The organism is Streptomyces sp. NPDC001270, assembly GCF_042896695.1.
Classification (GTDB): Bacteria; Actinomycetota; Actinomycetes; order Streptomycetales; family Streptomycetaceae; genus Streptomyces.
Map to the genome: position 1 here is coordinate 1 of NZ_JBIAXM010000006.1, position 55,684 is coordinate 55,684.

Here is a 55,684-nt window from a genome sequence, read left to right on the forward strand (position 1 = left end):
GGTCCGATGCGGGGAATGCCCTGGAGCGCAGTGACCAGATCGGCGGCGTCCAGGCGTTCCCATTCAGTGTGGTGCTGCTGGTAGTCGGCGGCGGCTGCTTGCAGGGCAGTGCGGTGGAATTTCGCTCCCATGCTGGCGAACTGCTGGTCATCCAGGGCCAGGACGCCCGCGGGTGTGGGCGCGACGGCCAGCTCACCGAACGGGCCCGGAACGGTCGTTCCGACCGTTCGGCACCAGAGGCGGTAGAGCCTGCGAGCCTGGTCGGCGCGTACGACCTGCCGCAGGATCGCTGTGCTGATCGCGTCCCACAGCCACGGGTTCGCCAGCCGCTGGGTGACCCCCAGTTCGGACAGTCCGGCGCGCAGCTCGGCGGGGGCCGCGGCGGGCAGACAAGCGGGGTCTGTGGGGACGAATGCGGGCTTGACGTCCTCGGTGCCGGACACACATTCCACGTGCAGGCCATCGCGGTCGTGGACGAGGATCCAGAGGCCGGAGGACGTAGTTACCGCACGTGCGCGAGAGCCCTCCTCGTGGGCGTGCCAGGCAGGGTGATCGGTCGTCAGAACGCCGGTCATGGGTTGCTCCTCACGTTGTGCTCTTGGGCTCGCCGTAGCCTCTCGCGTCACGAGGGCCCGGTGTGTAGCAGCCACGGAGATCGAGGGCATCAGTTGATGAGGCGGCGTCGAATGAGGTAGTCGCGCATCATCATGTACTCGTCGACCGTGGCCGGCCGGGACTCGACGGCCTGGTCACCTGGCTCGGCGGGGGCAGGCCAGGTCTCCATGGGCGGCATCAGTTCTTCTGCCGCATGGGAGAGCTTCTTGCGGCGCGGGCCGCGCACGAACAGGGTGACGGTGTCCGGTTCCATCACTGCCTGGTGCACCATCGTGTGATCCAGCGTGTACGCGCTGCCGGGCCGCTCGATCGTCACGATGCCGGGTGTGAGGTCGGAACCGGTGAACGGGCCGTCCCGTCCGTTGGTGCGGCGGCGTACGACGTGGACGTAGCCGCCGGTGAGAATGCGGGTGGCGAACGCGTAGCAGTGATCGTGAGGGACACGCTGATTGTCCGGCCGGGGGTTCATGTTCAGGCGGATCTCGAAGCCACGGTCAGGCGCTTGGTACAGCGAGAGCCGGTTGAGCAGGAGCGTGACGCGGCTCTCGGCCAGCCGCTCGGGGTCGTGCCGGACTTCGCCGACGAGCCGGGTGAGCAGACCTTGGTCGGTCGCGAGCCGGTTGAGCAAGGCGCGGCTGATGCGCTGTACTTCGCGCAGGTCCGGGATGTCCAGGGACGGCACGCCCGCCAGCCATGCGGACGCGGCCTTCATGAGCGGTCACCTGCCGCAGTGCCATGCCTGAGCCCTTCAAGCGTCCGATAGACCCGATACACGGCGGCCGCGTACTCGTCTTCGGTCAGCGGTTCCCCAGACCGCGGAGTGGGCAGCACGGTGGCGAGGACCTGCACACCGTCGGGACTGCTCTGTGTCGCGCAAAGCGTGTCCGGGTGCACTGCGAAGACCTGCTCGGGGCCGAAGCTGCGCGCGTACTGGGGGCGGCCGGCCAACGAATCATCGACCTCCTGATACATCTCCACCGCCACAGTGCCCGCGATGGTCAGGACAACGGAGGTGGTCAGTACCGGCCACGGTTCCATGGCGGAATGGGAGGCCACGCGAAGGTAGACGCCGCGGCCGTCGGGCGCGGGAAGAGGCAGGTAGACGTAGCCGTGGGCAAGGAATGCCTGTACACGCTGGTCCGTGATCGTCTCCACAACGCTCAGCACCCGCGTGGCGAGGGGCCCCAGCCAGCCAGCGGTGGCGGAGACGGGGATCTCGCACGGATCAGGCCCTTGACCGAGTAGCCGGTCCACGAAGGCGGGAAGTAAGGCGTCCACGAGTTCGCTCCTTGGGTGACGTAATGGCTCCTGACGGTCCAGACCTTGCAGGTCCCGGCGCGGGGCGATATCTCTTCGTGGGGGAACGCGAATCGGATGCTCGTCCCCGCGCCGGGGGTTGTGCCTGCCCAAGGGCCTGGGACGGATGTCACCGGGCCACCGGGCAGGGGTCTATGCGGTGCCGGTCGGAATCGACTGGGTCAGCTGTTGCACTGGATGCAGGGCCACGTTTTCCCCTGGGGGTCCGTCACCTGGCATGAGCTGCTGCCGCACCACGAGCAATTGGTGCACGACAACTGAGCCAATTTCATGATCAGATTCTTCATTTTATTTCCTCTTCCTTTTCTTGTTGCTGTGGTGCTGGACCCGGTCGGCTGTCTACCGTCACGTAAACAGCCAATCGGGGGCGTGCCCACCCCTGCCAGGATTCCGAATCGCCATGGGGGATGGATTCTCGGTGACGTCCGGCAGGGACGGAGTCTCAGCGGCTCTTCGACGTTAGGCTGTCCCCAGTAGAGACTCCGAAGTCAATACCTGATTCAGTCGTTCCTGGTAGAATCGGAGGATCAACAGGGAGTGATCGCCTACTTTACGGGTTTCGGTGGTATCGATTACCTCGATATCTTTAACCGCGCTGGCTATACCACCCGCCCCGTATGGCCGGTCAATACGCTGCGGCCCACCCTGCTCAGGCTTCTCATGTCCGGCGGTGGCGGCTAGTGCTAACTGCGCATCGATTCCCGGGATGTGGTCGGCGGCATGGCGAGCGAGATCGACATACCCGGCGTCGATAAGGGTGCCGTCGGGGCGGGTGTCGGAGTGCCGCTGTCCGTACTCCAGGAAGGTGCGATGCACCATGTGTGCCCGGTCGCTGAGCTTCGGCCAGTCCGGCAGGCTGATCCACTCGGATTGCCTCGGGTAGCTGTTGGTATCGCCGGCGGCGATGGTGACCATGCCCGGTGCTGCCAGCCTTGTGAGCCACTGTGCTTCTCTGAGTCGCTGGTCCGCGTCGTCGAAGCAAAGATGGAAGGAGACGAGATTGAGAGGCACCGGACAGCCCCTCAAAAAGACCTTCACGTGGCATGGGTGCAGATACCAAGGGTTTCTGACAGGCCGTTCCTCTGCTATCTCGAACAGGTCGCGGCGTACATACACGGCAGTGGCAATGTCGGCATCAAGATCCGGATTCGGCTCGGACAGAAAGCCGTGCAGCTTCAGGCGTCTCGCAGTGGAGTTCTTAAGGCGCTGGCCGCGTTCGCGGCTGTGCTTGGCTTCCTGCTGCAAGAAAATGTCCGGCTCATAGGGAGCGAGGATATCAAGAGCCCGCTCCCTGTTTTCTTGATGTCGGCCACCATCTGCCTCGATGTTCCATACGGCGACGGTGACGGTGTCGGCGTTTAACATGCAACCTCTGCCCTAGACGAAGCTGGGTAATTATTTCTGGGTCCCCTTGCCCGGAATTGAACCGGGTGCCTGTGCCGACGCGGCCGTTCGGATGATCGCGAGAAAGCACTGCTCTACCAGTGAGCTACAAGGGGTTCGGTCTTAAGTTGTGAAGCTGCTCGGGCTGTGCCTGATTGAGCTATAGGGGGTAGTTGGCGCCGATACAAAGTCTGTTTCCCTCCCCGTGTGACGGGAGTAGCGCAGGGCCAGTGCGCTCTACACAGGGGAGGGAATTTGCCCTACTCCACCAGGAGGTTTCCTTGGGCGAGGAACCAGAATGGTCATCCGGTGGAGTAGGTGTCTTATGTTTGACTCATCCACGTAGCGCCAAGGCAGAAGCAGAAAAATCCACCAATCGCCACCACCAGCAAAATACCGACGATGTCTTGGATAACCCTGAACACTGCGAAACTCCTTCGCGTCTTCCTGTGTCGGTGGTCCGGCCGAGGTCTTCAGGGCCACCGGCACAGGTATCTATGTGATACCGACCGGGGTGCGATTCTTGTGCGGTTTTCACCGCTCTGTTGCCGATGTGCTGAAAGGTCCAGGAACCGGGCGGGGTCTGGGCTACTCCTCGTCGAACTGCCAGGAGTGCAGGCAGTCGTGGCCGAGGAACAGGGTGCAGGGCTCGCTCTCCTTGCCGTCCGGCCGCGTCGGTTCGCAGTCCTGACAGTTCTTCAGCTCGACGAACTCGCACGGTCCGTCGTCGCGCCAGCGAATCCACAGGCTGGTCGCGTCGTCGATCTCGTCGATGTAGTCGGCGTGGTCCCCGGAGATGTGCGCTTCCAGCTCGCAGCCGGCGGGCGAGAGCAAGTACATCGACCACTCCCCATCAGCACCGGGGATCCGTTCCAACTGGCGTTCGAGCTCGTCGCGCGGGACACGCGTGGCTGCGCGGCACCTCATGGGCCACATCACGCCGCCTCTTTCAGACAGCCGACGACGACAAGGAGCTCCAGCAGCCCGTTGACGCACCGCGCCATCCGACGCACGTGCCCCACCGCGGTCCAGCGGTCGTCGGCCATTCCCTCGGCGCACAGGACACGGGCCCGCCCAATCAGGCAGTCAGCCGTCTGGTCCTTGTGACCGGCCTCGGTGGCGACGGCGATGTCCACGAGCCGCAACAGGTGGCCGCGAAGCCGCCGGGTGAGTTCTTCGATGTCTTCCTTACCCGGTACGACATCGACCAGGACCGCGCCGACGTCATCGAGGACCGCTCCGCCATCGAACGGCGCCCACTGCCGCACTTTCTCCAAGACGCCGGCCAGGGACTCCGCGTCCAGGGGCGGCGTCCACGCCGGGACGGGCCGCGTCCACCGGGGGACGATGGCCGCGGCAGTCACGACTGATCCCGGGCGGACCGGTCGTCCAGCACCTGGCGCAGGCGGTGCGGATCGACGTACCTGAAGGCGACGACGTCCGGAGCTGCCAGCCAGTACGGACCCGGCGGCTCAGTACGGTCGAGCACGGGGACCCCGACGTAGTGGCCCAGCCGACCGTTCCTGCCGAGGCATTCCACCCCGGCATCAACGAGGCGGGAGGGCCATCCCCGGTCGGTTCCTGGCGGCACCATCACGTACAGGCAGTCTCGGTAAGGATCGCAGAACACCGGACCAGCCAGCCGTAACCGCTTGAGCGTCACGCGCATCGCGTCGGGAGGCGTGCCGACATCAGCATCAGGGTCCAGCACGGTGTACGGCAACCGCACGGCATCCCAGGCAATCCCGGCAGTCAGCAGTACCACATCGTGAGCCCAGTCATCGTCAATCACCGTAGTCGCCGACCGGTGCAGCCAAGCTTCCGCAGCGGCGCGGCGTTCCTGAGGAGTGCCGAACGGCGTCTGCACGCTGAGCGACGTGCCGGTGGCGGTCACCGAACGCGTCCTTCGTCAGGGCCTGTCTCCTCAGCGAGGAACGCGCGGTGCTCGCTCAACCAGTCGTCCAGGCTCAAACCGCTGGGCGTACTGATGCAGTCGAGGCGCGACGTGGTCACGAGCCCCTGGGCCTGTCCGCTGGTGATGAGCTGTTGGGCCTGAGGCCAGTTGGGGCGGTCGCTGAGCGGGACGTCGGCTGCCGTGCGGTCGATGACTACACCCGCGACCGCCCAGTCCCTTACGTGAGCGTAGCGACGGAGCCGGGCGATGACGCTCTCCGGGTCCTCGCTGGGCCCGAGGCGCGCGTAGAGCGCGACCGTCGCTCTCCGTGTGAAGCCCGCGGCTAAGTCGGCGATGGTGCGACGCCTGAAGGAATCTTCGGGGGTCCTGGTCATAGCCGTAACAGTGCCGCTACACAGCGTGCCGGTACAGAAAGGGGGCGGACGACTTTGAAAGCCCGTCAGACTCCAAGTCGTCCGCGCAAGAGGAGCGTTGGGGTCAATCTGGAGGTAAGTCGTCTGCCACGGACGACTTCACTCAACGCACTGCTCCAGGTCGTCTGTCACATACCAATTTGAACGGTCATAGTGCTGTCCGCCTCGTGGCTGGCAAGAACTCCTGTGCCCCGGTTGGTGATACGCCGATCAACTCCGACACACGCCGAAGGCGGGCCGTCGACGCTTTGCCGATCTTCTGGACGATCACGCCGGGCAAGGTCTGATGACGGGCCCAGTCCGGGTTCTCGCGCAGCGTCGTCTCAAGCGTGTCCAGTGAGGCATCCCACATCTTCGCGTCGGCCTGCGCCATCGCCTTGTCCATGGCGTAGCGGTTACGGGCTGCCTCGGTCAGCGTAGACACGTCTTGAATGGATCCGATGAGGGCGAGCGCCTTGCCAGTCTGTCCCAACGCTACGTTGACGCCCACGGCCTGAGTCGTCGCGCTGACCGGTCCGAACAGGGTGCCATGCGCACGTACTTCACGGCCCATGCGTGCGCCGGTGGCATGCGACTGCGACAGGAAGTCTCCGGCCCGTTCCTTGTCCCCCATTCGGCTCGCCACGACCGCAGCGAAATTCACGTGCGACCCGTATGCGGTCAGCTCCTCCGATGTCGCCTGGGAGAAACGTGGCTCGATGTCCACCGCCGACTTCTCCGCCAGCGCCAGGGCCTCCGGCAATCGCGCGTCCCTCAGATACACCCACGCCCGGCCCGATCCGACCAGGGCCACCCGCATGTCGTCCGCAGCCCGCTCAGCCGCCTGCTGGGCGTGCCCGATTGCCGCGTACGCCAAGTCGCGGGCACCCATCAAATTCGCCACGTACGCGGCAACGCGGTAGGCGTCAGACAGCACCCCCCACCCCTGGGCCTGTTCGTCGGCGGTTTGTTCGTGCAGGCGAACGGCTGCCGCGGTGAGGAACGGCGCGGCGAGGGCGCCAGCCTGTACGTACTGCCCCTTCCAGTACAGCTCCCAGCACCGGTCAGTTGTCTCTTGCAGTTCTTCGAACGTGGCTGCTTCGCCCGCGTCGGGGAGTATGCCGGCGGCAGTGTCGTGAACCACCCGCGACAGCTCACGGATCACCGAACGGTCCCCTTGAGCAAGCGCCCGGCGCGGTGCTTGCTGGCCGAGGATGACCGAGGTATCCACGCTGAGGGCGTCGGCGATAGCGAGGAGAGTGGGCAGAGACAGCGCCTTGTCCTGTTCTGCTTTCTGGATGGTCACCACCGACAGCCCTGTCATCTCGGCAAGATCGGACTGCCGGATGTCGCGGCCTCGGAGGATCTTGATTCGTTCGCCCGTGCTGTAGTCGCTCCACTGGGGCATACTCGACTCCGTTTCTAGCGTCCACTAGGAACGGTACCCCTGCCCATCCGGTGGGAGACCTGGAAAAGCTCTTACGTCACTGTGACGTGAGGGGCTTTCAGCACAGCTCCCTCGGTGACATCCAGACGCAGCCCGAAGGCTTGACGACAACGCAGGGCAGGAACGCGGCTGGGCTGCGGGCCGCTCAGGAGCCGGTACAGTCCGATCGGCAGTGAACGAGGAACAACGTCCCGTCCTCCCGGCTGCTGCTCCGTCGTCGTAGCTTGCACCGGACGTCACACGCCAGGGTTAGTACGGCAACCGCATTTGAGGGTTGTGGCCTCGGCGTTTGTAGTGGGATCGGCGGGCTCGGGCCTGGCTGCGGCGTCGGAAGTGTGACCAGCGCAGATGGTGCTCGTTGTTGTGGTGGCAGGGCTTGACCAGGTGGCCTATCAGGCGGCGGATCTCCGGGACGCTCAGGGGTATCAGCTCTTGCTCGTCGTCTACGCTGCCCCTTTTACGGCTTCTTCGGCACGGACGGCTGTCAGATAGGCGAGAGCTGCCGTGGCCAGGGTGATGTGCCGGTACCACGCGCGGTAGAGCCTGACCTGGTAGTGGTCCAGGCCGCACTCGTTTCGTTACGCGCGAACGGCTCGAACACCTCCGCCGCGAACGCCTCCAACTCACCACGCACCACAGCTATCTCGTCAGGAGTCACAACTCCTCAACGCCACACAGAACCCGAAAGACACGCAACACCACAGCCCACCTGACCAAGCACTACTAGTTGTCCGACCGCACCCCCCTGGCCAGGGAACCCTTCCCCGCAGACCGTGCCGGTCGTTCAGCATTCGTTTATCCCGACCCGGCACCCTCGTACCTGTCAGACCGTCGCGTCGGGGGGCAGACGGTCCGGTCCGGAGCCAGAGCGGTTATCGTGCGGCTTCGAACGCCCGTCCGGCAGCCCTCGGGGGAGCTTCCGGGCGGGCGTTGTTCACTCCTGACCACAGCAGAGGACTCAAGCGCATGAGCGACACGAAGAAGAACGCGGACGCCGCTCCAGCGGACAACCACATGCCGAGCGAGCCGAAGTCCGACGCGACCGTCACCACGCTCGACAACCACATGCCGAGCGAGCCCAAGTCGGACGCGACCGTCACCACGCTCGACAACCACATGCCGGCCGAACCGGCCAAGGACGTCATCACGTCCATGGACAACCACATGCCCGCCCCGCCCGCCCTGGGCCTGGACGGCAAGTAGACCTTCTCCACACGGGGATCGGCCGCGGCGGCGCGGAGGGGAGCCGCCGCGGCCGAAGTGTGTCCGGGAGCGGCGGGCGGTCTCCGGGTGGTCGGCGGCGACGACGGCGACCGGCTCGCCGTGGCGCCGTCGCGCCGGTCCACGCCGGGCCGCGTCACCGCCCCCGGCGCAACTCCCCCTTCACCACCTTCCCGCTCGCGTTCCGCGGCAGTTCCGTCACGAACTCCACCGACCTCGGCACCTTGTAGTTGGCCATCTCGCGGCGGGACCAGGCGATCAGGTCGTCGGCGGTGAGCCGGGCGCCCGCGCGGCGTACCACGAACGCCCTGCCGACCTCGCCGAGCCGCGCGTCGGGGACGCCGATGACCGCCGCGTCGGCCACGTCCGGGTGCAGGCCGAGGAGTTGTTCGATCTCCGCCGGGTACGCGTTGAAGCCGCCGACTATGAACATGTCCTTGATCCGGTCGGTGATCCGGAGGTTGCCGGCGGCGTCGAGGACGCCCACGTCCCCGGTGCGCAGCCAGCCGTCCGGCGTCAGCGCCTCGGCCGTGGCCGCCGGGTCCTGGTAGTAGCCGCGCATCACGGTGAAGCCGTCGACCAGCACCTCGCCGGGGGTGCCCGCGGGTACCGGCGTGCCCGCCGGGCCGGCGACCCGGACCCGGGTACCGGGGATCGCCCGGCCCGACGTCGAGGCGATCACCGCCGGTTCGTCGCCGCGGCGGCACATCGTCACCATGCCGCTCGCCTCCGACAGCCCGTACGCCGTCAGGACCGTCGCCACGCCGAGTTCGCCCCGCAGCCGTTCCACCAGCCGCAGCGGCACGACCGCCGCGCCGGTCACCACCAGGCGCAGCGCCGACAGGTCGTGGGTGTCGCGGGCCGGGTGGTCGAGCAGGGACTGGAGCAGGGTGGGCGGGCCGGGCAGGACGGTGATCCGTTCCGCGGCGATGTTCGCCAGCGCCGTGTCCACGTTGAACACGGGCTGCGGGATCATCGTCGCGCCCCGGGTCAGGCAGGCGATCACGCCCGCCTTGTAGCCGAAGGTGTGGAAGAAGGGGTTCACGATGAGGTAGCGGTCGCCGGTGCGCAGGCCCGCGAGGTCGGCCCAGATCTCGTAGGTCCGCAGCGACTGGGCGTGGGTGATCATCGCGCCCTTGGGGTGGCCGGTGGTGCCCGAGGTGAAGATGATGTCGGAGAGGCTGCTGCCGTCCAGGTGCGCGGCGCGGGCGTGCAGTGCGGCCCGGCCCACACCCTCCCCGCCCGCCAGGAAGTCCTTCCAGGTCCGGAAGTCGGCGGGGGCGTCGTCGGCGAGGACCACGACCTCCTCCAGCGCGGGCAGGCCGGGCAGCGGGCCCGCGGTCCCGGTGCCCTCGGCCGCCGCCCGGCGCAGCGAGGCCACGTAGGAGGTGCCGAGGAACGTACCGGTCACGAACAGCAGCCGGGCCCCGCTTCTCCGTAGTACGTCCGCCGCCTCCGCCCCTTTGAAGCGCGTGTTGAGCGGGACGAGGACCGCTCCGGCGGACACCGCGCCGAGCGCGGCGACGATCCAGTCGAGGGAGTTGGGCGCCCAGAGCGCCACCCGGTCGCCGAGCCCGATGCCGCGGGCCACACAGGCCGCCGCCGCGCGATCGACGCGGGCGCCGAGTTCCGCGTACGAGACGCGGGTGCGGCCGTCGACCACCGCCTCGGTGTCCGCGTACCGCCGCGCCGCCGCGCGCACCAGGTCCGGGATGCTGCTCCACTCCATGTCACCGCGCACGACCGCCTCCACGGGCCTCCCGACGCATAGCTGACTGTCCGTCAGATTAGCTGTAGCCTGACGGACTGTCAGCAGAGCGGCAGCGCGACGGCGGTCCGGCACTCCGGGCCGCCGCCGGGCGACCAGCGTGCGGAGGTGCGTGCACCAATGACAGGAAACGGCCTGAAGGACGCCACCGCGATCGTCGGCATCGGGCAGACACCGTTCGCCAAGCACCTGCCCGAGGACGAGAAGGCCCTCGCCTGCCGGGCCGTCCTCGCCGCCCTCGACGACGCCGGGATCGCTCCCGGCGAGGTCGACGCGCTCGCCTCCTACACCATGGAGGAGACCGACGAGGTCGAACTCGCCAAGGCGGTCGGCTTCGGCGACCTCACCTTCTTCAGCAAGGTCGGCTACGGCGGCGGCGGTTCCTGCGCCACCGTCGCCCAGCTCGCCGCCGCCATCGCCGCCGGGCAGGCCACCGTCGGGGTCGCCTGGCGCTCCCGCAAGCGCGGCAGCGGCCCCCGGCCCTGGACCAACACCACGGTCCAGCTCCCCACGCCCGCCCAGTGGACCCGCCCCTACGGGCTGCTGCGCCCCGCCGACGAGATCGCCATGCTCACCCGCCGCTACCTGCACGAGTACGGCGCGACCCGCGACCACCTCTTCAACGTCGCCCTGGCCTGCCGCAACCGCGCCAACCAGAACCCGGCCGCGGTGATGTACGAACGGCCGCTGACCCGCGAGATGTACATGACCTCCCGCTGGATCAGCGAACCGCTCTGCCTCTTCGACAACTGCCTGGAGACCGACGGCGCGCTGGCCTGCGTCGTGGTCTCCCGGGAACGCGCCCGGGACTGCCCGCGCACCCCCGTCTACGTCCATTCCGCCGCCCAGGGCCTGCCCGCCCAGCACCACGGCATGGTCAACTACTGGAACGACGACCCGCTGACCGGCCCGGCCTGGACCGCCGCCCGGCACCTGTGGAAGCACGCCGACCTCACCCCCGACGACGTCGACGTCGCCCAGATCTACGACGCGTTCACCGCGCTCGTCCCGCTCTCCCTGGAGGGGTACGGCTTCTGCGGGCGGGGTGAGGGCGGCGCGTTCACCGAGGGCGGCGCGCTGGAGACCGGCGGACGGCTGCCCCTCAACACCGGCGGCGGCGGCCTTTCGGAGGCGTACGTCCACGGCTTCAACCTGATCACCGAGGGCGTGAAGCAACTGCGCGGCACCAGCACCGCCCAGGTACCGGACGCCGCCACCTGCCTGGTCACGGCGGGTGAGGGCGTGCCGACCTCCGCCCTCCTTCTGACGAACAGGAGTTGAGACCGACGTGCTTTCCCCCGTCATCGACGCCGACGGCGCACCCTTCTGGGAGTACGCCGCCCAGGGCGAACTCCGCGTCCAGACCTGCGCCGGCTGCGACGAACCCCGCTTCCCGCCCCGTCCCTGCTGCCCGCACTGCCAGTCCTTCGCCCACGAGTGGCGGGCGACCTCGGGCCGCGGCCGGATCTGGTCGTACGTCCTGCCCCATCCGCCGCTGCTGCCCGACTACGCCGCCCTGGCGCCGTACAACGTGATCGTCGTCGAACTCGACGACGCGCCCCGGATCCGGCTCGTCGGCAACCTGGTCACCGGGCCGGGGGCGCCGATCGACTCCGTACCGCCGGACCGGATCCGGATCGGGGCCCGGGTGCAGGTCGTCTTCAGCACCCAGGGCGACGGCACCTGCCTGCCCCAGTGGACCCTGGAGCGCCCGTGACCGCGGTCCGGGTCACCACCGACGCGGACACCGGCGTCGCCGTCGTCACCCTCGACCGGCCGGACCGGCTCAACGCCATCGACCTCGCCATGGCGGACGAACTCGCCGCCGCCTGGCGGGCGCTGCGGTTCGACGACACGGTGCGGGCCGTCGTCCTCACCGGGGCCGGCGAACGGGCCTTCAGCACCGGCATCGACCGGGACGTCGTCGTGCCGCAGCCCTCCTCGCCGTACATGCAGGACGATCCGCTGCTGACGATCGGGCCGAAGGCGAACGACCTGTGGAAGCCCGTCGTCGCCGCCGTGGCGGGCCTGGCCTGCGGCGGCGCCTTCTACCTGCTCGGCGAGGCGGACTTCATCGTCGCGGACACCACCGCCGTCTTCTTCGACCCGCACACCTCCTACGGCATGGTCTGCGCCTACGAGTCGGTGCTGATGGCCCAGCGGATGCCGTACGGGGAGGCCGCCCGGATGATGCTGATGGGGACCGCCGAGCGGCTCTCGGCCCGGCGGGCGTACGAGATCGGCCTGGTCTCCGAGGTGACCGGGCCCGGCGGGGCGACGGCCGCCGCGCGGGAGTGCGCCGCCGTCATGGCCGGCCATCCGGCGGAGGCCGTGCAGGGGACGGTACGCGCCCTGTGGGCGACCAGGGAGGCGGCCCTGGCCCAGGGGTTCGCCCAGGCCCCGCACCTGGTGACGCTCGGCAACCTGCCCGCCGACCGCCAGGCGGAACTGTTCGCCGACCGCCGCCCGGACGGCTTCCGCACCCGCTGAGGACGCCCGGCCGTCACCCCCTTCCGGCCGTCATCCCTGCTGCCCCTGGCCGGCGCAGCCGCCGCCGTGCCCGCCGAAGCCGCCGGAGGGCATGCCCGAGGGAAAACCGCTCGGCCTGCCGGACGGGAACCCGCTCGGGCGCCCGGACGGGAACCCGCTCGGCCTGCCGGAGGGGAAGCCGCTCGGCCGCCGGCAGGCCGACTGCGACTGTCCCCCGCCACCGCCACCACCACCGGACGTCGAACTCCCCGAGGAACTCCCCGAGGAACTCCCCGACCCGCAGGCCGCGAGCAGCAGAGGTGCGACGGCCAGCAGGGCGGCGGCAGGGAGGACTCGGACACGCTTCATGACGGGGCAACTTCCGCAGGAGTCAGGGGGCAGCAGGAGCAGCAGGGGGCAGCAGGGGGCAGCAGGGGGCAGCAGGGGGCAGCAGGGGGCAGCGGCAGGAATCACATCAGCGCTCGCTGTGCCCAGCCTGGGCGGCGGGCAAAGGGAGACCCAGGAAAAGACCAGCCCGACCCCTTGTTTCCGACCCCTCCCGGATCACCGTGCGAACTTCTCGACGGCCGCCGGGGTGACGGGGGTGAAGAAGTTGACGAGGTTGCCGTCGGGGTCGCGCAGCAGCAGCGACCGGTTGCCCCAGGGCATCGTGGTCGGCTCGGTGACGAAGTCGTCGACGAATTCGGCCAGCTGCCGGTGGACCCGGTCCACGTCGTCCACGAGGAATTCGGTGATCACGCTGTGGTTCTCCGCCGGGCGGGCGGAACCCGGGGCGAACAGCGGGACGGTGCGGGTGCCGGCGATGGCGAGGGTGGCGTGCGGGGTCCTGAGTTCGGCGAAGTCCTCGGTGGACCAGGCCGCCCGCACCCCCGTGGCCAGCTCGTAGAACTCGACGAGGCGGGCGACGTCGCCGGTGATGATGCGGATCGAGACGAAGTCCATGGTGCTCATGGCGCTGATCTCCTTGACTGAGGGAACCGATCGGCCGATCGGCCGATCGGTCGCCTCGCAGGCTAGGAGAAATAGCGGACAGTTTCGGTCCAGTATGCGCGCTAGGGTGAAGACATGTCCCGTCCCGCAGGCCGCGTACTGACCCTCCTGGAACTGCTCCAGTCGGGCGGCACCCGGACCGTGGCGGAACTCGCCGACCGGCTCGGCGTCGAGGGACGCACCGTGCGGCGGTACGTGGACCAGCTGATCGACCTCGACGTGCCCGTGGAGTCGGTGCGCGGCCGGTACGGCGGGTACCGGCTCGGCCCCGGCTACCGGCTGCCCCCGCTCATGTTCAGCGACGAGGAGGCGGTGGCCGTCCTGCTCGGCCTGCTCGCGGGCCGCCGGGCGGGACTGATGACCGCGCAGGACACGGCGAGCGAGACCGCGGCGGCGAAGATCCGGCGGGTGCTGCCGAAGCACGTCGCCCGCCGGCTCGACACCCTGCTGGAATCCCTGGCCTTCACGGACCGGCCCGGCCCGTTCGCCGCGCCGGACGCCGGGGTTCTGCTCACCGTCGCCGACGCGGTGCGCCACCGCCGGCCGGTCTCGATCAGGTACGCCGACCGCGACGGCCGGCGCAGCGAGCGCACGCTGCACGCGTACGGGATCGTCGCCCACGCGGGCCACTGGTACGTCACGGGCGCGGACGCCGGGATCGGCGAGGAGCGGACCTTCCGGCTCGACCGCATCGCGGACGCGCGGACCCTGCCCGGCTCGTTCGAGGAGCCCGCGGGCCCCTCACCGGCACAGCGCGTCCTGTCCGGGTTCGCCACCGCCGCGTACCGGCACGAGGTGACCCTGCGCATCCACGCGACGACGGCCCAGATCCGGGCCCACCTGCCCGCCACGGTAGCCACCCTGACGGAACACCCACCCGCGACGCCCGAGAACCGGGAGGCGCCCGAGAACCGGGAGGCGGACGAGGACCGGGCGGACGCACGCTGGCTGCGCGTAGAGCTACGGGTGGAACGGCTCGACTGGCTCCCCGCGGTACTCGCCGCACTCGACCGCCCGTTCGTGATCGAACGCCCCGAGGAACTACGCCCCCTGGTAACCGCACTGGCCAACCGCCTCACAACAAACGCCCAACTCCCATCTGACCCCAAAGCCACACCAGAAACCGCACGCTCAACCCCACCCCCATAAGGGGCGCGGGGAACTGCGCGAAACCCCCCACCACCCGCCACCCAAAAAACAACCCCACCCCTCCCAGGGGCGCGGGGAACTGCGCGAAAACCCCCACCCCACCCGCACCCGACAAACAACCCGACAAAGGGGCGCGGGGAACTGCGCAAACCCCCCACCATCCCGCACCCGACACACAACCCCACCCAGGGGCGCGGGGAACTACGCAAAACCCCCCACCCCACCCGCACCCAAAAAACAACCCAATCCGCCCAACCCAGCGGAGCGAACCGTCACGACGTCCGAGCCGTCCCCGTCCCCTTCTCCGCGTCCAACGCGTACACGCACCGGTCCTTGCTGCACGCGTAGACCACCCCGTCCGTCACCACCGGGGAGCCGGTGATCTCACCCCCGGTGGCCAGCTTCCAGCGCAGTCGGCCGTCGTCGGCCTTGAGCGTGTACAGCAGATGGTCGGTGGAGCCGAAGTGGATCCGGCCCTCGGCGACCGTCGGGGAGCCGACGATGTCGCCGCCCGCCTGGAAACGCCACTTGGGCGTGCCGGTGACCGCGTCCAGCGTGTACAGCCCCTTGCCGCTGCCGACGTGCACGTGGCCCCCGGCGACCAGCACCGGCTCGATGGACGACCGGGCCTCGGTGGCGATGCGCCAGCGGTCGCGGCCGTCGGCGGCGTCGAGGGCGTAGACCGTGCCCAGGTAGTCGGCCAGGTAGATGCCGCCGCCGGTGACGGCGGGGCCGGGCACGAAGGCCGGCGGGCAGAGGAAGACCGCCGGGGCCTCGAAGTGCCAGCGGACCATGCCGCTCGCCACGTCGACCGCGAGGACGCGGGAGCCCGCGGAGACGTACACACAGCCGTCGGGGGCGTGTGTCAGCCGTACCGGGACCCCGCCGCAGGAGGCGGCGTCACCGATCGGGTACGACCAGCGCTCCTCGCCGGTACGCGCCTGGAGGGCACGCAGCCGGGCGTCCTGCCAGATGAAGACGGTGCCGTCGTGGACGACGGGTCCGGCCTCCGCCTCGGGGGACTCGAAGTCGGTCTGGCAGCCGCTGGTCTCCCACAGCTTCCGGCCGTCGGTCGCCTCCCACGCCTGGACGCCGCCGCCGCGGGTGCCGGTGACGACCGTGCCCCGGTCGACCTTCAGCGAGTACACCCAGGCGTCCGTGGACAGCCGCCACAGGTCGGCGCCCTCGCGGGCGTCCAGGGCAAACAGCGTGGGACCGTCGGAGGCGTGGATACGGCCGTCGGCGACCGCCATCGCCCAGGCCACGTCCCGGGTCTTGAAACGGCGGCGGCCGGTGGCCACGTCGAGCGCGTGCACCTCGAAGGAGGTGACGTAGACGAGGTCGCCGGCCACGGACGGGGTGCCCCAGACGTCGTTGGACATGCGGAAGCGCCAGGGCCGCCAGCCCGCCGCGGTCTCCGGCGGTGCGGCCGGAGCCGCCGGTACGGCGGGGTCGGCGCCCGTGACGCCGGTGCGGGGGCGGGACCAGTGGGCGGTCAGGCCGGCCTCCGGCGGGGGTGCCTTGACCGCGGCGGCGCGGGCGTCGACGACCCGGGGGCCGGGGCCGATGGGCACCTGGCCGCCGGCCAGCCGGACCGGACCGGCGTCGGGGGCGGGCGCGGGGCCGGGGACGCCGGTGGGGCCGGGGGCCGACGGGACGACCGGGTCGTACGAGGGCGGGGGCGGGGGCGGCATCGCGGGCGCCGCGGGCCGGCCTCCGCTGCGCGGACCGGCGGGCGCGGGCTTGACCGCGGGCCGCCCGCCGCGCCGGGACTCGATGAGGGCCACGGCCTTCTCGGGCAGCCACGCGGACGCGGTCCCGCTGTCGTCGGAGCCCGAGCCGAACAGGTGCGGGGCGAGCTGGGCCTGGAGGTCGGCCGGGTTGGGCCGGCCGGTGGCCTCCATCTGCATGCAGGACTCGATCAGCGGGCGCAGCTCGTCCGGCAGGCCCTTCAGGTCGGGGCCCTCGCGCAGCAGCATGAAGACGGTCTCGACCGGGTTGGCGCCGTGGAAGGGCGGATGCCCGGTGGCGGCGAAGACGAGCATCGACCCGAGGGAGAAGACGTCGCTGGCGCCCGTGACGCTGCGCGAGTCCTTGGCCTGCTCGGGGGACATGTAGGCGGGCGTGCCGACCGCGACGTTCGTCATGGTCAGACGGGTGTTCGACACGCCGGAGGCGATGCCGAAGTCGATGACGCGGGGGCCGTCCTCGACGACGAGCACGTTGGACGGTTTGAGGTCGCGGTGGACGAGACCCGCCCCGTGGATGGACTGGAGCGCCTCGGCGACGCCCGCGGCGAGCCAGCGGACGGCCTGGGCCGGCAGCGGCCCGCAGTCGTTCACTATTTCTTCCAGGGAGGGCGCGGGCACGTACGCCGTGGCCAGCCAGGGCACCGCGGCCCGCGGGTCGGCGTCGACGACCGCGGCGGTGTAGAAGCCGGACACCGCGCGGGCCGCCTCCACCTCGCGCGTGAACCGGACCCGGAAGAGCTGGTCCTCGGCCAGCTCTGTTCGGACCGTCTTGATCGCCACCCGGCGCCCGGACGCCGAGCGGGCGAGATAGACCAGCCCCATGCCGCCGGCACCCAGCCGCCCCAGCACTTCGAACGGCCCGATCCGCCGTGGGTCGTGCTGTGTCAGCTGATCCACCACTTGCCTGCCACCTCCCCGTACGGGCCGCGCCGCCTCCGTGTGTGTACGCGACCCCGTGCAGCGTCTCACCACCGCACCGCTGTGGCGGCACGCACCCCGATTCTTCCTGGCGCGGGCACAGGTTGCGAACCCGGCGACATCCGGGGTGTCTCGTAACAAGTGAGACATTCCTTCGATATGTCAGGGCTCCGGCAGGATGTCAGCGCTCCGGCAGGGCCGGGATGTCAGCGCTCCAGCAGCGCGAAGGACGCCCCTTGGTTGTCCGTGACGACGGCCACCCGACCGTACGACGCCTCGAAGACCGGCGCCTGCACCCGGCCGCCCAGCCGTTGCACCGCGCCGAGGGCCGCCGCGCAGTCGGCCACCCGGAAGTGGACGAGGAAGTGGGGCGGCATCTCGGCGGGGAAGACGTCGGAGACGGGGGCGCGGCCGAAGTCCGGCTCGGCGTCGGTGCCGAAGAGGGCGTCGTGGAAGAGACCGCCGTAGAAGGCGTTCGCGGCCTCGGTGTCCCGGGTGTACAGCTCGGCCCAGACGAACGTGCCGGTCTCGTGCCGACGCCCGAATCCGCGGTGGCGGCGGGTCTGCCACAGGCCGAAGACGGCGCCGTCCGGGTCGGCGGCGAGGGCGGCCGTGCCGAGGTCACCGACCGGCTCCGGGGGCGTCACGACCTGCCCGCCGACCGCGATGATCCGTCCGCAGAGCCGCTGTGCGTCGGGCGTCGCGAAGTACAGGGTCCACACGGTGGGCATCCGGCCGTCCGCCTTGTACGTGAGCCCGGCGACCGGCGAGCCGTCCTTGCACCCCCACACCGTCGACTCGGACGCGGGTGTGACCTCGTCGAAGGTCCATCCGAACAGCTCACCGTAGAACCGCCTGCCCGCCGCCAGGTCGGGAAGCTGTGCGTCCACCCAGCACGGGACGCCCTCTGCGTACACCGATGCCCTGTTTTCGGCCATGCCGTCAAAGTAACCGCGTCCCGCGCACCCCGCAGACCAGGCACACCACTCTCCGTACTCGTATGCACCCCATTTGCAGTCGGCCGAATCGCGCTCCGATCACCCCTCGGTAAGCTGACGGCATGACAGGACAAGTGCGTACCGTCGACGGCCGCGTGGCCGGCCGGCGTGGGCAGGCGACCCGGCAGAAGCTGCTCGACTGCCTCAGCGAGATGCTCAGCTCCTCCCCGTACCGGGACGTCAAGGTCATCGATGTCGCCCGGAAGGCGGGCACTTCGCCCGCGACCTTCTACCAGTACTTCCCGGACGTCGAAGGTGCCGTCCTGGAGATCGCCGATCAAATGGCCGCCGAGGGCGCGGGGTTGACCGAGCTGCTGGCGGGGCGGTCCTGGGCCGGCAAGGCCGGTTGGCAGACCGCGCAGGAACTCGTGGACGGGTTCCTGGACTTCTGGCGCAAGAACGACGCGATCCTGCGGGTCGTGGACCTCGGCGCGGCCGAAGGGGACAAACGGTTCTACAAGATCCGCATGAAGATCCTCAACTCGGTGAACAACTCCCTCTCCGAGTCCATCGCCGAACTCAAGGCGAAGGGCCGGGTCGACAAGGACGTCAACCCCGCGGCGGTCGCGGGCTCGCTGGTCGCGATGCTCGCCGCGGTGGCCTCGCACCAGAAGGGCTTCCAGTCCTGGGGCGTCAAGCAGGCCGAGTTGAAGCCGAACCTGGCGTTGCTGATCCATCTGGGCGTGACCGGCAAGAAGCCCACGAGGTAGGCCGCTTCTTAGGCACGTTCTCTTATCGGCGCCCCAAGTCCTGTCTGGCGGGCGGTGGTTCACTCGTCTCGGGTGGGCCACCGCCCGTCGTGTCATGCGGACCCGCCCGCCGCGGTTCCAGAGAGGCGAGAGACCGAGGGGTCACCGCTTGGGTGCCACCCTCGCAGCCCGGGAAGCGGCTGCCACTCCCCCCGCCGGACCCGCCGGACCCGCCGGGGGCGGGGTAGTCCGGGGCTGCTGCCAGGTGGGGGTGAGAGCCATCACCGTGGCGGCGTCCACCGGTGGGACAGGGCCGCGGTCGGATCCCCGACCGGACTGCGTCTGTCCTGTTCCGGGAGACATCTGTCCTGTTCCGGGAGAAAATCGGGCCGGGCTGTGGAGCGCGGCGTCGATACTGTTCGAGAGGCTCGGCCCAGCATCGATGGCAAGCAATTCGCCATAGCCGGAGACATCGCTGGAGACATCGCCGGAGACATGGCCGGAGACTGGCCGGCGCCCGGTTCCGGGTGCGTGGCGATCGGCTGGAATTCCCGCGGACTCCCCTGAACCCGGCAAGACCGCGGAGTCACGTACTGCACCATTCCGCATGGGCAGCAGCGGCACTTCCGCATGACGCTCCGCCGCGACGCGCTCCGTCACCTCGGATCCGATGATCACGCCGTACGAGATCGCTTCCACTGTCGCGGATGCCGCACGAACGATATCGATGGACTTGTGAGTGAGTACGCCATCGAGCACACCGGAACTCCCTACGGCATAGCCGACCGCTCCTGCCATGTTGAGGATTCCGCCGAACATCTTGCCGTAGTTCGGTTTCGGTAGGTTCTCGTCCGGATTTTTGTATGCCCGCACGCATACCCGGAGTTCGTCGAAAAATGCTTGCGCCCCGACGAGCCCGTTGATCGCAAGCCCCGCCGCATACCATGGCTTGCTCTGTATGCCGGTGCCATAACCCTGAAGCATGTAGGAGTATCCCTCGCGCCCGGCGTCCATCGCCCGCCTGGCGATGGAAACCCTGGCCCGTTCCGGATCCCCGGAGGATCCCTCTATGACCAGATAGGCTCCGCCCGCAATTTGTGCACCGGCCCCCGCCACGGCCGGACCGACCGCCCCCACGTTGGACGCTGCGTACACGCCGAGCCCCGCCATATTGGCAATCCCGGCGCCAACTTTGTAGTAATTAAGGTTCGAGTTCTCCTCGTCCTGCGCCCACCGTACGACCTCTTCCAGGACGGCCTTGGCTCCCACGTCCCCGTTCACGCCGACTCCGATGGCGTACACCATGGGACTCTGCGCAAAAATACCGGCCGCCTGTATCGCATGCGGAGCCCCCTCAAGACCGGATTTCCCCACGATCTCCGCGATGGTTTTCCAGGGTAGCTCCGCAATGGTCTTCCGAGTCAGCTCGATGCTGGATTTCCAAGGCGATGCGAGATAACGGACCACATGTGAACCCGCCACGACCGTCCTCCCCTACCTGATCCTCAATTCCGGTGCATCACGCCACCTCAGAAGACGTGGGAGCCCACGCTCACGGCTCATGCACTTGCGGCTTCCATACACGGAAGGGGTTTTTATTAACGGCTTCCGAACAGAAGCACGGCAGCGCCGACTGACCGACCCTCGTCCGTCCCGTCGCCCGTCCCCTCGTCCATCCCGTCGCCCGTCCCGTCATACGTCCATCCGTCCGTCGTCAGGTCAGCCCTCCCGCCGGGGAAGTCCCGGGGTGTAGCCCCGCACGTGTTCCGGGCAGGTCCACACTTCGAGTCCGGGTCCGCTTCCGGTGTCGATCCACTCGACGAGTACCGCTTCGGCGGTCTCGCGCAGGCAGCGCGCGCAGACCCGGGTCCGGGCCGGGGGTTGGGCCGGAGTCCCGGCCGGGGTACGGGCTTTGTCTTCGGGTGCCCGGCGGGTCATGCGGTCGCCTCCGTGGCGGGGGATGTGGTGGTGAATGTGGTGGTGAAGGCGGAGAGGGGGAACGGGGCACCGTCGTAGGTGTACGGGTAGTCCACGCCCAGCGCGGCGAGGGCTGCCGCGCGCCGTCGTTCCCAGGTGACGGCCGGGGGTGGGGCCGTCGGTGCGGCGAGGACGTAGGGCCGGACGAGGCGTACCTCCTCACCCCTCAACGGGGCATGCCGGGCGCGGACGTGGTCGGGGATCGGGGTGGACCAGGCGTAGGCCCTCGGACTCCGGCCGGCGGGTCGCGGGGGGGTCTCGGGCACGGGCGGGGTGGTCTCGGATACGGGCGGAGGGGTGGGGGGCGGTACGGCGGACAGGTAGCGGGCGCTGTGGCGGCCCGGCCGACGCGTGCGGCGGGGACGGCGGTGGCGGCGGGAGCAGCGGGGGACGAGGACGGAGACCGCCCTGGAGAAGGCGCGGGTGATGGCCTCGCGGATGGTCGTGGCGGTGCTGTGGGTCATCGGCGGGGTACGCCCCAGTCGTTCAGGCGTTCCGCGACCCAGGTGTGGCTGACCTGGAAGGACCGGGCGAGGGAGGTGATGGACTCGCCGTCCTGGTAGCGGGTGATCACGTCGGTGCGGTGGTCGGTGAACTCAGCCTGTGCGGCGCGTACTTCGGCTCTCGTCCGGCGGGGCATGCGCCCGCGGAAGAGGCGCCTGGCGGGGCGGCGGTGCAGGTGGGCCTCGTAGCGCTGGCGGCGCGGGACGCCCCATTCGTCGAGGCGGAGGGCGAGCCAGTGGGGGGTGACGCCGTACGCGTCGGCGATCCGGGCCAGCGGTTCCCGGGAAAGGTACCGCTCGATGACCGTCTCCTTGTCCGCCCGAGCGAACTCGCGCGCTGCGGCCTTCTCGGCGGGGGTCGTGCGGCCCATGGGCCTGCCTCCAGAGGGTCTCGGCGGGTCGGCGGGCCGTACGGAGAGGATGAACGTGCCGCCCGCGTCGGGTACCCGGACCACCAGCGGGCGCCCGCCCCTGATGCGCTCGCGGGCGGCGCACTGCTCGTCGGGGTCGGTGACCCACGCGCGCAGCTCGGTGGGACAGTCGGGCACGGGTACGGGCACCGTGCGCATCGCCGGCCGCACCCAAGCCGACCGGGCCGGGTCCGGGTCAGGGTCCGGGTCCAGCCGGTCCGCGATCCGCAGCGCCTCGCCGCACAGCCAGCGCAGCGCCAGCACCGGGGAGGCGGTCCGGTAGGCGCCCAGGACGTACTGCACGGTCCCGGCGGTGCCGAACACCGGCCCCACGGCCCGCACCTCCGCCCGGTAGCCCGCGGGCGCGGACCGTGACCTGCCGCTCGCGCCGGGCCCGCCCGTCACCTCGCCCGCGGGTGCGGTCACAGCACCTCACCCCGGCTGCGGGCGTTCGCGCGGGCGGTCTCGGCGCGCAGTCGCTGCGCGGGGCTGGCCGGGTGCGCGTCGGCCGGGGCAACGGTCCACTCCCGCCCGCCTGTTACGGCGCGCAGATACCAGAGTCCACCCAACTCCCCTCTAAATTCGCCGACTTGTTCGTCAGGGTCCACCAATAGCGTGCCGGTGGGCGGTACCTGCGGAGGCTGCTGCCACTTGGTGGGATCGTTCTTGACGGGCACGACGACTCCTCTCTGTAGCGACTCCGCTACCGGGTGGATTCAGCGTGACCCACAGTTGGAAACCCTTCAAGTAATCGAGATTGAAGGAAGGTCTTGGTGGTGACATGGTCAACCGCAAGGAGTTGAACCCCGAGAGGAGCCCGCAGGCGGCCTACGGGGCACGTCTGCGCAGCTTGCGAGAGAAGCGTGGGTGGAATCAGGAGGAGCTGGCCGAACGTCTGGAATATTCCAGCCAGCATATTTCGGCCGTGGAAACTGCTCGCAAACCGCCGACCCTTCCCTTTTCGCGCAAAGCCGACGTCGTCTTCGGGACGGCCGGGAGCACCAACTCACTCGAACGCGAGTGGCGTGACTTGCGCCACGGCAACCTCCTGGAGGGCTTCACGGAGTACGTCGGGTACGAGGGCCGGGCTGTGGAGATCCGGTTGTACGAGATCGGGATCATCCCTGGTCTGTTGCAGACACCGCAGTACGCACGGGCGCTGGCCGACGCCGCCCTGCAACGCGGGGCGATCACTCCCGAGCAGGCCGCCGAGCGCGTTTCGTTCCTCGCGGAACGGCAGGCGCTCCTGGAGCGGGAGCGTCCGCCCATGCTGTTCCTGGTGATGGACGAAAGCTGCATCCGCCGCCCCATCGGCAGTCCGGGAATCATGAACGCTCAGCTTGAGCGACTGATCGAGTTCGCCGCCAAGCCCAACACCGTGCTCCAGGTCGCGCCGTTCGACATAGGAGAGCGTCGCTATCTCAACCTGCCGGTCAACCTGCTGACGCTGTCGGACCGGTCCGTGATGTGCTACGCGGAGTCCCAGACCCAAGGGCATCTTGATCGCGAAATCGCCTCTGTGGTGCCCATCTTGACGGCCTACCATCAACTACAGGCCGAAGCGCTGTCGCAAACGGCATCCGTGTCCATGATCAATCAGTTACGAAAGGGCATCCTGTGACGACCGAATCCCCCCGCTGGTTCACGTCCTCCTACAGCGACAACGGCGGCAACTGCATCGAGGTCGCCACCAACCTCGCCGCGCCCCACGGCCTCGTCCCCGTCCGCGACTCCAAGAACCCGGACGGCCCGGCCCTCCACCTCCCCACCCACGCCTTCACCACCTTCGTGACAGGCGTCAAGGCCGGAGACCTCGGCACCGTCGGCACCGTCTGACCACCGAGTCCTCCCCTCCCTCCCGTGATCGACCAGCAACGAAAGGGCACCCCGTGACAACGGAACTTCCCCGCTGGTTCACGTCCTCCTACAGCGACAACGGCGGCGACTGCATCGAGGTCGCCACCAACCTCGCCATCGCCACACCGCACGGCCACGGCCACGTCCCCGTCCGCGACTCCAAGAACCCGGACGGCCCGGCCCTCCACCTCCCCACCCACGCCTTCACCACCTTCGTGGCAGGCGTCAAGGAGGGGGAGTTCGGCACCGTATGACCGCCCGGCCGCCCGGCCGGAGGGCCCCGCCACGCCTGAACTCACGACGTTCGTGTCCACGGCGCGGCGGGGCCTCCCGCACCGACCCGGGGCGGACAGGCTCATCGACTTCCTTGGCCAGGCCCATCGCTGCCGTCACGGTGCCCCCAGGCCAGGTGCGCCTACACCTCAGTACGTCCTCCGGGCGGTGCCGGCCGGCATCCGGCGGACACGTGCCAACGGCCGGACCCGCCCGCCCCCTTGCAGTCCACGAGCCGCTTGACAGCGTTGGTCATCGAGTGCAGCCTTCGCCCCTGGCTGTACGGACAGACCGTGAAAGGAGCGAAGGCGAGTTGCCGTTTTCACAACAAGATCTCGGACATCCTCGACGAGCCGGGGCGCGCCAGAACCAGCCACTCCCCGCTCCGTTCATGCAACGCATCTCCCTGAGCACCGTCCCCAATTGATCACGGTTCGTACCTCCGGTGGAACAACCGACACGAAAGCACCGACAACGGCCTCACGAAGAGGTCTGAAAACCAGACCGAACGAAAAAACGGAGAAACGGCGAAAACATGCAGCCACAGACACAGACAAAGGCAGAGCGTTGGAAAAGGTTCGGTGAGGCACTGGACCTTTACTACACCGACCCCGGCAACCAGGGGACAGTTCCATCACAACTCTACGACCTGGTAGCGAATGGAGTCACTTACCGCAATTTTGGACGAAATGTCCAACAGTACATACTGGGTGGACTGCCCGAAAGCTGCCCGGAAGACGTCCGAAAGAGGATGGAAAAATACCAACTACTGACCAAAGAGACCAAAGCCATGCTTGCCGCAAGGAATTTGAGGAGACAACCCAGGAGACCGAACCCACATAATGGAACTCTCGTGCAATTCTCCCACAGCGGCGACGTGCAGACAAGCACATTCGAGGTCCCGCTGAGCGCCGCTGAAATACAGATGTTGCAGGATCTGGGCAACGCGGTGAACGCCAGCCTGCCACAGTCCGAAGTCACAGCTTCGCATCCGTTCAACCAGGCGGCGTCGTTCGCTTCCATGTCAGTCGACACCGAGCCAACAGATACCTTTCCCAACGGCATCCTTCCGTACGCCGGTTCAGGTTCGGCGGCTCCCTTGCCGTACTCCCCCGCGTTCGATTTCCTGCCGGACAACGACACAGCGCAGACGGCACTGAAGGCCGACGAAGCATTCCAGACACCGGATGCGAACAGTTTCTCGCAGATTCCCTATCCGATGGATCAGGATCAGGGGAACAGGATGAGCAGCAGCTACCTGTCACCGTACAGACAGCTGCCGTTGCCTCCGACCAATCAGGTGGCGCCGCTTGTTCCCCAGCCGACAGATACTTTCTCGTACGGAGACCTGCCGGACGATCATTCATATTCGGCGACTGAGTACTCCCCCGCGCTCAATTTCCAGCCGCCGGCCCAGGCTCAGGCATACACGACGGGCGACTACCCGTCACAGTCCGGACACACGCATCCGCGTCCGTTCTCACCAGCTCATCCCTCACCAGCTCATCACGGCTCGACGCACTCCGGCGGCGGCAGGGGCATGCGCGGCTGAGTCGGCCTCCCGGCGACGGCGTGCATCACTCCCGGACCAGCCGGAAACCCGGATCCGCCGCGCCACCCGGTCCTGGTAGGCCGCGTACGGCGGCCAGAACGCCAGCAACGCCCGCCACGCCGCCGTCCGTTCCTCGCCCTCCAGCAGGCGCGCGGTGACCGCGATGTCCTCGCCCCGCCAGTTGATCGACGCCTCGGGCCGGGCGAGCAGGTTGTACGTCCAGGCCGGATGCTCCGTACGGCCGAAGTTGGACCCGACGAGCAGCCAGCTGCGCCCGCCCTCCTCGGGCATGCAGGCGAGCGGCGTGTGCCGCGGCTGTCCGCTGCGGGCCCCGATCGAGGCCGCCACCAACCTCGCCATCGCCACACCCCACGGCCACGTCCCCGTCCGCGACTCCAAGAACCCGGACGGCCCGGCCCTCACCCTCCCCACCCACGCCTTCACTTCCTTCGTGGCGGGCGTCAAAGCGGGGGAGTTCGGCACCGTATGACCGCCCGGCCGCCCGGCCGGAAGGCCCCGCCACACCTGAACAGTCAGTTCGGCTCGGCGGGGCCTCCGGACGGCGCGCGGCCGACGGCCGAATCGTCTGACCGGTCACGCCCAACCACGGCCGTGGGGACCAACGGAACAGCCAGTAACGCTAACTGTCGGGATAAAATCAAAGCCGGTCTGCTAGACCGCAGGGACGTCAGGTGCGTTACGTTTTGCGTGATCGGAATCTTACTGAAATGAGGGTCCCTTATGCCGGAATTGTCCACCGCGGAACAGGTTGCATATGCACAGATGGCCGAAATGTGCAGAATTCCGCCCGTGGGTGGCTGGGAGGCCGCTCGCGAAGACAGCTACTTGCGCCAACAGTGGCTGCAAATGAAGGAGAGAGGTCGCAACCACCAGAGGCTTTATCTTCAAGGGGAATTTGCGGCCATATCCGAGACGGCGCGCGCGCGGGTTGCCGCGAGGGGCGGAGGTGAGAGTGAAGTCTCTAACGAAAGAGATTTCATTATCGAGGTCAGGGCTAGGGCGCAGGAAATAGGCATACTCACCCGACGCGCCTGGGAAGAGGACCCAAGCCTTGACCGTGTCCATGGGGCGGAGGAGGTGGCCCTCGAACGACTTCGGCAGGGCGACCCCGATGTGCTGGAAGCGCGGAGTCCATTGATTATGATTCCGCCTGGCTATGATGAAATGAACGATGAAATGAACGAACGCCTCCCTCCCTATCAAGCTAACCCAACTGGGTCATTCCTGCAGCAAAGCCAGTATCAGGCGTCGCAAGTGACACGGTCCTCGAACTCTAGGCTTCCATCACCACCCCCCTACCCAGGAGCACCGGGTAGTAATCAGCAACAGAATCAGAGCCGCTCGGGGGCTGGTAGGTGATTGCTTCCAAGGAGTTCAGCGATGGCCTCCGCGGCATCCCGCAGCGCGTCCAGGCCCGGGCGGTCTAACGTTCCACTCCGCGATGACCGGCCGCTCATACTCGGTGCTCAGTCGGCACAGGGTGCCGGCCAGAGCCGCGAGGGCGAGGACCGCGCGGCCGGGGGCGCGAGGGACGCGCGTGCGCGCCGGTCACCGCTCCTCCCGCGCAGAGTTGTCCGGGGTGAGCGGCGCGGGATTGTCGAGCGCGCCCGGGTCGGTGGTCCACTCCACGCCTCCGCCGGGCGGCAGGAGCCAGGCCACCGGGCGGGGGCTCTTGCTGTCGGGGGCGATGGCGCGCAGGGTTCCGCGATGGCCGGTCGCGGTGTCCTCAACGTCCCGGCCGATCCAGGGGTGATCGCGGTGGAGCAGGGTCATCGGGGCCTCACTGGCGTGGGCATGGAGGTGGTCGGCGCGGTCTCGTTCGTCTCACGTTGACCGCAAGGCGACCGTATGAGGACGCTGGGTGCGGTAGGACTGACCGTGAGTACGGGTTTCGGTGCGCAGGGCGACCGGGGAGCAGGCCGGTATGGGCAGGCCGCGACGAACATCGGCAGGAGCCGTCACCGGCTTCGTGCTGCGTCTGGTCCGCGAGTCCGTCCCGATGACGCAGGCCGCCCTGGCGGAGGCGCTGGGCGTGGACGTGGACACGTTGCAGGGCTGGGAGTCCGGGCGCGACGCTCGTGCCATGGCTGGACGCGGCAATGGACACCGACCGGATCATCGCGGCCGGGCTTGCCGGCGATGTCGGCGGGCCCCATCCGCTGGCCGTGTGGGTGCACACCCGGGACACCGCGCACATGCTGGCCTGGGCGCTGAACGGCACCGTGCCGCCCTCGCTCGCCGGACGGTTACCCGGACCCCGGCGAGGGCCGGTCGCCGTCGCACCGCAACTGGCGCCTGCCGAACGGACACTCTTCTTCGACCGCCTGTGGGCCACGACCGAGCACGCGGCCACGCAGGGCGAACCGGGGGTGCTGCTGCACCGTCAGGCGCTGTATCTGGCGTCGTACGACCACGGGCCGGACGCGGCCGCGTGGACCGCGCAGACGCTGCACCGCCGACGCGACGTCCTGGCCCGGCGGGGCTGGTCCCCGCACTGGCCGGAGGCCCGCTCCACCGCCACGGCGCTCGCCCGGCTCGGAGACCCACAGCCTCTGCTGGACTTCATCGACCGCGCCCTGGCTGACGCTGACAACGACACCGCCGAGGCGGCGAACCTCAACTACTGGGCGCTCTGGCTCGGCGCGCTGCCCGTACCGCAGCCGGACGACGCCTTCATGCGCGACCGGGCCCTGACGGGCTGGGACCCGGTGACCCTGCTGCGCGGGCTTACCCGCGGGCTGCACGTGGCGCCCGGCTACGTCGACCTGTACGCGCACTCGCTGTGGGCACTGCTGACCGCGTTCCCCTGGCTCCCGCAGGCCGCCGGACAGCTCGCCGGGCCGCTGCGCGAGCGAACCGCCCAGCTCCTGGACAGCGCGGCCATCTCGGCGAGATCGAGGCGCGAACTCACCCACGTCCACCGTTTTCGATCACAACCGCTGACGATGGAGGACCGCATGGCCGACGACACCACCAGGAGCACCGCGAGCTTCATCTCCGAGATGGGCGTGCTCAAACGGGTCGCACGGACCGGCTGGTGGTTCACCGGCAACAAGGCCCCGGAGTCCGTCGCCGAACACTCCTTCCGGGTCGGGGTGATCGGCTCGGTGCTCGCCATGATGGAGGGTGCCGACCCGGCCCGGGTCGCGCTGATGTGCCTGTTCCACGACAGCCAGGAGACCCGCGTCGGAGACATCCCGCACATCGGCCGGAAGTACATCAGGGCCGCGCCGAACGGTGAGGTGACCGCCGATCAGGTCGCCAACGCCCACCCGGCCGTCCGCGAGGGCGTGCAGGGCGCGGTCGACGAATACGAGACGGGCGAGACCCCGGAGGCGATCGTCGCCCACGACGCCGACAAGCTGGAGTGCCTCGTGTCGAGTACCGGGAACAGGGCTACAGCCTTACCCAGAACTGGATCGACACCGGCCTCGCGGCGCTGAAGACGACCTCGGCGAAGGCCCTCGCCGACGCCGCGCTGTCGATGCCGTCACTGGAGTGGCAGAAGAACTTCCTGCCCTGATCCCGACCGCACTCAGGTAAGGGGGCCCTGGCGTACGCCAGGGCCCCCTACATTGCCGCTCAGACGGCACCCCCGATCTGACCGCCCCCGCCCGGCACCCGGCTCACTCCTCCGCGCCGTCGTCGTCATCGTCCAGCTCGACCGCGTCCGGGTCGCGCAGGGGCCGCAGCGCACCGGCCGCCGGGGTAGAGGCCGTGAAACCGTAACGGCCCAGGCAGTTCAGATTCCGGTGCTTGAGCGGGGGCAGCCGGGCCACGTCCTCGTCCTTGATCTCGTGCCCCTCGGCACGGAGCTGGGCCACGGCGGCGTCGAGGTAGCGTGTCGTCCACAGGACAACTGCTTTCAAAACCAGTCCAAGTGACCCTAGTTGATCTTCCATTCCGTCCCGGTATGCCTGGTGGATGGTGCCCTTCTTGCCGTGGCAGATGTCGCGGGCGAGCTTGTGGCGGGACTCCTGGACGGTGAGCTGCTTGTGCATCTGGCGGCGGTAGGTGTCGTCCATGGGGTCGACGACGGCGAGCAGGTGAAGGGTCTTGGCTATGCGGCCGTACCCGGCGAACGCCTGCCCCAGGGGCGCCGAAGAGGCAGCCGGGAACGGTGCAGTGCGTGAGCTCGCCCAGGCCCCGGAGAGGAGGGCCGGGGTCGGTGAGGAAGACCGCGAGGTCAGGGCGTCCGTCCCGGCGCCAGCGCTGGGCATGGCCGGTGCACAGGCCCTGCTCGTGAGCGGCGCGGTTGCAGCCCACCACCGGGCAGCGCTTCCAGCCCAGAACCGGGTCGTCAGCGTCGGGGACCAGGACGTCGACGCGGAACTCCGAGCGGACCGCGGCCAGCAGCTTCTCCAACAGCCCGGATCGGCCGAGCAGGCCCGCGGGCAGAGGCGTGACGGTCACAGCCGCACCTCCCGACCGGTGAACCAGCCCGCCGCTTCCAGCGTCCGGCGGGCGTCCTCAATGGTGAGGTGCCCGTACGTATCCATCGTGGTGGTGATCGAGGCGTGCCCGAGGAGTTGCTTCACGCTCTCCATGCCGGCCCCCTTGCGCAGCAGCCAGGTGGCGTATGTGTGACGGAACTGGTGCGGCTCGAAGTCGATGCCGGTGCGGCGGCGCAGCCGTTCCACCAGGTCATAGACGGCGGAGTAGGTGAGCGGGCGGCCGTGCGGGCGGCCCCAGAGGTTGACGAACACGTAGTCCGAGTCGAGGGCGCCGTACTCGCGGTTGAGGTAGTCGGCATACAGCCGCATCAGCTCCGCGCTGGCCGGGACCTCCCGTGAGCGGCCCGACTTCGCCCGCACCCGGTTCGCGTTCGGCCGTGGGATGACGCTCACCTGCCGCTCGGCGAGCGCGATGTCCTCATGCCGCAGGCCCAGGGCCTCGCCGATCCGCAGCCCGGTGTCCAGCAGAAGCGCGAACAGCAGCCGGTCCCGCAGATGCTCGCATCCGTCCAGCACCGCCTGGGCGTCCCCGGCGGACAGCACGACCGGCCGCCGACGCGGCTGCCGCAGCCGGATCGTGCGCGCCTTCTGCGGACGGCTCTTGGCGATGTGCTCCAGGAACGGCTTGTAGGAAACTGCCGCGACCACGGCGGCCGGCAGGCCGCATCGTCACCATCAGGTCGCCGAGCGGCACCCCGTGACGGGTGTGAAACTCGCAGAACGACGACAGTGCGGCGAGCTTGCGGTTCACGCTGGACTCCGCGCAGTGGTGGTCCGCCGTGGGCAGCACCGCGACCTTTCCGTCCCGGGCCTGCGGCGGCAGCCGCAGCCAGCCCACGAACCCGGCGACGTCCTCCAGCGTCACCGACCGCCAATCCAGCCCCCGACCGGCCAGGTAGACGAACCAGTCCTTCAGATCGTGGGCATACGCCTTGACCGTGTTCGGTGACTTCTCGCCCCAGGCCAGGTAGGCCAGGTAGCGCTCGATCGGCACGACGGCCACGTGGTCGTCTCCGAGGACGGTCCACGACTCGACCTCCGAGTCCGGCATCAGCACGCGCTGTACCCGCATGGAACCTCCCGCTCATCCGTGGTGGATGACGGAAGGTAATCCCATCCAGGACGGGGCCGAAGTGGCTTCACTCGTACGTGCTGGACGTCCTGGACGGTGCCTCAGCGACTCCAGATAACGAAGCCGAGCTGATGGTGCGCGGAGCGCCGCCGGGCGATCAGATCGCGGTCGACGTCGTCCAGGAAGAAGAACCGCTCCAGCTCCGGGCGGGTCGGCTCCTCGGCGAACTTCCCGTACGCCTCGGCCTGCTCATCAGTCAGAAACTCCACCGGCACGAGCGGACCGTAGCCAGCCCCGGCAGTGATCGAGGATCTTCCTCCGAACCCCCGCACGGGGCCGATCATCTGTGCTAGACGACCAAGATCAAGTGCTTAGCGTTACTGGCTGTTCCGTTGGTCCCCACGACCGAACCAGGGCACTTCAACAAGATCGTGTTACGAGTTCTCAGCCACAAAGATTCAGCTGTCAAGACTTACAGCTGCCGTGTTATGAGCCTTACCAGCTTGGTGCCGGCTTCAATGATCCAGGTCGCGTGTTGGCTTTAGTGATTAAGGCCGCGTGTGCTTATAGTGACAGCGGGAAGGCCAGTCCCCGTCATTCGAGCAGGTCAGACCCTCGGTGTCTGGTGACGACGGACATCCACTCCACCGCGGCGGGATACGTTTCATGACGGATAGCAGCGAAAATGGGAATGCGGGACGACCACGCGGGAACCTGAATAGGCGACGCCTTCTTCAAGGGACAGCGGGAACCTTCGGTGCCGCTCTGGCATCCGCCGGCATCTATAAGTTGATCGACACCATGGCAAAACCACCGGACCGCCCCACGGCCGTCGACAGCCCGCCGATCCAGGAACAATACATCCTCCAGAACGAGCAAGTGGTCATGGTCGATGGCTCGGGCGTGAAAAGCAGCAAGGGCACGATTGCCGTCCGGGTGCCGACCCTGCACAATCATGTCATTACCGCAAGGCTGAATGTACCGGCGAAAGCCAAGGCGTTGCAGGAGGCGCAGCACCACCTTGAGTCCACCCTCCTGGATCTGGAACGCCAATTTCCGCCCACAGCCACAGGAGTGGCCACCACGGTGGCCTGGGGACTTCCCTACTTTCACCACTACATCCCCACCCTGGGCAAGACGTCGGGCTTCTTCAAGGTGGGAACATCTTACCCAGCGTATCTGCCGGTCGATTTGAAGACCTCCAAGACGGAGGGCCGTACCGTATATGCGCTTCAGGAGGCCAGGACGTTCCCCAGCGACCAGCCCCCGCCCGGCTTCGGGCCGGTCCGCTTGGAACAGAATGACGTGGCCGTGCTGCTCCGCAGTGACTCGCTCGCCCATATCAAGGCGGCCCAAAACGCCCTCTTCGGGCCTGGAAGAAACCAGGCTGGCAGCTTGTTCAAGGTGACGAGTATCCGCCAGGGATTCTCCGGGGGCGGTTTCTACGGGCAACAGGGCCTGCCGAGCAAGCTGGCGCTCGCAGCCAATATCCCCGGTGCACAGTCGATTCCTCGACAGTCGCAGGGCTTCCTCGGTTTCGCGACCACCCTGGACTCGAACATGGGACCCGGCAACATCGCCAGCCTGGAGACCCTGCCCGGCCTCACCAACCAGTGGTCCAACGGTTACTTCAAACAGGGGACCACCATGCATCTCTCGCACCTGTTTCAAGATTTGGTGACCTGGTACGAGCAGAGCTACCCCCGGTACGCGGATCGCGTCCAGGCGATGCTCCAGCCCGGCCTCTCGCCTGCGCCCGCGCCGGGTACGCTCGCCCTCCAACCGCCAGGTCAAAGTGAGGCCGAAGTGGCGAAAGGGGTCGAGCGGTACCACGCCTACGGCCACACTGGGAGCATGTCGGACGTGGACAGCACCACTTCGCCGACGACCAGCAATTACGGGAAGGCGTACCCCACGGGGACGACCATCCCCGTGCGCGGCGATTTCGACACGCTGGACAATCCGTTCCACTACACATCCGATCCGACGGCAGACCACTACAGCGAGAAGCCGGCGGCCGGGTTGCACTTCATTCAGTTCCAGCCGACGATCGGCATCTTCAATCTCGTTCGACTCTCGATGGACGGCCACTATCCCGATAGGACACTCCCCGTCGAGCCGCGCAGCCCCCACGCCGGCATCAACTCGGTCCTCCAGACGACCCACCGGCAGAACTATCTGGTTCCACCACGTCGTCATCGCTCCTTCCCGCTCGCGGAGTTCCTTGCCTGACAAAGTACTTCCGGGTACTCCCGGGTACTTCCGGGTACTTCCGGGTACTTCCGGGTACTTCCGGGTACTTCCGGGTGAGAGGAGCGAGTCAGCCCCGGACCAGCCGGAACACCCGGATCCGACGCGCCACCCGGTCCTGGTAGGCCGCGTACGGCGGCCAGAACGCCAGCAACGCCCGCCACGCCGCCATCCGCTCCTCCCCCTCCAGCAGCCGCGCGGTGACCGCGATGTCCTCGCCCCGCCAGTTGATCGACGCCTCGGGCCGGGCCAGCAGGTTGTACGTCCAGGCCGGATGCTCCGTACGGCCGAAGTTGGACCCGACGAGCAGCCAGCTCCGCCCGCCCTCCTCGGGCATGCAGGCGAGCGGCGTGTGCCGCGGCTGTCCGCTGCGGGCCCCGGTGGACGTCAGGATCGCTCCGGGCAGCATGGACGTACTGGGCAGCACCCGGCCGCGGGTGAGCCGGTGCACGACCCGGTCCAGCGCGGGCACCACATGTGGGGCGACCTGCGCGAACGTCCGGGTGGCGGAGATCTTCTGCACCAGCCGCACACCGATGCCGACCATCAGACCGCCACCTCTCCCCGCTCGAAGAGACGCGCGTCCTCGGCGGACCGGGCACGCAGCCGGTGCACCGGCCCGAGGAGCAGTTCGTCGCCCGCCGCGCGCTTGAAGTACAGGTGGGCCTCATGCTCCCAGGTGAACCCGATCCCGCCGTGGAACTGGATCGCCTCGCCCGCGGCCGTCCGCAGCGCCTCCAGCGCCTGCGCGAGGGCGAGCCCGCCCGTCCGTTCGCCGTGGGCGGTCGCCCAGGCGGCGTAGTAGGCCGCCGAGCGGGCCGCCTGGATCTGTACGTACACGTCGGCCAGCCGGTGCTTCACCGCCTGGAAGGAGCCGATCGCCCGTCCGAACTGCTCGCGCTGTCCCACGTACTCGACCGTGCGCTCCAGCACCCGGTCAGCGGCCCCGACCGCCTCGGCGGCGAGCACGACGGCGGCCGTGTCACCGATCGCGCGGAACGCGCCGAGCACGTCCGCCGCGCCCTGGTCCTCCGCAGACCTTTCCTCACCGACCGTCTCGCCGACTGACTCGCCGACTGACTCGCCGAGCAGTTCGGCCGGCACGTCCCGCAACTGCACCCAGCCCTGCGGCCGGGTCGCGTCGAGCGCCGTCTGCCGTCCGCGGGTCACTCCGGGCGCGTCGCCCGCCACCAGGAAGACCAGGGTCCGCGACCGGGCGAACCCGCCGGTGTGCGCGGCGACCAGGAGCAGCCCGGCGCTGTGGCCGTCCAGCACCTGCCGGACCTCCCCGTACAGCCGCCAGCCGCCGTCCGCCCGCCGGGCCTGCACCCCGCCCGCCCGGCCGCCGCCCGCCCAGTCTCCGGTGTTGTCGCCGGTCAGGGCGAGGACGGTGGCGAGGGCGGTGCCGGGTACGGCGAGGGCGGCGGTCAGCGCGCCGGAGGCGATGCGCGGCAGCAGCGCGGCACGCTGCGCGTCGGTGCCGAGGGCGAGGACGAGCGGCGCGGCGAGTACGGAGGTGGCGAGCAGCGGTGAGGGCACGAGGGCGCGGCCCGTCTCCTCGCAGGCGAGGGCGAGTTCGGTGGCCGTGCAGCCGACGCCGCCGTACGTCTCCGGGAGGGCGAGACCGGGCAGGCCGAGCCGGTCGGCGAGCGCCTGCCACAGGTCGGGGTCGTGTCCCGCGGGGGCGTCGAGGGCGGCGCGCAGGTCCTGCGGACCGCAGCGGGCCTGGAGCAGGGCGCGCAGGGTGCGCCGCATCTCGTCCTGTTCGGCGGTGAGGCGTGCGTCCATGGCTGTTCCCTCCCGATCTGACGGTCCGTCATGTTAGGCGGCGCGGGGCCGGATGCCCAGGGTCACGACACCTGCCACGGCCCGCCATATCTGATGTACCGTCAGATTATGGCAGCGGAGCGCACGGCAACGGGGCACGCGGCAGCGGAGCACGCGGCGGTCGGGCAGACGGCGGCGGAGCGTGGGACATCGGAGCGCCCGGCATCGGACCGCCGGGCATCGGACCGCCGGGCATCGGACCGCGGGACACCGGACCCTGGGACACCGGTCGGCAGGGGATCGGGCCGCAGGGGATCGGGCCGCGCGGGATGTGGGGCGCCGGTGGCGGTGGTCGGGGTGGCCCTCTCCGACTGCGGCCGGGTGGACGGCACGACCGCCTACGCCCTGCACGCCCAGGCCGCCCGCCGCGCCCTCGCGGACGCCGGACTCGACCGCTCGCTCGTGGACGGCTTCGCCTCGGCGGGCCTCGGCACGCTGGCACCGGTCGAGGTCGCGGAGTACCTGGGCCTGCGCCCCACCTGGGTCGACTCCACCTCCGTAGGCGGCTCCACCTGGGAGGTGATGGCCGCGCACGCGGCGGACGCGATAGCGGCGGGCCACGCACGGGCCGTACTGCTGGTCTACGGCTCGACGGCCCGCGCCGACATCAAGGCGGGACGGCGCACGGGCAATCTGTCCTTCGGGGCGGGCGGCCCGCTCCAGTTCGAGGTGCCCTACGGGCACACCCTGATCGCCAAGTACGCGATGGCCGCCCGCCGGCACATGATCGAACACGGCACGACCATCGAGCAGTTGGCGCAGGTCGCGGTGCAGGCGCGGGCGAACGCGGCCCTGAACCCGGACGCGATGTTCCGCGACCCGATCACCGTCGACGACGTCCTGTCCGGCCCGATGATCGCCGACCCGTTCACCAAGCTGCACTGCTGCCTGCGCTCGGACGGGGGCGCGGCGGTGCTGCTGGCGGCGCCGGAGTACGTACGGGACTGCCGCACCGACCCGGTGTGGATCCTCGGCACCGGCGAGCACGTCTCGCACACCACCATGTCCGAGTGGCCGGACTTCACGGTCTCCCCGGCCGCGGTGAGCGGACGCCTGGCCTTCGAGCGGGCGGGGGTGCGCCCCGAGGAGATCGACTTCGCCGAGATCTACGACGCGTTCACCTATATGACGCTGGTGACGCTGGAGGATTTGGGATTCTGCGCGAAGGGCGAGGGCGGGGCGTTCGTGGAGAAGGGGCGGCTGCTGGTGCGGGGCGGGGAGCTGCCGGTGAACACGGACGGCGGCGGCCTGTCCGCCCAACACCCCGGCATGCGTGGACTGTTCCTGCTGGTCGAGGCGGTACGGCAGGTGCGCGGCGAGGCCGGTGAACGGCAGGTGCGCTCCCCGGACGGTCAGCCGCCGCGGCTCGGCGTGGCCTCGGGGACCGGGGGCTGGTTCTGCTCCTCGGGAACGGTGGTGCTCGGCCGGTGAGCGGACCGCCCGGCCGGCGGACCCAAGCCTGGTGGTGCTCGACTCGGAGTCGGTGCGCGCGGCGGCCGGGGTACCCAGGACCACCACCGGCCTGGACGCCGGCAAGAAAACCCCGGGCCATCGCCCCGGAGCCGCTGTCCGGTCTCACCGTTCCCGGGGACGCTTTGCACGATCCGCCGGCGTCCCTTGAGCCAGCCGCTCGTGGTCACCGCGGACTCTGGTGCCCCGGCTGCCGGGCCTGGACATGCCCCGCTCGGCTGTGAGCGGTGGTTGGTTCCCACGGCGAGTACGCCACTCCGTCGCCCGTCCGGGGATACACGGGGGCCGCGGCCGACAGCTCCTGCGCCGCCCGCGCCGCCTGCGTCAGCGTGTCCGTCCCGGGAGGCTGGACCTCCCACGCCGCCCCGTGCGGGTATCCGCCCGCGTAGGGCGCGGCAGGATTGACCGGCGCAGACCAGGACCCGAACATCCCGGACACCGTGTCGAAGCCACCGTCGTCAAACCCGTCCGATATCAATACGTCCATGTCGTCGTAGACCATCGGGTTGAACGCGTCCTGCGAACCGCCGGACGGCACCTCCCAGAATCCGGGCATCGTCTCCCGGAACCCGGACTGTGCAGGATGGACATCGTCACCGTGGCCCAGGGGGATACCATTCTGTGTCCACGGCATCCCGCTGCCGGCCTGCTCGGCCTCCCGCCGCAGCAACGAATAGCCGGTTCCCTCCCTCGGATCCTGCGCAACGACTGAATTCTCCGGCGAATTCGGGACCGCCGGAAGGGCCGGTGGATGATTCTTGACCTCCTGCACACCCTTCCACTCCCCTCGCCCCTGTGCACCAGATCCCACATCGCTGTGAATCTTCTTGCCGACGGCCACCATCTTCCCGCTCACTGCATCGAGAAGCATCCGATCTTCTAGGCGGACTTTCGCATGTTCCGTCAAAGCCCTCTCCGTCAGGGGACCCATCACATGGTCTATCCGCTTCAATCGATGGAGGCGCCCCGCAATGAAATCACCACCGACCATGCCGGGGAACTTGGCCTTCGCGGGCGGAAGAAATCCTGGCCGCACTCGCGGCGCCCGCCCACCCTCGGCGCAATACAGGGCCTCGATCATATTCGCGATTTCCGCGTCAGTATATCCGGACCAGTAACTCTTGCCCTTTTTGCTCCGGCTTATCCTATTCTTCGTATCACTCGTCAGGGGCTTTCCATATCTCGGCACAGCATCCTCCACGCCATAGAACCGGCAGAACCCACGGGCCAGGACGAACCCCGCCTCCGCACTACGGGCTCACCAGCCCACCGGTTCACCCCCACACCAATTTCCGCGTTTCCGGCGCCCACGTACCCCGCCCCCGGCACCCGGTAGCCACCGGCCCTCACCGCCCGCCGCCGCACGCGCGTCCCGGCGCACGGGCCGGGCGATACTCAGGGACATGGGAACGGAAACGGACCTCCACGAACTCTTGCGGTCACTACGGGTGTGGGACCCGGCGGTCACGGAACTCCCGCCCTTCGACCCGGCCACCGCCCCCGACACCCCCCTCCCCCTGTTCACCGCGTGGTTCGCTGAGGCGGTCGCGGCCGGGCAACCCGAGCCGCACACGATGTCGCTGGCGACGGCGGACGCGGACGGCCTGCCGGACGTACGGATCGTGATGCTGCACGGCGCGGACGCGACCGGCTGGTCCTTCGCCACGCACGCCACGAGCCGCAAGGGCCGCCAGCTCACCGACCGGCCGTACGCGGCCCTCGTCTTCTACTGGCCGGTGCTGGGCCGTCAGGTCCGGGTACGGGGACCGGTCACGGCGGCCCCGCCGGAGCAGAGCCGGGCAGACCTGCGCGCCCGGTCGACGGGCGCGCTGGCCGCGGCGCTCACCGGCCGGCAGAGCGAACCCCTGTCATCACCGGCCGAGTTGCGGGCCGCCTCGGAGGGCGCCTGGGGCCGGGCGCGCGAAGACCCGGAGACGCCGGTACCCACCTGGACGCTGTACCGGCTGCGCCCGCACGAGGTCGAGTTCTTCCAGGGCGACCCCGACCGCAGGCACGTCCGGCTCACCTACCTGTGCCAGGGAGGGCGTTGGGAGCGGCAACTGCTGTGGCCGTGAGCGGCAGCCCCTGTGTCCGGCCGCCCCGCGCCCCGGCCCTGCGCCGCCGCACACGGCCCCACTCGATCCCTTCGGCATCCCTTGTGACCCGCACATCGATGCCTGAAATCCGACCCTGGAACAGCTCTGGCGGGTGCGTAGGCGGCGGAACCAGTGCAGGAGTGCGAAGGCGGCTTCGGCGATCCAGCGCTGGCGCTCCGGCCGGAGCCATGCTCGCTGCCGCAGCCGGCGATGACCGGGGGCACGCCCAGGTCGCGTCGGCCGCGGCGGCAGGTGTCGCCGGCACGTGCTCCCGGAGCCGTAGCCCAGCTCCTGCGACAGGAACTGCCGGGGATCCCCGCGGGCTCCCCGTGAACCGAATCCGGCGCCTTCCCGTTGAGGTGTTACTAGCGACTTCTCATCAGGACCGGCCTACTGCATCCTGCGCCTGCCGAGCACCAATCAAACGCACCGACAAGGAGAAGGCATGCCATATTCCGACGCCCAGAAGAAAGCCCTCCTGGAGGAGTTCAGCAGAGGAAATCAAAGCCAGACGGAATTCTGCAATGGAGAAGGACGGCCGAGCCGGCGGCAATTTCACAGATGGCTAAATAATTCGGAGAAATATGGCATGGACCCCAAGACCCTGAAGGGCCGACGAAAGCGGGTCCAAGAAAATCCCGAAAGGAATGCGAAGGCAAAATCTACCAGAAGAAGGTATTCCGATGCTGAAATCGCAGAAATGATCATAGCGCTGTACTCCCCCAGGGGCGGGAGGAGGTCGCTGGTGCAGCCGACCCTCCTTCCAAGCGGTCGCGATAAGTTTCCTGACGTGACAGACAGCGATTACATTCTGCTGCACCTCCGTCACCTGAAGGCCGGGAATGTGGCGATGGGTCCTTTGACGGAGAGTGCTTTGAAGTACGCGGGAATCCCCCTTGAGGGCCGGAAGATTCACCGGAAAAATGGCGAGACAATAACTTCCGGCAAAAAGATTGCCGACTCGGCAGAATATGCACCGCGGGGAGGATGGCGGGATGAAGTGGCGAACGCGGCCGTCTCATCGTATGCGTCACCTTCCGGGTCCGAATATGCACAGACCGACCCCTTCGCTCATTACTCAACGAATGTGGCCGTCTCGCCGTACGCATACAATTCCGGGTTCGGCCATTCGGAGACCGATCTCTTCCCGTATTACTCGGCGAATACGACTGTCTCGCCTTTCGCGTTCGATTCCACGTCCGGCACTTCGCAGACCTGTCCCGTCCCGACGGGTGGGCAGGGAGGTGAGCCGTCCGCGCAGGTCTTCGATGGGGATCGTTTGAGGCAGTTTTATGCGTCTTGGCAGCGGGCGAAGCGTCTGACTCGCATTACGAGGTGACCGGAAAGGAACATCAGAAGCCGCGCGACTCCTCAGGACACAGCCACAGCCACGGCGTCAAGGCCCCACGACGTTGACCGCCCCACCCGCTCCCTGACGCCGGGGTCCCCTGCCGCAACACCCAGAGGACGGCGCGCAGAAGGACCACGCCCCGCTGCCCCATCGCAGGTCCCGCACTGTCACTGCCCGTGCGGCCCCTTACGCCCCACGCCGAACCCGTACACCGCGAAGTCGGCCACGGGCCGGTATCCGATCCGCTGGTACAGGGCGTTGCTCGTCGGGTTGGCGAGGTCCGTGAACAGCAGGACCTCCGCTGCCCCGGCCTCCTGCGCGGCCCTGCTCACCGCGGCGGTCACCGCTCCGGCGTATCCGCGTCCGCGCAGGTGTGCCGGGGTGTAGACGGGCGCGACGCGGATCTGGTCGGCGATCTGCCGGGTGACGCCCGCCATGTCGACCGGGGTGCTGTCCGAAGTGCCGTCGGGGATCTCCCAGAGGGTGACGCCGCCGTAGCCGATCCGGCTGTCGGCCCATTCCGCGGAGGAAGCGACGGAGACGTCCTGGCCGACCGCCACGGCGAACTCCTCGTACCAGCGCCGCACCAACTCCCGGTCCCGCGGCCCGGCGACCCGTGCCCGGCCCTCCGGCACCGGCTCCGGAACCGTCAACTCATCCAATCGGTACAGTCGTTGACGCTGTCGCAGGCGGCCGGTGACGCCGGTCGCCGTACGTTCCCAGGCCGCCGTGAACGCGGCGGCGGTGTCCTGCGCGGCCGACACCCCCGGCACCTGGTGGCCGCGGGCGAGCAGGAGTGCGGCCAGGGATTCGGCCTCTTCCGGTGCCAGCGGCGTCAGATTCAGCGGGTGCGGAGGCGTGTGCAGCAGGATCGCCCGGACCCCGCCGGATCCCGGCCCGGACCCGAGCACGCCGTACAGCGGGTTCTCCGCGCCGTAGACGTGCGGTCCGCGGCTGCGGAGGGCGTCGGTCACGGTCAGCGGCACCGTGTGCAGGGCCGGGCGGGAGCGCAGGAAGTCCCCGGCCCGGACCAGGAAGTCGTCGAGGTCTTCGGTCAGGTACCAGGCGTGTTCGGAGGACATGGCAGTCAGACCCCCGATCCCGGGTCCGTGACCGATCCCGGGTCCATGGCCGGCTCAGGGTCCGTGACCGGCTCCGAGTCCTTGGCCGACTCCGACTCCGGCTCCGGGTCCGTGGCGAGCCGGCCGTGCAGGTGTACGTCCCGGAAGGCGTCGTGCCGCCCCGACGCGAACATCGCGTCCCGCAGCGTCCCCTCGTACCGGAACCCGCACGACTGAGCGATCCGGCAGGACGCGTCATGGCCGAGCGCGTGCCCCAGTTCCAGGCGGTGCAGGCCCAGTTCGGTGAACGCCCAGCGGGCGGCGAGCCCGAGTGCCCGGGTCGCGACCCGCTGTCCGCGCGCCTCCGGGAGCACCCAGTAACCGACCCGTGCCGTGCTCTGTACGCGGTCGATCAGATTGATGCCGACATGGCCGAGCGGCGCACCGGTGGCCGCGTCCGCGACGCAGAAGGGCGCGTTGATGCCGTCCGCCGCGCTCCGCAGCTGCCCGCGCAGGGACTCACGGGCGCTGTCTAGGTCGGTGTCCACCCGGTACGGGGTGTTCCAGCGCCGGAATTCGGGATCGGTCCGGCCGCGGAACCAGGCCGCCAGGTCGGCGTCGGACCCCGCGTCCCAGCGGCGCAGGAGCAGACCGTGGCCGTGCGGTGCCGGGTCCTGCGGGGCGGGGGCCGGGGCGGAGGTGCGGACGGGGGCTGAATGGTTCTCGTGCGTCGGGGCCATGGGAGTCATTGAATCCCCTCGGCCGCCCGGCCCCGACCGGGGGTCGGGACACCCACCCGCCGGTCGAAACACCGGATTCCCCGTCCGGGGTCCGGTCACCCACCCGCGGGCCGAACGCCCGAATCCCTCCCGGAATCCCGACCCCGAGGTCCGGTCACCCACCCGCCGGCCGGAACACCGGAATCCCCTCCCGGAACGTCACCGTCAGATCCGTACCGGCCCGCAGTTCCCCGGCCGCGCAGTCCACCACCTCCGTCATCATCCGCGGCCCCTCCGCGAGGTCGACGACGGCGGCGACGTACGGGGTGCGGGCGCCGAACGGCGGCAGGTCGTTGCGGTGGACCACGGACCAGGTGTAGAGCGTGGCCCGGCCGCTCGCCTCCGTCCAGGCGACGTCCTCGCTCCAGCAGTGCGGGCAGAACTCCCGGGGGTAGTGGTGCGCGCGGCCGCAGGCACCGCAGCGGCGCAGCAGCAGCCGGCCCTCGGCCGCCGCATCCCAGTACGGTCTGGTGAAGGCGTCGCTCTCCGGTACGTCGAAGCGCTCAGCGGCCATCAGAACCACCCCACGGCGGCATCGACCGACCAGGACTGCCACGCCATGCCGAACAGTCCGACCGCCGAGATGAGCGCCATCATCGAGTTCTGCCCCTGCTCGGCCCAGTCGTGGATCATGAGGACGAAGTAGACGAGGTTCAGCAGCAGGCCACCGACCAGCGCGACCGGGGTGAGGAAGCCCAGCACCAGGCCGAGGCCCAGGGCCAGTTCCGCGTACGCGACGACGTACGCCATCACGCGCGGGCGCGGCGCCACCACGGTCTCGAAGCCCGTCCGGACCGCCCGCCAGCGGTGCTTGGCCGCGACGTCCGCCGCCCACGCGATCCCGCTGCCGCGCGCGAACCACGCCTTCTTGTCCTTGTGCCGCCAGCTCTCCAGCCACCACAGGCCGAGTCCGATGCGCAGCACCGCCAGCCACTCCGCACCGCTGAGCCAGATCGTGTCCATGGACTCTCCGCCCGCCGGTTGAATCTGACGGTACGTCAGTTCAGCGGACACCGGGCGGCGGCGCAAGACCGGCGACAGGACCGGGCGGTGGGCAGGGCCGGTGCGAGAAGACCACGGGAGGGGGTACGGGGCGGGAGAGGCAGCGGGCGGGAGAGGCAGGGGGCCGGATGTTCGGGTTCGCGCGCATCCGGGCACATCCGGACGCCTTCGGCCACACATCCCGCCCACTCCTCCCACACGCGTGATCAATCCGCAACCAATTCCGGTCTTGACCGAGACCCATCAACGGAGGGCGGGATTACGCTCGCGCCCATGGCCGTCTCCAGCGCCTCCGCGCAGCCCCCCACGACCTTCACCGGCCGACCGGTCTACGTGATCGGCGCCGGTCCGGGCGGCCTGGCCGCCGCCCGGGCGCTGCGGGCCCGGGGCGTGCGGGCCGTCGTACTGGAGAAGGCCGACGAGGTCGGGGCGTCCTGGCGGCGCCACTACGACCGGCTCCACCTGCACACCACCCGCCGACTGTCGGCGCTGCCCGGTCTGCCGATCCCGCGCCGGTTCGGGCGCTGGGTGGCGCGCGACGACATGATCCGGTACCTGGAGAAGTACGCCGAGTTCCACGAACTGGAGATCGTCACCGGGGTCGAGGTCTCCCGGGTGGAGCGGTCGGCCGACGGGACGGGCTGGCTGCTGCGCGCCTCCGGCGGCCGGGAACTGACCGGCGGCGCGGTGGTCGTCGCCACCGGGTTCAACCACACCCCGCGCGTGCCGGGCTGGCCCGGACTCGACGCGTACGCCGGGGAGTTCCTGCACGCCGGCGAGTACCGCAACGCCGAGCCCTACGCCGGGCGGGACGTGCTGGTCGTCGGCGTGGGCAACACCGGCGCGGAGATCGCGGTGGACCTGGTCGAGGGAGGGGCCGCACGGGTCCGGCTGTCCGTGCGCACCCCTCCGCACATCGTGCGGCGGTCCACCGCGGGGTGGGCCGCCCAGTACTCGGCGGTACTGGTACGGCGCCTGCCCGTCACGCTCGTCGACCGGCTCGCCCGGCACCTGGCCAAGGTGAGCGTGCCCGACCTGTCCGGGCACGGGCTGCCGCGGCCGGACTCCGGGCTGTACAGCCGGGTCGCCGCGGGGGCGATCCCGGTGCAGGACGTGGGCCTCGTCGACGCCGTACGGGCGGGCCGGGTCGAGGTCGTGGCCGCGGTCGACGGGTTCGAGGACGGGAAGGTCGCCCTCGCCGACGGCGGCCGGCTGTCGCCGGACGCCGTGATCGCCGCGACCGGGTACGAGCGCGCCCTGGAGGGTCTGGTCGGCCACCTCGACGTGCTCGACGGCCGCGGCAGGCCGGTCGTACGCAGCGGTCGCAGCCCACGCAACGCCCCCGGCCTGTACTTCACCGGTTTCACCAACCCCATCAGCGGCATGCTCCGCGAGCTGGCGAGGGACGCGGAGAAGATCGCGACGACGGTCGCGAGGCGGGCGGCACGGGGAGCGTGAGACGGGGCGGCCGGAAGCGCCGCCCTTTGCGCGTACGAACACCGCACGCGCCGACCCCTGCGACACGGGCGGCCCCGCCGCACCCCGACGCGTACGGCCCGCACCACCGCCCCACCACCTCACCGCCCCGCCCCACCACCTCACCGCCCAGCCACCCCCCGTTCGCCGACTTTGCCTGCACACCCGTTCCTGACACTGTGTCAGTTACAGTAATCTGACAGTGCGTCAGTTAATTGTGCTGTCACACAGGAGCGGGCGGAACGATGCTTGGATCTACCCACGGCACCCTCACCACCGACTCCCGCCGGGCCCGGATCATCGCCTGCGGTGAGCAGCGGCCCGGACCCGCCGTCCACGGCCGGGCGGCCGACATGGACGACCTCGACGTCAGCGGCCGGCCGCTGCACGCGGACGTACCCGATCTGGACCGGTTCTTCCGGCCCCGGTCCGTCGCCGTGATCGGCGCCTCGGACACGGAGGGGCGGCCGAACACCGGTATCACCCGGCAACTGCTGGCCTGGGCCGAGCGGGTGGGGGCGCGGGTGCACCCGGTGCATCCGACCCGGCCCGCCGTCTTCGGCATCCCCTGTGCCGCCACCGTCGCCGGCCTGCCCGAACCGGTCGACCTCGCGGTTCTGCTGGTCGCCGACCCGCTGCCGCTGGTCGCGGAACTCGCCGAGGCCAAGGTGCGGTTCGCGGTCGCCTTCGCCTCCGGGTTCGCGGAGACCGGCGCGGCGGGGGCCACGGCCCAGGCCGAACTGGCCGACGCGGTCCGGGCGTCCGGGCTGCGGCTGCTCGGCCCGAACACCAACCTCAACGCCTTCGAACGGTTCCGGGACGACCTCGACGGGCCCGCCATCGCCCTCATCACCCAGTCCGGGCACCAGGGACGGCCGGTCTTCGCCCTCCAGGAACTGGGCGTACGGCTCTCCCACTGGGCGCCCACCGGCAACGAGGCCGACCTGGAGACCGCCGACTTCATCTCGTACTTCGCCGAGCGCCCCGAGGTCGGCGCCATCGCCTGTTACGTGGAGGGTCTCAAGGACGGCCGTTCCTTCCTGCTGGCCGCCGACCGGGCCGCCCGGCACGGGGTACCGGTGGTCGCGGTCAAGGTGGGGCGTACGGAGGCGGGCGCGCGCACCGCCGCCTCCCACACCGGCAAGCTGACCGGCGCGGACGACGTGATCGACGCGGCCATGCGGCAGTACGGGGTGATCCGGGTCGACGGGCTGGACGAACTCCAGGACACCGCCGCCCTGCTGGCCCGGGCCCGGCCGCCGCGCGCCGACGGCGTCGTCGTCTACTCCATCTCCGGCGGCACGGGCGCACACGTCGCCGATCTCGCGACCGGTGCGGGACTGCGGCTGCCGGTGCTGTCCGAGGGCCGGCAGGCCGAGCTGCACCAGTGGATACCGGAGTACCTGAGCGTCGCCAACCCGGTCGACAACGGCGGCCATCCGGTCGGTGACGAACGCGGCCGGAAGATCATCGACGCGATCCTCGCCGACCCCGCGGTAGGGGTGCTCATCTGCCCGGTCACCGGGCCCTTCCCGCCGCTGAGCGACCGGCTCGTACGGGATCTGGTGGACGCGGCGGAGACCACGGACAAGCTGGTCTGCGTGGTGTGGGGGTCGCCGGTGGGCACCGAACCGGCCTACCGCGAGGTGCTGCTCGGCTCCTCCCGGGTGGCCACCTTCCGCACGGTCGGCAACTGCCTCACCGCGGTCCGCGCCTACCTCGACCACCACCGCTTCACGGCCGCCTACCGCTCCCCGTTCGACGAGGCGCCGCGCTCCCCCTCGCCTTCCTTCCGCAAGGCGCGGGCGCTGCTGCGGCCGGGCGAGCAGCTGAGCGAGCACGCGGCGAAGCAGCTGCTGCGCGCGTACGGCATCCGGGTGCCGCGGGAGCAACTGGTCAGCAGCGCGGCGGGCGCCGTGCGCGCGGCGGCGCAGGTCGGCTATCCCGTGGTGATGAAGGCGTCCGGGACCCGGATCGCGCACAAGACCGAGCTGGGCCTGGTGCGGATCGGACTGACGTCGGCGAGCCAGGTGCGGGACGCCTACCGCGAGCTGACCGACACCGCGCGGTACGAGGACGTCGAACTGGACGGGATCCTGGTGTGCCAGATGGTCGAGGCGGGCGTGGAGATGGTGGTCGGCGTCACCCACGACGACCTGTTCGGGCCGACGGTGACCGTGGGGCTCGGCGGGGTACTGGTCGAGGTGCTGCGGGACACGGCCGTACGCGTGCCGCCGTTCGGCGAGGAACAGGCCCGGGACATGGTCCGCGAGCTGCGCGGGCGAGCCCTGCTCGACGGGGTGCGGGGACGGCCGCCCGCCGATCTCGACGCGCTGGTCGAGGTGGTCCTGCGGGTGCAGCGCATGGCCCTGGAACTCGGCGGTGAACTGGCCGAGTTGGACATCAACCCACTGGTGGTGCTGCCCAAGGGGCAGGGCGCGGTGGCGCTGGACGCGCTGGCGGTGTGCCGGTGACCGCGGGGACGTCCGGAACGGGGATCCGGCACGAGGTGCGCGCGGGCGTCTCGCGCATCACCCTCGACCGGCCCGAGGCCCTGAACGCCCTCACCCCCGGGCTGCGCGACCGCGTCATCGAGCTGCTGGCGGACGCGTCCGCCGATCCGGACATCCGGGCCGTGGTCCTCACCGGGACGGGCCGCGGCTTCTGCGCGGGAGCGGATCTGCGCGGCGGCGGCGCGGCGGGCGGTGAACGGGTCGCCGGTAGTCGAGCCGCCGGTGAACAGGTCCCCGGTGAACGGGTCGCCGGTGATGTGGCCCGGATACTGCGGCTCGGGGCGCAGCGGCTGGTCGCGGCCGTACTGGACTGCGAGAAGCCGGTGCTGGCCGCGGTGAACGGTACGGCGGCCGGGCTCGGCGCGCATCTCGCGTTCGCCTGTGACCTGGTCCTGGCGGCCGAGTCCGCCCGGTTCATCGAGGTGTTCGTGCGCCGCGGCCTGGTACCGGACGGCGGCGGCGCCTACCTCCTCCCCCGCCTGGTCGGCCCGCAGCGGGCCAAGGAGCTGATGTTCTTCGGCGACGCGCTGCGGGCGGCGGACGCCGAACGGCTCGGACTCGTCAACCGGGTCGTACCGGACGAGGAGTTGGCGGGTACGGCCGAGGAGTGGGCGGCGCGGCTGGCCGCCGGGCCGACCCGGGCACTGGCGCTCGCCAAACAGCTCGTCAACGCCTCCCTCGACGGCGACCGCACCGCCGCCTTCGCCGCCGAGGCCGCCGCACAGGAGATCAACATGACGACGGCGGACGCCCGGGAGGGCGTGGCGGCGTTCGTGGCGCGTCGGGACGCCGAGTTCCGGGGACGCTGAGCTTGTTCTGTATCTACCAAGATCTCCCGGGTTTCCACGGGCGGCCTTCTGTAGAGATCGCTGCGGTCGTGATAGGTGAACCGGGCCGGGGGCGTGGACGTTGCACGGGAGGAGACCACTGTTACCAGAGACCAGGAGAGTCGCGTGTCCGAGTACAACCAGTATGCGGGGCAGCCGTACGGCCAGTATGAGTGGGATGTACCTCTGGAGTGGCCGAGGTCACCGTATCCGGAAAGCGCCGGCCCGGCACTCCCGCACGAAACGCCGGAACAGAGTAGCCACGAACAGCGCAACACGTACAATCCGACATCAGTAGCGCAGCATGCCCCTTATTCGTCGTATACCCCCGAACGGGCGTATCACGCATGGAAGGAAACTCAGCCGGACCTGCGTCCTGCCCCGACATGGTGGGTCATTGCCGGGCACGCCGGGCGCCGTAGGCCACGTCACCTAACGCGCGGACATCTCCGGGCCTTTGAAGTGAGCGAAGGCATCCCCTCCGGGACATTGGAATACGTCCGCGGCAAAGATAAGAGGCCTGCTGGGGTCCAGGTGGCGAAAGGGGCAACCTGGACACCCGGAGCGTACCAGGCGCCAGCAGATCTCGATTCGCAGACTTTGGCCGTCACCGCGTACATCAACATGAAGTCGACGAGCCAGACCGAAGCATACCGGCAATGGGACAACCTGCCACCGCATCTACGACCAGCCCCAAACGAGAAAGTTATACAGGGCTACAAAGAAAAGAAATGGGGTTTGACTTATAGAGATTTGGACGACTTCGCGCTTGCGAAGAATATCCCCCGGGAGGATATGATTGTTCATAAAGATTCCACACGTCACATAAAAAGTATAGAGATGAAGCAGTGGCCGCCCCTCAATACCTTTTACACCGCTCCATCGCAGCAGGATGTCTATCCAGTTCCCGTACTTGGCACTGCGGAGTACAGCATGCCGCAAGGGGAGGGGCGTCATATTCCCTCGTCGCCTTCCCAGCAGGCTGGCCCACCTTCGCCCTCCGCCACTGGATGGGGGCATTTCGGGTCTGGTTCGGGCACGCGGCACGGGCCCCGCAGATGACGGGCGAGGGATATACCCGGGAGCCGAGAAGGGTGCGCTGCGCCCCGGGTCCGGTTCCCCTTCCAGACTTCCGGGGATGCCGTCTTCCGGGGACGCCGTCCCAGTGCCGACCCTCCCCATCCGGCCCGGTACCGGCCCTTCCCATCTGATGACCAGTCAGCTTCAATGATGGGGTGATGGGACACGCAGGGATGGCGGCAGCCGCCGTCCGTTACCTCAGGTCCGTACCGCACACCGCCGGCCCGGTCGAGCCGCTGCCGCGCCCCGACCTGCGGTGCGTGCGCGACGACGAGCCGGCGCCGGTGGACCGTACGGAGTTCCGCAGGGTGCTGGGGAACTTCGCGACCGGCGTGACCGTGATCACGGCACCGGCCGCCGAGGGCGAGACCTCCCCGGCGGGCTTCGCCTGCCAGTCCTTCTCCTCCCTCTCCCTCGATCCTCCGCTGATCGCCTTCATGGTCGGCCGTACGTCGACGACGTGGCCGCGTATCGCCCGCGCGGGCGTCTTCTGCGTCAACGTGCTCGCCGCCGGCCAGGGCGAACTGTGCCGCTCCTTCGCGGTGAGCGGTGCGGACAAGTTCGCGGGCGTGCCCCACGACGCGGCGCCGGTCTCCGGCTCCCCCCGGCTGACCGGCGTCGCCGCATGGATCGACTGCACGATCCACGCGGTGCACACCGGAGGTGACCACCTGATCGTGGTGGGCCGGGTGGATGCCCTGGGGGCACCCGAGACGGAGTGCGCGCCCCTGCTGTTCCACCGGGGACGGTTCCTTTAGGGCACGCCCCGCGGGTACGGCACGCCGGTCAGGCGGGCTGTGCCGATCCTGCGGTGCCCGGCTGCGGGATCTCCGGCCGGCGGCGGATCACCAGGGCCATCAGGGCCGCCGCCGCGCACAGGGTGCCGGAGGCGTACCAGACCATGTCGTAGCTGCCGAAGACGTCGCGGGCGACTCCGCCGAGGAAGGCCACCAGGGCCGCGCCGACCTGGTGGGAGGCGAGCACCCAGCCGAAGACGATGGCGCTGTCCGCGCCGTACTGCTCGCGGCACAGGGCGAGGGTGGGCGGCACGGTGGCGACCCAGTCGAGGCCGTAGAAGACGATGAAGAACACCATCGGCGGGTGCACGCTCGGCCCCAGCAGCATCGGCAGGAAGAGGAGCGAGATCCCGCGCAGGGCGTAGTACACGGCGAGCAGGCGGCGCGGTTCGAAGCGGTCGGTGAACCAGCCGGAGGCGACCGTGCCGACCACGTCGAACACGCCGATGACCGCGAGCAGCGAGGCCGCCGCCGTGATGGGCATGCCGTGGTCGTGGGCGGCGGGCACGAAGTGGGTCTGGACGAGGCCGTTGGTGGAGGCGCCGCAGATCGCGAAGGTGCCGGCGAGCAGCCAGAAGGGTCCGGTGCGCACGGCGGAGGCCAGTACGGTGAGCGCGCGCCGGGCGGCGCCGGTGACCGGGGGCGGCTTGGGCACGAACTCCGGTGCGCCGTACGGCTTGAGGCCCACGTCGGCCGGATGGTCGCGCAGCAGCAGCCAGACGAACGGGACGACCGCGAGCGCGGCGAGCGCGACGGTCACGGCGGCCGGCCGCCAGTCGTAGGTCTCGACCATCCAGGACAGCACCGGCAGGAAGATCAGCTGACCGGAGGCGGAGGCGGCGGTGAGGATGCCGGTGACCAGGCCGCGGCGCTCGGTGAACCAGCGGTTGGTGACGGTGGCGGCGAAGGCGAGGGCCATGGAGCCGGAGCCGAGCCCGACCAGCAGGCCCCAGCAGAGCAGCAGTTGCCAGGCCGTCGTCATGAACACGGTCAGACCGGAGCCCAGTGCGATCACGGTCAGCGCGACGGCGACCACCCTGCGGATGCCGAAGCGGTCCATCAGCGCGGCGGCGAACGGCGCGGTGAGCCCGTACAGCGCGAGGTTGACGGAGACCGCCGCGCCGACCGTCCCTCGCGACCAGCCGAATTCCTGGTGCAACGGGTCGATGAGCAGGCCGGGCAGGGAACGGAAGGCCGCCGCACCGATGATGGTGACGAAGGTGACGGCGGCGACGAACCAGGCGCGGTGCACCGGCGTCCGGCGTCCCCGCCACGGGCGCTTCGCCCCGGGCCCGCCCGGCCGCCGAACGGCCGCTGCGGCATCGCTTGTCTGTGTCACGTCATAGAGCATCCGGCGCGGGATCACCTCCGACGAGTGGCCCGAAGGACAGCATTCGCTAGGATCGGGCCATGACCGCCGAGTCCGGATCTCCCGGAGTTCCCGGAGTTCCGCCCGCACCGCGTCGCCGTCCTCGCGCTGGACGGGCTGCTCCCGTTCGAGCTGGGCATCCCGCACCGGAGAGGGGCGAGAACGTGACGCGGCCCCAACCCCACGGAACAGGCTGCACAGGCCCGCGTACTCGAACTGAGGGCGGAGGGGATGAGCTACCGGGCCATCGGCGCGCAGCTCGACACGGAGGGCCTGCCCCGCGCAGGGCCGCGAAGTGGAGCGCCATGACGGTTCGCTCCGTCCGCCAGAAGGCCGGGATCTGCTGAGCCAGGCGCACAGCCGCGCGGTCAGGCCGCCGAGGCACGGACAAGCATCGTGCCCACAACCCTGCCCTCTGGCGGGTCGATCAGAGACACACGCACGTCGGAGAAGCCGTGCCCGGTCAGGGTACGCCCCCACTCATCCGGGGTGCGGTCGTGCCGCAGTCCGGCTTTGGCGGGCTTGGGTCCCTGGCTTCCTGGGGGCAAGTGCGAGAAGGCCAGGATTCCGCCCGGCGCCATGCGCGAGCGGATCAGCGGGAGCAGAGTGTCCGGATCGACGAACCACACGGCACCGAAGATCGAGAGCACGACATCGAATGTCGCGTCCGTCTCGTTCAGGAACGCCGTCGCCTCCGCCGTACGGAACTCAAGGCCCGGCAGATCGCCCCAGCACTCCCGTGCGACGGTCTCACGGGCGGGGGCGATGTCCACCCCTTGACCAGTCGCACCAAGCGTCACGAGGTGCGCGAGGTTACTACCGCTCCCAGAGCCGAGTTCCAGCACCCGGCGTCCGGCCACGGGACCCAGAACGCTCTCGTTCGGCCCGTGATCGGCGTACTGGGTCCAGTTCAGCCAGGTCGTATCACCCTTGGCGTTCACGATCCTGCGTGGCTTGCTCCCGACGGCGTACCTGTCCCAGGACTCAGCCAATGACATGCGGTGATCCTTTCCGGCATGAGGGGCCCACCCCCAACGTACGGGGACAGGCCCCAACTCACGTGCTGGTCACCACTACTTGGGCGAGTCGTGGCACCCGGCGTGGCACTGGTTGCAGCCGGCCGCGTCCTCCATGCCCCACAGGTCGGGGTCGACCTCGAACCCTGCCGCCTTGATGGCCTTGATCGTCTGTTCCAGGACGAGCGGGCCGCCGGTCTTGAGGTCATGGCCGTCCAGCGTCGCCTTGTCGTCGCTGACGCACCGGACACCAGCCGCCGACCCCGGAAGTTCCGGCACGTGGTGGATGTACCGGCCGCTGGCTTGCCTCCACTTAATTGGGGGGGGTCCGTGCTCCGGTCATGTCGCCCACCCCCGCACTTGGGGCGCAGGCACGGCGGCATCAGGCCAGTAGCGCGGGGTTCCCCGCCCTCACCCTCGTACAGGGTTCGTGGCTTCCTCTGCGTGCCGTCGGCTCTCACCGTGTACCGGCCGCGCACCCGAGTCGCTGGGGTTCGCGATCCCGATGACACGCGTCCACTCGGACGGGGCAGGAGGCCACGACATGGAGGCTGGGGCAGTCGGCACGACCGACGCTGTCACAAACCCGGAGCCAGAGCCGCAGAGCGATCACGCGGGCATCTGGCTGTCCCGGTACGAGTTCTACTCGTCCAGCCGTGACGAGACGTTCGACTGTAAGCACCACGTCGTGATCGTCCAGCACGGCAACCGGCTGACAGCCCAGAGCCTGCCCGGAGCGTCGACCAACCCGGACAGCCCGTTGTCCCTGGATCTCACCGTTGATCGGAACGTCGTCACTGGTACGTGGACCGAGCAGACGGCGGCTGACGGGTACTACCAGGGCGCCCGGTACCACGGTGCGATTCAGCTACTCGTCGAGCCGACGGGCCGGCGTATGGCGGGCAAGTGGGTCGGGTTCGGCAAGGACTTCGATGTGAACACGGGCCCGTGGGAACTGCGCCTACTCGACCGATCGACAGGCCGCGCGAGTATCGAGCGGTACTCGGCCACACCGCAGTGAGGGATCAGGGCGCTTACCTCACCATGACGGCGGCGACGAACCAGGCGCGGTGCACCGGCGTCCGGCGTCCCCGCCACGGGCGCTTCGCCCCGGGCCCGCCCGGCCGCCGGACGGTCGCTGCGGCATCGCTTGTCTGTGTCACGTCATAGAGCATCCGGCGCGGGATCACCTCCGACGAGTGGCCCGGAGGACAGCATTCGTTAAGATCGGGCCATGACCGCCGACCCGGATCTCCCGGCACCTCCGGACATCCCGGATCTCCCGGATCTCCCGGAGTTCCGCCCGCACCGCGTCGCCGTCCTCGCGCTGGACGGGCTGCTCCCGTTCGAGCTGGGCATACCGCACCGGATCTTCGGCCGCCCCAAGGACACCCTGGGACGACCGCTGTACGAGGTCGTCACCTGCTCGGTCCGGCCGCCGGGGCCGGTGACGACGGACGCCGACTTCACCATCCACGTGGCGCACGGGCCCGAGGCCCTGGCCACCGCGGACACGGTCGTCGTCCCGGCCTCGTACGAACTCGGCCCCGTCTTCGAGCAGGGCGTGCTCACCGAGGAGCTGGCCGCGGCACTCGCCCGCGTCCGGCCCGGCACCCGGCTCGCCTCCATCTGCACGGGCGCCTACGTCCTGGCCGCCGCCGGCTTCCTCGACGGCCGTCCGGCGACCACCCACTGGGCCGACGCCGAGCGCTTCCAACGGCTGTTCCCGCAGGTCGAGGTGGACGCCGACGTGCTGTTCATCGACGACGGCGACCTGCTGACGTCGGCGGGGGTCGCCGCCGGGATCGACCTGTGCCTGCACATCGTGCGCCGCGACCACGGCACCGCCGTCGCCAACGAGGTGGCCCGCCGCACGGTCGTACCGCCGCACCGGGACGGCGGGCAGGCGCAGTACATCCACCGTCCGCTGCCGGACCCGCAGCTGGCCACCACCACCGCCGCCCGCGCCTGGGCGCTGAGCCGCCTGCACGAGCCGATCCAACTGCGCGACCTGGCCGAGCAGGAGGCCATGTCCGTACGCACCTTCACCCGCCGCTTCCGCGAAGAGGTCGGTGTCAGCCCGGGGCAGTGGCTCACCCAGCAGCGGGTCGAACGCGCCCGGCACCTGCTGGAGTCCACCGACCTCTCGGTCGACCAGGTGGCGCAGGAGGCGGGTTTTGGCACGGCCCAGTCGATGCGCCAGCACCTCCAGGCGGCGCTCGGCCTCACCCCCACCGCCTACCGGCGGGCCTTCCGACCCGGTGGTCAGAAGGTCAGCACCGCGCGGGCCAGCCGCCCCGCCTCCGCGTCCGCGCGGGCCTTGTCGAAGTCCTCGACCGGATAGGTCCCGGTCACCAACTCGTCGAGCAGCAGCAGCCCCTGGCGGTACAGCTCGGCGTACAGGGCGATGTCGCGCTGGGGGCGGGCGGAGCCGTAGCGGCAGCCGAGGATGGACTTGTCCAGGTACATGGACGAGACCAGGAAGGACGCCTCGGCCGTGGCGGGCGGCACCCCGAGCAGGATGGCCTGGCCGTGCCGGTCGAGGAGGTCGACCGCCTGGCGGATCAGCTCGGTCCTGCCGACGCACTCGAAGGCGTGGTCGGCGCCGGTCGGCAGCAGCTCCCGTACCCCGTCCGCCGAGGTCAGGAAGTCGGTCGCGCCGAACTGCCGGGCCACCTCCTCCTTCGCCGGGTTGGCGTCCACCGCCACGATCCGCAGCGCGCCCGCGATCCTGGCGCCCTGGATGACGTTCAGGCCGATCCCGCCGGTCCCGATGACCAGCACGGTGTCGCCGCGCTCCACCTGGGCCCGGTTGAGCACGGCGCCCACGCCGGTCAGCACCCCGCAGCCGATCAGCGCGGCACTCGGCAGCGGGACATCCGCCGGGATCTTGACCGCCTGCACCGCCTTGACGAGGGTGCGTTCCGCGAAGGCCGAGTTGGACGCGAACTGGAACAGCGGCTTTCCGCCCCGGGTGAACGGCCGGCCCGGACGGCCGATGGCCCGGCGGCACATGGTCGGCCGGCCCCGGTCGCAGTCCGCGCAGGTGCCGCAGTTCGCCAGCGTGGACAGCGCCACGTGGTCGCCGGGCGCCACGTGGGAGACCCCGGCGCCGACCGCCTCCACCACCCCCGCGCCCTCGTGGCCCAGCACCACCGGAACGGGGAAGGGTATGGTCCCGTCCACCACCGACAGATCGCTGTGGCACAGCCCGGCCGCGGAGACCGCGACCAGTACCTCACCGGGTCCCGGATCCCGGATCTCCAGGTCGTCCACGACCTGGACCCGCTCACCGTCGAACACCACACCGCGCATCACACGGCTCCCTTCGGCTCCCTCGGCAGGCCGAGCACGCGCTCGGCGATGATGGTGCGCTGGATCTGGTCCGAGCCGCCGTAGATGGTGTCGGCCCGGGAGAACAGGAACAGGTGCTGCGCGGGGTCCAGTGCGTACGGTTCCTGCGGGGACCAGTCCGCCGGCCCGGCGGAGGCCGCCGCGCCCCGCACCCGTACGGCCAGTTCGCCCAGCCGCTGGTGCCAGCCCGCCCACAGCAGTTTGGCCACGCTGGGCGCGCCCGGATCGCCCGAACCGCCCAGGGTGCGCAGGGC

The 55,684-nt window shown here is 69.6% G+C and carries 55 protein-coding genes, 1 tRNA gene and 5 pseudogenes (1 of these 61 cut by a window edge); 24 read left to right on the plus strand and 37 right to left on the minus strand.

Annotated elements, in window-relative coordinates; all coding sequences use genetic code 11:
* The 10 genes from ACFY2B_RS11730 to ACFY2B_RS11775 form a co-directional block, all read right to left on the minus strand.
* The coding region (locus ACFY2B_RS11730) for a hypothetical protein (protein WP_390762975.1) at positions 1-575 on the minus strand (575 nt) is incomplete at its 3' end.
* An 89-nt stretch (positions 576-664) separates the two neighbouring features.
* Positions 665-1,327, minus strand: a complete 663-nt coding sequence (locus ACFY2B_RS11735) for a hypothetical protein (RefSeq protein ID WP_390762976.1) — start codon at positions 1,325-1,327, stop codon at positions 665-667.
* On the minus strand, positions 1,324-1,893 hold the full coding sequence (locus ACFY2B_RS11740) for a hypothetical protein (protein ID WP_390762977.1): 570 nt from the start codon (positions 1,891-1,893) through the stop codon (positions 1,324-1,326). Before ACFY2B_RS11740 ends, ACFY2B_RS11735 begins: the two co-directional genes overlap by 4 nt.
* Positions 1,894-2,391: 498 nt before the next feature.
* Positions 2,392-3,297 carry an endonuclease/exonuclease/phosphatase family protein gene (locus ACFY2B_RS11745; protein ID WP_390762978.1) on the minus strand — a complete coding sequence of 302 codons (906 nt, stop codon included), beginning with the start codon at positions 3,295-3,297 and terminating at the stop codon, positions 2,392-2,394.
* Between the two features lie 41 nt (positions 3,298-3,338).
* Positions 3,339-3,431 (minus strand) — tRNA-OTHER (locus tag ACFY2B_RS11750).
* Between the two features lie 472 nt (positions 3,432-3,903).
* Positions 3,904-4,155, minus strand: a complete 252-nt coding sequence (locus ACFY2B_RS11755; RefSeq protein ID WP_390762979.1) for a hypothetical protein — start codon at positions 4,153-4,155, stop codon at positions 3,904-3,906.
* Between the two features lie 95 nt (positions 4,156-4,250).
* A complete protein-coding gene (locus ACFY2B_RS11760) occupies positions 4,251-4,679 on the minus strand; it encodes a DUF6415 family natural product biosynthesis protein (protein WP_390762980.1) in 429 nt (142 codons plus the stop codon).
* Positions 4,676-5,209: a hypothetical protein gene (locus tag ACFY2B_RS11765; protein ID WP_390762981.1), complete on the minus strand. Its 534-nt coding sequence runs from the start codon at positions 5,207-5,209 to the stop codon at positions 4,676-4,678. The genes ACFY2B_RS11760 and ACFY2B_RS11765 overlap by 4 nt, the downstream gene beginning before the upstream one ends.
* Positions 5,206-5,604, minus strand: a complete 399-nt coding sequence (locus ACFY2B_RS11770) for a hypothetical protein (RefSeq protein ID WP_390762982.1) — start codon at positions 5,602-5,604, stop codon at positions 5,206-5,208. The genes ACFY2B_RS11765 and ACFY2B_RS11770 overlap by 4 nt, the downstream gene beginning before the upstream one ends.
* A gap of 187 nt (positions 5,605-5,791) precedes the next feature.
* The gene (locus ACFY2B_RS11775; protein ID WP_390762983.1) at positions 5,792-7,030 is read right to left on the minus strand and encodes a helix-turn-helix domain-containing protein; all 1,239 of its coding nucleotides are present in this window, start codon (positions 7,028-7,030) and stop codon (positions 5,792-5,794) included.
* 1,005 nt (positions 7,031-8,035) lie between these two features.
* Here ACFY2B_RS11775 and ACFY2B_RS11780 point away from each other — a divergent pair.
* Positions 8,036-8,272 (plus strand): hypothetical protein, encoded by a 237-nt coding sequence (locus tag ACFY2B_RS11780; protein ID WP_390762984.1) that lies wholly within the window; start codon positions 8,036-8,038, stop codon positions 8,270-8,272.
* A 154-nt stretch (positions 8,273-8,426) separates the two neighbouring features.
* On the opposite strand, the gene ACFY2B_RS11785 is transcribed toward ACFY2B_RS11780, so the two are convergent.
* Positions 8,427-10,031 carry a FadD3 family acyl-CoA ligase gene (locus ACFY2B_RS11785; protein WP_390762985.1) on the minus strand — a complete coding sequence of 535 codons (1,605 nt, stop codon included), beginning with the start codon at positions 10,029-10,031 and terminating at the stop codon, positions 8,427-8,429.
* A 147-nt stretch (positions 10,032-10,178) separates the two neighbouring features.
* On the opposite strand from ACFY2B_RS11785, the gene ACFY2B_RS11790 reads away from it, so the two are divergent.
* Genes ACFY2B_RS11790 through ACFY2B_RS11800 form a run of 3 tightly spaced genes read left to right on the plus strand, consistent with a single transcriptional unit; the run spans position 10,179 to position 12,548 of the window.
* Positions 10,179-11,339 (plus strand): lipid-transfer protein, encoded by a 1,161-nt coding sequence (locus ACFY2B_RS11790; RefSeq protein WP_390762986.1) that lies wholly within the window; start codon positions 10,179-10,181, stop codon positions 11,337-11,339.
* Positions 11,340-11,346: 7 nt separating this feature from the next.
* Positions 11,347-11,775, plus strand: coding sequence for a Zn-ribbon domain-containing OB-fold protein (locus tag ACFY2B_RS11795; RefSeq protein ID WP_390762987.1), 429 nt, complete (start codon positions 11,347-11,349; stop codon positions 11,773-11,775).
* Positions 11,772-12,548 (plus strand): enoyl-CoA hydratase/isomerase family protein, encoded by a 777-nt coding sequence (locus ACFY2B_RS11800; RefSeq protein ID WP_390762988.1) that lies wholly within the window; start codon positions 11,772-11,774, stop codon positions 12,546-12,548. Before ACFY2B_RS11795 ends, ACFY2B_RS11800 begins: the two co-directional genes overlap by 4 nt.
* Positions 12,549-13,091: 543 nt before the next feature.
* On the opposite strand, the gene ACFY2B_RS11805 is transcribed toward ACFY2B_RS11800, so the two are convergent.
* Positions 13,092-13,490 (minus strand): VOC family protein, encoded by a 399-nt coding sequence (locus ACFY2B_RS11805; protein WP_390763278.1) that lies wholly within the window; start codon positions 13,488-13,490, stop codon positions 13,092-13,094.
* 123 nt (positions 13,491-13,613) lie between these two features.
* Between ACFY2B_RS11805 and ACFY2B_RS11810 the strand changes: the two genes are divergently transcribed.
* On the plus strand, positions 13,614-14,687 hold the full coding sequence (locus ACFY2B_RS11810) for a helix-turn-helix transcriptional regulator (RefSeq protein WP_390762989.1): 1,074 nt from the start codon (positions 13,614-13,616) through the stop codon (positions 14,685-14,687).
* A 272-nt stretch (positions 14,688-14,959) separates the two neighbouring features.
* On the opposite strand, the gene ACFY2B_RS11815 is transcribed toward ACFY2B_RS11810, so the two are convergent.
* A complete protein-coding gene (locus ACFY2B_RS11815; protein ID WP_390762990.1) occupies positions 14,960-17,338 on the minus strand; it encodes a PQQ-binding-like beta-propeller repeat protein in 2,379 nt (792 codons plus the stop codon).
* A gap of 224 nt (positions 17,339-17,562) precedes the next feature.
* Positions 17,563-18,294 carry a VOC family protein gene (locus tag ACFY2B_RS11820; RefSeq protein WP_390762991.1) on the minus strand — a complete coding sequence of 244 codons (732 nt, stop codon included), beginning with the start codon at positions 18,292-18,294 and terminating at the stop codon, positions 17,563-17,565.
* A 134-nt stretch (positions 18,295-18,428) separates the two neighbouring features.
* Between ACFY2B_RS11820 and ACFY2B_RS11825 the strand changes: the two genes are divergently transcribed.
* Complete coding sequence (locus ACFY2B_RS11825) at positions 18,429-19,064, plus strand: TetR family transcriptional regulator (protein ID WP_376533871.1); 636 nt, start codon at positions 18,429-18,431, stop codon at positions 19,062-19,064.
* A 141-nt stretch (positions 19,065-19,205) separates the two neighbouring features.
* On the opposite strand, the gene ACFY2B_RS11830 is transcribed toward ACFY2B_RS11825, so the two are convergent.
* From ACFY2B_RS11830 to ACFY2B_RS11850, 5 genes are all read right to left on the minus strand, one after another.
* Positions 19,206-20,525: a hypothetical protein gene (locus ACFY2B_RS11830; protein WP_390762992.1), complete on the minus strand. Its 1,320-nt coding sequence runs from the start codon at positions 20,523-20,525 to the stop codon at positions 19,206-19,208.
* Between the two features lie 237 nt (positions 20,526-20,762).
* A complete protein-coding gene (locus ACFY2B_RS11835) occupies positions 20,763-20,981 on the minus strand; it encodes a hypothetical protein (protein WP_390762993.1) in 219 nt (72 codons plus the stop codon).
* Positions 20,978-21,484 carry a hypothetical protein gene (locus ACFY2B_RS11840; RefSeq protein ID WP_390762994.1) on the minus strand — a complete coding sequence of 169 codons (507 nt, stop codon included), beginning with the start codon at positions 21,482-21,484 and terminating at the stop codon, positions 20,978-20,980. The genes ACFY2B_RS11835 and ACFY2B_RS11840 overlap by 4 nt, the downstream gene beginning before the upstream one ends.
* On the minus strand, positions 21,481-22,359 hold the full coding sequence (locus tag ACFY2B_RS11845) for a hypothetical protein (RefSeq protein ID WP_390762995.1): 879 nt from the start codon (positions 22,357-22,359) through the stop codon (positions 21,481-21,483). Before ACFY2B_RS11845 ends, ACFY2B_RS11840 begins: the two co-directional genes overlap by 4 nt.
* Positions 22,356-22,610 carry a hypothetical protein gene (locus ACFY2B_RS11850; RefSeq protein WP_376533743.1) on the minus strand — a complete coding sequence of 85 codons (255 nt, stop codon included), beginning with the start codon at positions 22,608-22,610 and terminating at the stop codon, positions 22,356-22,358. Before ACFY2B_RS11850 ends, ACFY2B_RS11845 begins: the two co-directional genes overlap by 4 nt.
* 104 nt (positions 22,611-22,714) lie before the next feature.
* Here ACFY2B_RS11850 and ACFY2B_RS11855 point away from each other — a divergent pair, with 104 nt between their 5' ends.
* The 4 genes from ACFY2B_RS11855 (at position 22,715) to ACFY2B_RS11870 (ending at position 25,615) form a co-directional block, all read left to right on the plus strand.
* Positions 22,715-23,554, plus strand: coding sequence for a Scr1 family TA system antitoxin-like transcriptional regulator (locus tag ACFY2B_RS11855; protein WP_390762996.1), 840 nt, complete (start codon positions 22,715-22,717; stop codon positions 23,552-23,554).
* Entirely contained in the window at positions 23,551-23,769 is a 219-nt protein-coding gene (locus ACFY2B_RS11860) for a DUF397 domain-containing protein (protein WP_390762997.1), read from the plus strand. The genes ACFY2B_RS11855 and ACFY2B_RS11860 overlap by 4 nt, the downstream gene beginning before the upstream one ends.
* 53 nt (positions 23,770-23,822) lie before the next feature.
* Positions 23,823-24,044, plus strand: coding sequence for a DUF397 domain-containing protein (locus ACFY2B_RS11865; RefSeq protein ID WP_390762998.1), 222 nt, complete (start codon positions 23,823-23,825; stop codon positions 24,042-24,044).
* A gap of 872 nt (positions 24,045-24,916) precedes the next feature.
* Positions 24,917-25,615, plus strand: a complete 699-nt coding sequence (locus ACFY2B_RS11870; protein WP_390762999.1) for a hypothetical protein — start codon at positions 24,917-24,919, stop codon at positions 25,613-25,615.
* On the opposite strand, the gene ACFY2B_RS11875 is transcribed toward ACFY2B_RS11870, so the two are convergent.
* Positions 25,559-25,906, minus strand: coding sequence for a nitroreductase family deazaflavin-dependent oxidoreductase (locus ACFY2B_RS11875; RefSeq protein WP_390763000.1), 348 nt, complete (start codon positions 25,904-25,906; stop codon positions 25,559-25,561). The two genes, ACFY2B_RS11870 and ACFY2B_RS11875, sit on opposite strands and share 57 nt — an antisense overlap.
* Here ACFY2B_RS11875 and ACFY2B_RS11880 point away from each other — a divergent pair.
* Positions 25,905-26,105 (plus strand): DUF397 domain-containing protein, encoded by a 201-nt coding sequence (locus ACFY2B_RS11880; protein ID WP_390763001.1) that lies wholly within the window; start codon positions 25,905-25,907, stop codon positions 26,103-26,105. The genes ACFY2B_RS11875 and ACFY2B_RS11880 overlap by 2 nt on opposite strands.
* Before the next feature lie 1,079 nt (positions 26,106-27,184).
* Here the strand turns inward: ACFY2B_RS11880 and ACFY2B_RS11885 are convergent.
* The gene (locus tag ACFY2B_RS11885; protein ID WP_390763002.1) at positions 27,185-27,409 is read right to left on the minus strand and encodes a hypothetical protein; all 225 of its coding nucleotides are present in this window, start codon (positions 27,407-27,409) and stop codon (positions 27,185-27,187) included.
* A 226-nt stretch (positions 27,410-27,635) separates the two neighbouring features.
* Here ACFY2B_RS11885 and ACFY2B_RS11890 point away from each other — a divergent pair, with 226 nt between their 5' ends.
* Together ACFY2B_RS11890 and ACFY2B_RS11895 are read left to right on the plus strand one after the other, a co-directional pair.
* A complete protein-coding gene (locus ACFY2B_RS11890) occupies positions 27,636-28,220 on the plus strand; it encodes a helix-turn-helix domain-containing protein (protein ID WP_390763279.1) in 585 nt (194 codons plus the stop codon).
* A gap of 373 nt (positions 28,221-28,593) precedes the next feature.
* Positions 28,594-29,159: pseudogene (locus ACFY2B_RS11895) on the plus strand (HD family hydrolase).
* A gap of 103 nt (positions 29,160-29,262) precedes the next feature.
* Here ACFY2B_RS11895 and ACFY2B_RS11900 read toward each other — a convergent pair.
* The 4 genes and pseudogenes from ACFY2B_RS11900 to ACFY2B_RS11915 form a co-directional block, all read right to left on the minus strand.
* Positions 29,263-29,733, minus strand: a pseudogene (locus ACFY2B_RS11900) (Tn3 family transposase); the annotation flags it as partial.
* A gap of 312 nt (positions 29,734-30,045) precedes the next feature.
* A complete protein-coding gene (locus tag ACFY2B_RS11905) occupies positions 30,046-30,738 on the minus strand; it encodes a tyrosine-type recombinase/integrase (protein WP_390763003.1) in 693 nt (230 codons plus the stop codon).
* A 109-nt stretch (positions 30,739-30,847) separates the two neighbouring features.
* Positions 30,848-31,162, minus strand: a pseudogene (locus ACFY2B_RS11910) (site-specific integrase); the annotation flags it as partial.
* A 113-nt stretch (positions 31,163-31,275) separates the two neighbouring features.
* A pseudogene (locus tag ACFY2B_RS11915) lies at positions 31,276-31,437 on the minus strand (DUF4158 domain-containing protein); the annotation flags it as partial.
* Positions 31,438-31,951: 514 nt separating this feature from the next.
* Between ACFY2B_RS11915 and ACFY2B_RS11920 the strand changes: the two are divergent.
* Positions 31,952-33,394 (plus strand): hypothetical protein, encoded by a 1,443-nt coding sequence (locus ACFY2B_RS11920; RefSeq protein WP_390763004.1) that lies wholly within the window; start codon positions 31,952-31,954, stop codon positions 33,392-33,394.
* 88 nt (positions 33,395-33,482) lie between these two features.
* On the opposite strand, the gene ACFY2B_RS11925 is transcribed toward ACFY2B_RS11920, so the two are convergent.
* Positions 33,483-33,959 (minus strand): nitroreductase family deazaflavin-dependent oxidoreductase, encoded by a 477-nt coding sequence (locus ACFY2B_RS11925; protein WP_390763005.1) that lies wholly within the window; start codon positions 33,957-33,959, stop codon positions 33,483-33,485.
* Positions 33,959-35,200 carry an acyl-CoA dehydrogenase family protein gene (locus tag ACFY2B_RS11930; protein WP_390763006.1) on the minus strand — a complete coding sequence of 414 codons (1,242 nt, stop codon included), beginning with the start codon at positions 35,198-35,200 and terminating at the stop codon, positions 33,959-33,961. The genes ACFY2B_RS11925 and ACFY2B_RS11930 overlap by 1 nt, the downstream gene beginning before the upstream one ends.
* A gap of 321 nt (positions 35,201-35,521) precedes the next feature.
* On the opposite strand from ACFY2B_RS11930, the gene ACFY2B_RS11935 reads away from it, so the two are divergent.
* Positions 35,522-36,670: an acetyl-CoA acetyltransferase gene (locus ACFY2B_RS11935; RefSeq protein WP_390763007.1), complete on the plus strand. Its 1,149-nt coding sequence runs from the start codon at positions 35,522-35,524 to the stop codon at positions 36,668-36,670.
* A gap of 205 nt (positions 36,671-36,875) precedes the next feature.
* Here the strand turns inward: ACFY2B_RS11935 and ACFY2B_RS11940 are convergent, their stop codons facing one another.
* Positions 36,876-37,790, minus strand: a complete 915-nt coding sequence (locus ACFY2B_RS11940; RefSeq protein WP_390763008.1) for a hypothetical protein — start codon at positions 37,788-37,790, stop codon at positions 36,876-36,878.
* Positions 37,791-38,112: 322 nt separating this feature from the next.
* On the opposite strand from ACFY2B_RS11940, the gene ACFY2B_RS11945 reads away from it, so the two are divergent.
* Together ACFY2B_RS11945 and ACFY2B_RS11950 are read left to right on the plus strand one after the other, a co-directional pair.
* Positions 38,113-38,784 carry a pyridoxal 5'-phosphate synthase gene (locus ACFY2B_RS11945; protein WP_390763009.1) on the plus strand — a complete coding sequence of 224 codons (672 nt, stop codon included), beginning with the start codon at positions 38,113-38,115 and terminating at the stop codon, positions 38,782-38,784.
* Positions 38,785-39,250: 466 nt separating this feature from the next.
* Entirely contained in the window at positions 39,251-40,144 is an 894-nt protein-coding gene (locus ACFY2B_RS11950) for a hypothetical protein (RefSeq protein ID WP_390763010.1), read from the plus strand.
* Between the two features lie 179 nt (positions 40,145-40,323).
* Here ACFY2B_RS11950 and ACFY2B_RS11955 read toward each other — a convergent pair whose 3' ends face one another.
* The 4 genes from ACFY2B_RS11955 to ACFY2B_RS11970 form a co-directional block, all read right to left on the minus strand.
* Positions 40,324-41,238, minus strand: a complete 915-nt coding sequence (locus ACFY2B_RS11955; RefSeq protein ID WP_390763011.1) for a GNAT family N-acetyltransferase — start codon at positions 41,236-41,238, stop codon at positions 40,324-40,326.
* 5 nt (positions 41,239-41,243) lie between these two features.
* The gene (locus tag ACFY2B_RS11960) at positions 41,244-41,957 is read right to left on the minus strand and encodes a GNAT family N-acetyltransferase (RefSeq protein ID WP_390763012.1); all 714 of its coding nucleotides are present in this window, start codon (positions 41,955-41,957) and stop codon (positions 41,244-41,246) included.
* Between the two features lie 154 nt (positions 41,958-42,111).
* On the minus strand, positions 42,112-42,510 hold the full coding sequence (locus tag ACFY2B_RS11965) for a Zn-ribbon domain-containing OB-fold protein (protein ID WP_390763013.1): 399 nt from the start codon (positions 42,508-42,510) through the stop codon (positions 42,112-42,114).
* Positions 42,510-42,959, minus strand: coding sequence for a DoxX family membrane protein (locus ACFY2B_RS11970; protein ID WP_390763014.1), 450 nt, complete (start codon positions 42,957-42,959; stop codon positions 42,510-42,512). The genes ACFY2B_RS11965 and ACFY2B_RS11970 overlap by 1 nt, the downstream gene beginning before the upstream one ends.
* A gap of 312 nt (positions 42,960-43,271) precedes the next feature.
* Here ACFY2B_RS11970 and ACFY2B_RS11975 point away from each other — a divergent pair, with 312 nt between their 5' ends.
* The 5 genes from ACFY2B_RS11975 to ACFY2B_RS11995 all read left to right on the plus strand — a co-directional run bounded on the left by ACFY2B_RS11975 (position 43,272) and on the right by ACFY2B_RS11995 (position 49,652).
* Positions 43,272-44,456: a flavin-containing monooxygenase gene (locus ACFY2B_RS11975; RefSeq protein ID WP_390763015.1), complete on the plus strand. Its 1,185-nt coding sequence runs from the start codon at positions 43,272-43,274 to the stop codon at positions 44,454-44,456.
* Between the two features lie 263 nt (positions 44,457-44,719).
* Complete coding sequence (locus ACFY2B_RS11980; protein ID WP_390763016.1) at positions 44,720-46,948, plus strand: acetate--CoA ligase family protein; 2,229 nt, start codon at positions 44,720-44,722, stop codon at positions 46,946-46,948.
* The gene (locus ACFY2B_RS11985) at positions 46,945-47,796 is read left to right on the plus strand and encodes an enoyl-CoA hydratase/isomerase family protein (RefSeq protein ID WP_390763017.1); all 852 of its coding nucleotides are present in this window, start codon (positions 46,945-46,947) and stop codon (positions 47,794-47,796) included. The genes ACFY2B_RS11980 and ACFY2B_RS11985 overlap by 4 nt, the downstream gene beginning before the upstream one ends.
* Positions 47,797-47,940: 144 nt before the next feature.
* Complete coding sequence (locus ACFY2B_RS11990) at positions 47,941-48,876, plus strand: hypothetical protein (protein ID WP_390763018.1); 936 nt, start codon at positions 47,941-47,943, stop codon at positions 48,874-48,876.
* Positions 48,877-49,052: 176 nt separating this feature from the next.
* Positions 49,053-49,652, plus strand: coding sequence for a flavin reductase family protein (locus ACFY2B_RS11995; RefSeq protein WP_390763019.1), 600 nt, complete (start codon positions 49,053-49,055; stop codon positions 49,650-49,652).
* Between the two features lie 28 nt (positions 49,653-49,680).
* Here the strand turns inward: ACFY2B_RS11995 and ACFY2B_RS12000 are convergent, their stop codons facing one another.
* From ACFY2B_RS12000 to ACFY2B_RS12010, 3 genes are all read right to left on the minus strand, one after another.
* Complete coding sequence (locus ACFY2B_RS12000) at positions 49,681-51,030, minus strand: MFS transporter (protein WP_390763020.1); 1,350 nt, start codon at positions 51,028-51,030, stop codon at positions 49,681-49,683.
* Positions 51,031-51,428: 398 nt separating this feature from the next.
* Complete coding sequence (locus ACFY2B_RS12005; RefSeq protein ID WP_390763021.1) at positions 51,429-52,058, minus strand: class I SAM-dependent methyltransferase; 630 nt, start codon at positions 52,056-52,058, stop codon at positions 51,429-51,431.
* A 75-nt stretch (positions 52,059-52,133) separates the two neighbouring features.
* Complete coding sequence (locus ACFY2B_RS12010) at positions 52,134-52,355, minus strand: hypothetical protein (RefSeq protein ID WP_390763022.1); 222 nt, start codon at positions 52,353-52,355, stop codon at positions 52,134-52,136.
* 169 nt (positions 52,356-52,524) lie between these two features.
* Between ACFY2B_RS12010 and ACFY2B_RS12015 the strand changes: the two are divergent.
* Positions 52,525-53,097: pseudogene (locus tag ACFY2B_RS12015) on the plus strand (XRE family transcriptional regulator); the annotation flags it as partial.
* Positions 53,098-53,310: 213 nt separating this feature from the next.
* Positions 53,311-54,420 (plus strand): GlxA family transcriptional regulator, encoded by a 1,110-nt coding sequence (locus ACFY2B_RS12020; RefSeq protein WP_390763023.1) that lies wholly within the window; start codon positions 53,311-53,313, stop codon positions 54,418-54,420.
* Here ACFY2B_RS12020 and ACFY2B_RS12025 read toward each other — a convergent pair.
* Complete coding sequence (locus ACFY2B_RS12025; protein ID WP_390763024.1) at positions 54,342-55,391, minus strand: Zn-dependent alcohol dehydrogenase; 1,050 nt, start codon at positions 55,389-55,391, stop codon at positions 54,342-54,344. The two genes, ACFY2B_RS12020 and ACFY2B_RS12025, sit on opposite strands and share 79 nt — an antisense overlap.
* Positions 55,391-55,684 carry the final stretch of an acyl-CoA dehydrogenase family protein gene (locus tag ACFY2B_RS12030; protein WP_390763025.1) on the minus strand. The gene runs 855 nt beyond the window's last position, so the window shows 294 of its 1,149 coding nt (coding positions 856-1,149); the start codon falls outside the window, past its right edge — the gene reads right to left on this strand; the stop codon is at positions 55,391-55,393. The genes ACFY2B_RS12025 and ACFY2B_RS12030 overlap by 1 nt, the downstream gene beginning before the upstream one ends.

Coding starts and splice junctions, on each gene's coding strand:
- ACFY2B_RS11840 (WP_390762994.1), bottom strand. CDS start 21,484: ATGACCCACAGCACCGCCACGACCATCCGCGAGGCCATCACCCGCGCC.
- ACFY2B_RS11940 (WP_390763008.1), bottom strand. CDS start 37,790: ATGATCGAGGCCCTGTATTGCGCCGAGGGTGGGCGGGCGCCGCGAGTG.
- ACFY2B_RS11805 (WP_390763278.1), bottom strand. CDS start 13,490: ATGGACTTCGTCTCGATCCGCATCATCACCGGCGACGTCGCCCGCCTC.
- ACFY2B_RS11890 (WP_390763279.1), top strand. CDS start 27,636: ATGACGCAGGCCGCCCTGGCGGAGGCGCTGGGCGTGGACGTGGACACG.
- ACFY2B_RS11735 (WP_390762976.1), bottom strand. CDS start 1,327: ATGAAGGCCGCGTCCGCATGGCTGGCGGGCGTGCCGTCCCTGGACATC.
- ACFY2B_RS11965 (WP_390763013.1), bottom strand. CDS start 42,510: ATGGCCGCTGAGCGCTTCGACGTACCGGAGAGCGACGCCTTCACCAGA.
- ACFY2B_RS11835 (WP_390762993.1), bottom strand. CDS start 20,981: ATGACCCGCCGGGCACCCGAAGACAAAGCCCGTACCCCGGCCGGGACT.
- ACFY2B_RS11885 (WP_390763002.1), bottom strand. CDS start 27,409: ATGACCCTGCTCCACCGCGATCACCCCTGGATCGGCCGGGACGTTGAG.
- ACFY2B_RS11745 (WP_390762978.1), bottom strand. CDS start 3,297: ATGTTAAACGCCGACACCGTCACCGTCGCCGTATGGAACATCGAGGCA.
- ACFY2B_RS12020 (WP_390763023.1), top strand. CDS start 53,311: ATGACCGCCGACCCGGATCTCCCGGCACCTCCGGACATCCCGGATCTC.
- ACFY2B_RS11820 (WP_390762991.1), bottom strand. CDS start 18,294: ATGGCCGAAAACAGGGCATCGGTGTACGCAGAGGGCGTCCCGTGCTGG.
- ACFY2B_RS11945 (WP_390763009.1), top strand. CDS start 38,113: ATGGGAACGGAAACGGACCTCCACGAACTCTTGCGGTCACTACGGGTG.
- ACFY2B_RS11775 (WP_390762983.1), bottom strand. CDS start 7,030: ATGCCCCAGTGGAGCGACTACAGCACGGGCGAACGAATCAAGATCCTC.
- ACFY2B_RS11770 (WP_390762982.1), bottom strand. CDS start 5,604: ATGACCAGGACCCCCGAAGATTCCTTCAGGCGTCGCACCATCGCCGAC.
- ACFY2B_RS11855 (WP_390762996.1), top strand. CDS start 22,715: ATGGTCAACCGCAAGGAGTTGAACCCCGAGAGGAGCCCGCAGGCGGCC.
- ACFY2B_RS11955 (WP_390763011.1), bottom strand. CDS start 41,238: ATGTCCTCCGAACACGCCTGGTACCTGACCGAAGACCTCGACGACTTC.
- ACFY2B_RS11930 (WP_390763006.1), bottom strand. CDS start 35,200: ATGGACGCACGCCTCACCGCCGAACAGGACGAGATGCGGCGCACCCTG.
- ACFY2B_RS12005 (WP_390763021.1), bottom strand. CDS start 52,058: ATGTCATTGGCTGAGTCCTGGGACAGGTACGCCGTCGGGAGCAAGCCA.
- ACFY2B_RS11875 (WP_390763000.1), bottom strand. CDS start 25,906: ATGCCCGAGGAGGGCGGGCGCAGCTGGCTGCTCGTCGGGTCCAACTTC.
- ACFY2B_RS11810 (WP_390762989.1), top strand. CDS start 13,614: ATGTCCCGTCCCGCAGGCCGCGTACTGACCCTCCTGGAACTGCTCCAG.
- ACFY2B_RS11790 (WP_390762986.1), top strand. CDS start 10,179: ATGACAGGAAACGGCCTGAAGGACGCCACCGCGATCGTCGGCATCGGG.
- ACFY2B_RS11995 (WP_390763019.1), top strand. CDS start 49,053: ATGGGACACGCAGGGATGGCGGCAGCCGCCGTCCGTTACCTCAGGTCC.
- ACFY2B_RS11980 (WP_390763016.1), top strand. CDS start 44,720: ATGCTTGGATCTACCCACGGCACCCTCACCACCGACTCCCGCCGGGCC.
- ACFY2B_RS11755 (WP_390762979.1), bottom strand. CDS start 4,155: ATGTACTTGCTCTCGCCCGCCGGCTGCGAGCTGGAAGCGCACATCTCC.
- ACFY2B_RS11960 (WP_390763012.1), bottom strand. CDS start 41,957: ATGGCCCCGACGCACGAGAACCATTCAGCCCCCGTCCGCACCTCCGCC.
- ACFY2B_RS11970 (WP_390763014.1), bottom strand. CDS start 42,959: ATGGACACGATCTGGCTCAGCGGTGCGGAGTGGCTGGCGGTGCTGCGC.
- ACFY2B_RS11950 (WP_390763010.1), top strand. CDS start 39,251: ATGCCATATTCCGACGCCCAGAAGAAAGCCCTCCTGGAGGAGTTCAGC.
- ACFY2B_RS11880 (WP_390763001.1), top strand. CDS start 25,905: ATGCAGGCGAGCGGCGTGTGCCGCGGCTGTCCGCTGCGGGCCCCGATC.
- ACFY2B_RS11780 (WP_390762984.1), top strand. CDS start 8,036: ATGAGCGACACGAAGAAGAACGCGGACGCCGCTCCAGCGGACAACCAC.
- ACFY2B_RS11975 (WP_390763015.1), top strand. CDS start 43,272: ATGGCCGTCTCCAGCGCCTCCGCGCAGCCCCCCACGACCTTCACCGGC.
- ACFY2B_RS12025 (WP_390763024.1), bottom strand. CDS start 55,391: ATGCGCGGTGTGGTGTTCGACGGTGAGCGGGTCCAGGTCGTGGACGAC.
- ACFY2B_RS11925 (WP_390763005.1), bottom strand. CDS start 33,959: ATGGTCGGCATCGGTGTGCGGCTGGTGCAGAAGATCTCCGCCACCCGG.